The organism is Saccharibacillus deserti, from assembly GCF_013618475.1.
GTDB lineage: Bacteria > Bacillota > Bacilli > Paenibacillales > Paenibacillaceae > Saccharibacillus > Saccharibacillus deserti.
In genome coordinates, this window is record NZ_JABJVN010000001.1 from 807113 (window position 1) to 864783 (window position 57671).

Consider the following 57671-nt stretch of genomic DNA (forward strand, 5'->3'; position numbering starts at 1 on the left):
TCCGGCACGTCCACTTTGATCTTGCGGTTGGCCGCTTGGAGCTGCTTGAGGAACTGCTCTTCCCGAAGCGGGGAAATCAGAATGCTGCCGCCGGTATAGAGGATCTCCAGACGGCTGCGCGAATGGGCGGGGCCCGAGTTGAAACTGCGTTTGCGGCGAACGGCTTCGATCCGGTCGATCGGGATATTCCAGTTCAGCGGACCCGAACGCACGCGCAGATGGCCGTCCTGAATCTCATAGTTCGTAATATACCAGGTGGAGACTACGAACATCAGAATCAACAGCCAGACCGGAATGAACAGCAGGGAGCCTCCGGTGCTGAGTCCCATCCAGACCAGGATCAGCAGAATGATAATAATGGACCAGTTCAGAATGAAGAAGAAAATGTCTTTCTCGCTTTTGTATCGATTCATGCCCGCCTCCGAATAAATGATTTCCTGTTCATTCTACAGGAGCGCGGCCGCTTCGTACAACGATGGAAAAGATCCGGGGGGTTGAAGGGCCTCAACTGTCACAAACCTGCATCCCCAAAAAGGAATTCGCTCTTTCGCTTTACCAGAGAAAAGAGTATAGTAGAAAACCGGAGTTCTCTTTTGCGACTCCCTGTTAGAGAGATAGAGTATGAACGAAAAGGGGTATTTGGATTGAGTAAGGGAAAGCCATTGGGTTTATGGGTGTTGACGGCATTGGTCGTCGGCAATATGGTCGGATCGGGCATTTTCATGCTGCCGCGTTCGCTGGCGGAAGCCGCAAGTCCGGCAGGTACGGTACTGGCCTGGGCAGTGACAGGTTTCGGTGTGCTGATGCTGGCGCTTGTATTCGGAAATCTGGCGCTGCGCAAACCGGATCTGAACGGAGGTCCGCAAATCTATGCCAAAGAATTGTTCCCGAACAGCCCGAATTTATCGCTGCTGTCGGGATTTATGTCGAGCTGGGGATACTGGATCGGCAATATCGCGGGATTTGTTGCGGTGATTACGACGTTCGCGAGTTATCTGTCCACCTTTTTCCCTGCAATGAACAGCACGGTGATCTTGATGAGCGCAGGCGACTTCCAACTGACGATCGGCCATGCGCTGAATTTCATCGTCTGCTCGCTGCTGCTGTGGAGTACGCATTTTCTGGCGCTGAGAGGCATCGAGGGTGCCGGACGGCTTAACTTGATCGCAACGGCTACGAAAGTGATCGGTTTTGCCCTGTTTATCGTCATCGCGCTGTTTGCGTTCCAGTCGTCCACGATGGGACAGTTCGCAGCCGCACATCTGGACAGCGAAGGACGATCCGTTTCGCTGCTGTCGCAGGTCAATGCGGCGGCGGTCGTGACCTTGTGGGCATTTATCGGCGTGGAGTCGGCGACCGTGTTCGCGGCACGCGCTAAACGCAAAAAAGACGTCAGCCGCGCGACGGTTGCCGGACTTGCGATCTCGATCGTGCTGTATGTGGGAATCAGTATTCTGACCATGGGCCTTCTGCCCAAGGAACAGCTGATGCAGTCGCAGAATCCGCTCGTCGATGCGATGGCGGCCGTACTCGGTCCGTACGGCGGTTATCTGCTGGCCGCGCTCGGATTGATCAGTCTGATCGGTTCCACGATCGGCTGGGTGCTGCTGAGTGCGGAAGTGCCTTACGAAGCGGCCCGGCAGCGTGTCTTCCTGCAGCCGTTTCGCAAAGAGAACGACAAAGGCATGCCGAAACTGTCGCTGTGGATCTCGAACGGTCTCGGCCAACTGCTGATCTTCTCGACGATCTCCGGTTCGATCTCGCAGGCGTTCGACTTCATTATCGTGGTCGCCACGCTTGCGTATCTGGTCCCTTACCTGATCGCCTCGGTCTACCAGCTTAAGCTGACGCTGACAGGGGAAGGATATTCGGTTATGCGGGAGCGCCGCATGGACGGCATCGTCGCGGTGCTTGCGACGATCTACTCGATCTGGGTCGTTTATGCGGGTATGGGCGATTGGCAAACCTTCCTGTTCGGCGTTCTGCTGCTGGCCAGCGGCATCGTGTTTTATCCGCTGCTGCACAAGCAGCTGCGGGAAGCGGACGAAAGGAACAAAGGGATTTGATTCAACCTCGATTAATGCTCGGAAACAGGCGGCCGCTTTATGGCCGTCTTTTTTTGATGTGCTTTTTCGTAAATGGGATATGAAAATTAAAACTTATCAAATCTTAGATTTGAGAAGAACGAGGGCATAAGAATGAAAACAAAGTGGATGATGATCGGGTTGATTGCGGTATTGACGGCATGCGGAGGAGAAAAGACTCAAGTGAACAATGAAGGGGACACGCCAACAGAGCGGGCCGCCGTTGTCGAACCAACCAGCGAAGAAACGCAGGCCGATCAGTCCGGGACCGAGGAAACGGTCAAAGCCGACGTTCCGCCCGCAACCGATGCCATTCAGTCGGATGATCCTGCGACGACCGCCAATACCAATCCAAGTGTCGATGAGGATACCCAAGCGAACGTGGACACATCGGACGTGATTGAAGATTATGCCGACTACGATCCGCAAAGCGTTGTGGAAATGGTCCAACAAGGCGCTTTGAATTCGTATTCGGCGCAGCCGGTCGGCGAAGTAATTGAAAATTTTTTCAGCAATCCCGAGTGGAGGCATTTCAAATCGGAAGAGGAAGACGACATCGTGGAGTTTACGGGAGACGCTCTTTACGAAGAAGAAGCGCATACGACTATTCAGTTTATGCTGCATGAAGATGTGACTTTTGAACTCGGGGAGTCTGGGTAGGTCTCGAAGGCCAGAACATCGATGAAGAGCATTCCATGTCCGACGAAGAAATCAAAGAAACGCTTAACATCATCTACGGCATCAAGCAGTAGAAAATGTGGGACATCGTTTAAGTATAACAAGAAAAAAGATCACCGTATCTGGGCGATCTTTTTTCTTTATGGTAAAATTAAGCGAGCAAGCGATCGGAAAAAGCATGCGCTGAAATCTGGGGCAAAGATGATTCTTATATGAGAAGAACCTTTAGTCAATTTCCGGCTGGAACAATAAGAAAATTCGGCAAAGTTTGGATCGTCACCAGAGAAGGCATGGAAGCAAGATATGGACCTGCAACAGCAACTAAAGAATGAGAGAATACGCTATAGCTATATGATTAAAAGAGGTTCGATTAACCCGAATATAAAACAATTTTACAGGAAGGTTGCCAACTGCCACAAGTCTATTCTGTTTAGATGAACAGTTTTCTCCGGCAGCCTTTGGATTTTCAAACGAACAGGACTTTCTCAACAGCTTGAAGCGTTCCGAATGAGAATTCGGAACGCTTTTTTAGGATATAAGGAAGCAGCCGCGCAGAAAGGCAACGTTCTTTTTGATCGTAATTCATTTGTCTGGGCTATCCTTGGACTGTTAAACTGAGGAAAGGCATACAGACCTACATAAATCAGAGAAACGGTGGAAATCAACCATGACCATTATCGGAATCGATCTGGGCACGACAAACAGCGCCGTCTCCGTCTGGAAAAACGGACAGGCCGTGCTGATCCCCAATGCCCTGGGGGATAAATTGACGCCGTCTGTCGTCGGTGTCGACGGCAACGGGGATATTTTGATCGGGCGGATCGCGCGGGAACGTCTGCTGACACACCCTCTGCTGACCACGGCCGCTTTCAAGCGGCATATGGGCACGCCGCGCGAAATCCGCCTCGGCGACCGCCGTTTTCGTGCGGAAGAGCTGTCGGCGCTTGTGCTTCGGGCACTCAAAGCGGACGCGGAGAGTTTCCTCGGCGAGCCGGTGACCGAAGCGGTCATCAGCGTACCGGCCTACTTCAACGACACGCAGCGCAAAGCGACCCGCATGGCGGGCGAGCTGGCCGGCCTGACGGTCGAACGTCTGCTCAACGAACCGACAGCTGCCGCGATCGCTTACGGACTGCACCAGCAGAAGCCCGAGACCCAGTTTCTGGTGTTCGATCTGGGCGGCGGGACGTTCGACGTCTCGATTCTGGAGCTGTTCGACGGCGTGATGGAAGTCAAGTCGGTTGCCGGAGACAATTATCTGGGCGGCGAAGATTTTACCGATGCCATCGTCGATCATTATTTGTCGTCGTTTAATGTGCAGGCTTCTTCGCTGGAACGCAAAACGCTTGCTTTTTTAAGGGATCAGGCGGAAATGGGCAAGCGCTTGTTGTCCCGGGATCAGCCGATTCACCTGCGGGCGGGTATCGGAGGCGAGATGAGAGAACTGCGGATCGACCGCGAACGGTTCGAAAAACTGGTACAGCCTTTGGTCGAACGGCTGCGGCGTCCGATCGAACGCGCGCTGCTGGATGCGTCGATCGATGCGTCGGCAGTGGACGAGATCGTGATGGTCGGCGGAGCTTCGCGTATGCCTGCGGTCTACGGGATGCTGAGCCGGATGTTCGGCCGTCTGCCTGCTGCGCATATCGATCCGGACGAGACCGTCGCGGTCGGTGCGGGCGTTCAGGCGGGCATGAAAGAACGCAGCGAAGAATTTCAGGATGTAGTCATGACGGACGTTTGCCCGTACACGCTCGGAACCGAGGTGGCCATGGCTTATGCGACAGGCGAATACGAGAGCGGGCATTTCAGTCCGATTATCGACCGCAACACGTTTGTTCCGGTCAGCCGGGTCAAACGGTTTTCTACGGTGAATGAGGAGCAGACCCGGATTATCGTGAAAATCTATCAGGGCGAGAACCGGCTTGCGGCGAACAATCTGCTGCTCGGCGAGCTGGAAGTCGAATTCCCTCCCGGAACGGCGGGCATCCGCGATATCGATATCCGTTACACTTACGATATCAACGGGATTCTGGAAGTCGAAGTCAAAACCGTCGGTTTGGACGACGTGCACCGGATTGTGATCGAAGAAAATCCCGGCGTGATGAGCCGGGAAGAGATCGAACGGCGTCTGGCGCAGCTGTCCGCCCTCAAAATGCATCCGAGAGACCAGGAGAAAAACCGGCTGCTGCTGGCACGCGGCGACCGTCTCTACGAGGAACGGCTGGGCGACGAACGGGAATGGATCGGGCTTGCCCTACAGCGCTTCGAAGCGGCTTTGCACCGGCAGGACGAGCGGGAAATCCGGGAGGAAGCGGAGCGGCTGGAACAGTTCCTGGATCAATTCGAAAGGAACCGGCGCTAAGATGGGGGTCTGGGGAATTCTGGGCATCGCGCCTACCGCAGATACCCGTGCCATCAAACGTGCCTATGCCGCCCTGCTCAAGCAGGTGCATCCGGAAGACGATCCGGAAGGTTTCCAGCGGCTGCGGGAAGCTTACGGGGAAGCGCTGGAATTAGCCAAGACGCTTACGCCGGAAGAGGTCGCGCGCGGACAGTCCGAAGCCGCTTCTGCGCAGGGTTTGCCCGGCATGGGAAGCTTTGACCGGGGCAATGAAGAAGATCGGCATGAGGCGCAGGCGGCAGAGCGGTCGCCTGGCGACCTGCCTGTCTGGGGGCGGGCCAACCGCCTGGCTCGGCGAAGAAAGGAAGAAGCTGCCGGGCAGCCGCCGAATCCGCAGCGGGAAGCCGATACGAACGGCCGCGCAGCGATTCCGGCATTTCCTGCGGAGCCGGCAGCAGGCGAAGAACGGGAAGCGGAAATATGGATTCGCCGCTTCGAACAGCTGTACGAAAATTATGCGCTGCGGATCCGAACGGAAGCCTGGCAGGAACTGCTCGAACAAGACCGGCTGCAGTGTCTGGCGTTCAAACAGGCGCTGCAGCCGCGTCTGCTCGTTTTTTTGGCCCAGCATCCTTATCTGCCGCGCGCGGTTTGGCGGATGTTGGACCGTATCTTTTATTGGACGGACGATGAGATTGGGCTGGCGCAGCTCGTTCCGCCCGGTTTTGCCGCTTTTATGCTCGATTCGATCCGGCAGGCGGCGGAGCTTCGTTTCGATTACCTGCCCAAAGGCGCGGATTTCGATCAGGACGAATTTCTCGGTCTTCGCAGCCGGGGAGCGGCCCGGCTCAGAAGCGGCAGTCTGGAAGAAGCGCTGGAAGATTTCGATGCGGCGTTCCGGCTGTTTGCCGGAGACCCGGATCTGCTGCGCCTTCGGGCGACGGCTCTGCATTTGATGGGCGACGACGAGAAAGCCGAGATCGACTGGGCTTCGCTGGTCGGACGTTATCCGCGAGAGCGGGATGCCCTGATGCGTCTGGCCGATCTGATGCTTGAAAGCGATCGGGCTTCCGATGCATTGGGATTATACCGGCGGGCGCTGGATCTGCTGCCGAACGATCCGCATGCCCTGCTGGGCCTGGCGCGCTGCTACCGCGAGCTGGAGCGATTCGCGGAATCGTTCCAGGCGTGCGAACTGGCGCTGCTGCTTGAACCTTCCGATATCGAGCTCCGCATCCGTCTGCTGGAGCTGCTGGAACAGGATCTGGAGCGGCAGTTGGTCGTACTGAAGCGCTATCCCGGCGACAAAGAAACGAGAGCTGCGGCAGCCGAGTGTCTGTTCGAGTTGGAACGGTACGCCGAATGCGAGCGCCTGCTGACGGAAGCGCCGCTGTACGGCTGGACGAGTGCAATGAAGACGCTGCTCGGCCGTACGCTTTGGAAGCTTGGACGCAGGGAAGAAGCGGAAAGAAGCTTCGACGAAGCGGTCGCTTTGGCTGAAGCGGCAGGGCAAAGCGGATATGAGGCAAGGCTGCACCGGGGAATTTATCGAATGGAGGCCGGACAAACGGAGCCTGCGGAAGAAGATCTGCGCCTTGCGTCCGCGCTTGGACCGGGCAGCCCGCAGCTTGCGGCCGCATTGGGACGCTGTGCATTCGAAAGCGGCAGATTCGAAGAGTCGGCCGCTTGGTACGGCCGTGCGCTGCAGGGCAAGCCCGATAGCGCCTACTATGCGGGCCGAGGGCTGGCGCTGCACAAACTGGAGCGCTACGCGGAAGCGATCGAAGATTTGGAACGCCGTTTGAGCGTCGAACCGGATTCGCAAGTCATCCTGCAGGCTCACGGCGATTGTCTGGCGAAGCTCGGACGTCCGCTGCCGGCATCGACCCGTTCGGAGCTTCCGCACAGCCGCGGCCGCTCCGGCGAGAGCGAGGAGGAATGAAAAATGGATGAGTATTCGTACCGCAGGGCGCTGCATTGGGCGGCGTCGCTCGGAGGCCCGCTGCTGGAAGAGCACGGGGCCAAACCGCCTTACGGCATGTATGAATGCGGCAAAGCCCGTTTGGATGCGGCCGGAATCCTCCGGAATCTTTGGCAGGTCGAAAATGCCGCAGACCTGCGGGAATTGGCGGAACGGTTCTGGTCGGGGCTCGACAATCCGGAGTTTCAGCAGATTCGGCTGTTCTTCAGCGGATTGACACGGGCGGAGCGTTCCTCCGATCTGGCAGCCCGGACGCCCGGAAGCGTGCGCGGCCGGGAAGGATACGTTGTCAATCTGTATATGGATCGCCTGCCGCCCGCGGGTATTGCCGCCTGGGACCTGGGCCGGCTTGCTTTTTATATCCGCTGCGCAAGGTTGGCGCGATATATCAACGAGCAGGAAGAAGCGGCCTACCTGCTGCACAATGCGGTCCGGGCCCGATTTTCTTACCGGAATTGGGCGGATTACGCGGTAGCTTATATGGCAGGGTGTCAATTCTCGCAAAAAGACTTGTCCGAGGAAGGGTCCGAGATCCGTCTGGGCCGTCTGCGCAGACTCCTGACCGGCCCGAAAAGTCCGTGGCGGGAGCTGGAATGGGACATCATCCTGCCCGAACCTCCGGCACTGCCGGAATAGACAGGAGTACGGAATAGCAGAGATCTGGCTCGGTACGACTCCGGCGTTGGAACTGCGCGGCTTGGGCCGGAACCGCCGCCGTACCTGGTACCGCAGCCGCCCAATGACGCGCCGGGACATCGTCCTGATTTGCGCAGTACTGATCTCGGCCGCCGCGTTTACGATGACGTTCCGGGACGGTTCGAGATTCTATAATCCGTTTTTGTAATGCTTGCATTCGGAGAGCCAACATCGGCAGAGAATTCAAAAACCGCCCGTACACGGATGTACGGGCGGTTTTTTGGCATACGGTTGATTTCTGCAAGCGGGCGGCTTCGACCTGCTCTGCATAAAGAGTCCGTGTTGGCGCAAACCGAGACCGTTTTAATCATAGGCGGGAATCAGCGAATATTCGTCAGCGCTTCGACAAACGCATCGATCGACGCCGATCCAGCAGGGGTTGGAGGAAGAGAAGCGAGCGGATCGGCAGCCCGGTTTTGTGCGAATTCGTCCAGCGATGTCCGCAGTCGGGTATCGAAAGCGGCGGCATCGCCGCCTGCCGAGCGTTCGCTAAGCATTGTATTCAGCAGATTCGGCCAACCGCGGCCGCCCTGCTCGTAACCCAGTTCGGGATAACGCCGGGCCAGCTCGAGGGCTTCGCCGAGCGTGCGTCCTTCCTGCAGCTGCGCTGCCAGATACAAGCCGACAAACCGATGGCCCGGATCGTCCGGCAGTGTTTGTTCGAACTCTTGAACAGCCTCGCCCGCACGGCTCCGGTAAAACAGCGAGGCGGCATGCAGGGAGCGGAGATAGGGCTCGATCTGTCCACCGTTCAGACGAATATACCGCTCATAATAATGTTCGTACGCGTCCCAATCCGCTTCTTCATACAGAAGGCTCAGCATCCGCTCGGCTTCCTGGGGCGCAGAGACGCCTGCCGTCAGACGTTCCAGCAACGGCAGCAGTTCCTTTTTTGCCTCGGTATCGTGCGAAATTTCGACGTTGGACAGTATCAGGCGTGCCCTCATCCGCAGCGCATGGATATTCCGCGGGTCGCTCTCGGCTTCCTGCCGATACTGCTCGAGAGCTTGACTAAGCCGGCCCTTCAGCAGCAGCCGATCCGTGCCGCTCAGCTCCCGCTGTTTCAGATAGAAGAAAGGCAGATGGTTCGTTTGTTCCGGATTCAGCCGGTAACCCGAACTTTCGCTGAGAGCCCGTCCTTCGGCATCGTAAGCCCGAACCAACCAGGAGAAGCGGGCGTTCGGATTCATGTAAGCGAGCAGGTAGTTCGGATCCGCATCTTCCCATTTCCCGGAATCGGGAAGGGTGGAAGCGCCGGGAGTGGCGTACAGTTCTTCGATGGGCAGCGACAGACGATTTTCCGGGATCCGGCTGCGAATTACCGTGCCGGTGCCCGATAATCCGTTCCTGTCGGGGATAAAGCCGGTCATGTCGTAATACGCGGCGCCTTGCACGGGCGTCCAGCGGAATTCGACCGTATCTTCGGTCAGCTTCTGTCCGTTGACCGGAGACTGAAGTTCGATCAGAGGCCGCAGCGTCAGATTTTTCGAGAGATTCCGACCCTGCTTGATTTCGATCCAGTCGTCCCATTGAACCGGGCGGCTCCGGCCGTCCACCTGTTCGTAGTCCAATCCGAGTTCGACCTGGTAAAAGCCGGGAGCGACATTGCGGATTTCAAAATTTCCGTTCGGGTCGGTGACGGTTTGATAAGGATCGTTCTGCTCCGCCGATTCCGATCCCTCTTCGCCGAGCAGGTAAATGCCGGCACGCCGCACGGGTGAGCCGTCCCGATCTATCAATTTGCCGCTGAATGTCGACGCAGCGGGCGTTTTCCCGTGCGCTTGCGTTGACGGTTCGCGCTTCGCCAGTTCCTGCTGCAGTTTCTGTGCGTCCGCGTGTCCGTCAAGGTCAAGCCGGTCCGCTGTCCGCTCCAGCATCCGGTTTGCTTCTTCGGCTTGGCCGAGCGCGTCATATTCGTAAGCCAGCTGGTTCGCAGCGCGCAGCAGCGTATCGCCCGGCGGTCCGCTGCCGACGTACAGCTCAAGCAGCGGCAGCCGGTCTTCCGGCGTCAACGGCGCGGGATTGCCGTCGTCCGATTGCATCATCGCCCGGGGGCCGAGCCGGACGTCGAACGTATAAGGCTCATAGGCGGAAGGGAGGATCGCAAATTCGGCGATCCGCTCCAGCTTGTCCGCTCCGGACGCTGCTTCGATTTTTTCCAACATCCGGGCGCGGATCGCTTCCGGCGTCTGCGAAGCCTGGTAGCGGTCGACGGCACCCGGAATCCACAAGGCGGCGGCAGTCAGCAGAAAAACCGGAACGAGCACGTACACGACCAAATGTTTGACTTTTATTTTAATTTTCAAGGCGGTCCACCTCGTTTCGGTACGTATCGCTCCAGTAGATGCTTCCTCCGACCTCGATCAATTCGCGCTGCCCGGCAGCAGGATGCGGACTCTGCAGGGTATACGACAGCACGGGAAGAGCGGCGAGCAGCAGCAAAGCGGCAGTTCCGCCCATCAGACTTGCAGGGTTCAGCACCCATTCCAGCTCGCGGTTCCACAGGGCATGCAGCCGCGTTCTTCGCGGGGCGGGATGCGTGCGCTTCAGCACGGCCTCCTGTCCTGCAAACGTATGGAGCTTCAGCTCCTCGTCCAATTTTCGTTTGACCGCGCTGCGTTCCGTTTCCTTCATGTCGGTTCCTCCTTTTCCAAGATCCTTTTGAGCATCCTGCGTCCCCGTGCCAGTCTGGATTTGACCGTGTTTTCTCCGGATTCGAGCAGCTCGGCTATTTCCTTTATACTCAGCTCGTCGAAATAGTAGAGCACCACACTTTCCCGGTACGGGTAATCGAGCCGGCCTACCGCTTCCGCCAGACGGCCTTGTTCCCAATGCGCCATCACGATATCGTCGGCGCCGGCCGAGACGGTTGCCGGGTCGGCGGGAAGATCGCCGGGCATTCCGCCCGGAAGCAGATGCCGCCAGCTCCAGGTCCGCTGCCTCATCCGGCAGCGGTTGACGACGATCCGGATCAGCCAGGACTTCAGTTTGGCCGAATCATGAAGCTGTCCGATTTTCAGATAAGCCTGGACAAAAGCATCCTGAACCGCTTCTTCCGCCGTCTGCCGGTCCCGTACTAGCAGGGAAGCCGTTCGCAGGAGCAGGTCGCCGTACCCGTCCATCAGCTCCCGAAGGGCCGATTCTTCCTGGTTTTTCAGTCTATCGATAAGATCCAGATGGGATACCCCCTTTACCAATAAGATGCGGGCTGCGAGCAATAGGTTGCAAAAAGAGGGAGATAAACAAAATTCATCTAAGATGAGTTGTTTTTAACGAAAAATCCCGTTCACCCGCATGAAAATGCAGGGAACGGGATATAAAAATGAACATATAACGTTTTTGGCGTACATCGTTCCAAATTTTTCGCTTACAGGTAGTACATTTTGAACAAAATATCCTGATTATGATTGCCGAATTTCTTGCCGAAGATGGTGGCTCCGCCGACGTTCTTGGCGTCTTCCTTGACTTCGATCCGCAGCGTCCAGCGGTCGCAGCTCGTATCGAGGTCGGCAATCGAGATATCCGACATCGGATCGCCGTCGACGTAGGTGCCGTGCCCGGTAATCCGGATTGTTTTGAGCAGGCCGTACTGGTTGAGATTATGCGGCCACCAGTCGGGCGTCAGCTTGCCCCGGGTGTCGGCGAAATCGCCGGGACTGGTCCAGGTCCCAAGTTCGATCCCGTTCAGCGTAAAAGTAAGGTCCGAAGGCCAAACGTCGTTGGAGAAAGGGAATTCCGAAGAAAGTTCCATACTGATCTCGAACTGCTGGAGTTTTTCTTCTTTTTTGAGAAAGTTCGCGACATTGTACTGCACGAATCCCTGCGTAAACCACAGGATTTCCGCGTCCATCCGTTTCGGGTCCATAAAATATTTGGGTTCGTCGACCGGCCCGATAAAGTCTTTGTCCGATGCAAGCCCGCAGGTCGGTTTGAGATCGAAATCGGTGTAGTGACCGACGGGCACGGAAGTTTCGTACGAATCGAAAGAATGGAAAATCTTTTTGGGGAAATTGATTTCGATGTGGTCGACTTTCAGGATGGAGAGTTTCTGGAGACCCGATTTGCCGGGAACTTTCTCCGTTTTGATAATACCGGCGTCTTCGAGTTTCTTGATGTGCTTGATCACAATCGGACTGCTGATCTTCAATTCGGCGGCCAGTTCCTTGATGTTCATTTTGTTTTTGGACAGCAGCTGAATAATCTTGATACGAACATCGCTGGCAAGCGCTTCATAGACGACAAGAGAGGAGTGATCGATTTCCAACTGCATTTTATCCCACTTCTTTCGCTTGGTTTCATTAAACGGGCCGCGAGGGCCTTTGAATGAGCATATAATACCATAAAGATTATTAACCTGTACATAAATTAATGAAAGAGGTATTTTCAAAGCAAAAGAGCGGTTACATCTCGATATTAAGTAAACTTATTTGTTACTTAAGGCCGATAATTTTGTTTTAAGTTTATAAAAAAGTTATTGACACCGTTTTCAGCTTGGGGATATACTAAACTCGAGTTAAGGGTTCATACGACAGGAGGAGAATAGATTGAAAAGAAAATTGGGGGCCTTAGTAACAGGTTTCGCACTTACCGCATCGCTGCTGGCAGGCTGCGGGAACAGCAACGCCAACGACCCGAATACCATTACGTTTTGGACACCACTGACAGGCGAAGACGGCGCGTATATGGACAACCTGGTCAAAGCCTACAACGATACCAACCCGGCCGTTAAGGTCAAACACGTCGTAACGGCGGATATGTACACGAAGATCTCCACGGTGCTGAGTTCCGGCAAAGGCGTACCCGATCTGGCCATCATTCACGCGGACCGCGTACCGGGGTATGTGAAGCAGAATCAGCTCGAAGCCATGACGACGGTTATGCAAGCGCAACCAGAACTGAAAGAAGACAACTTCCTTCCGCAGGCCTGGGGAGCGGGCAACATCGACGGTACGCAGTATACGATTCCGCTCGATATTCACGCCAACGTTATGTATTACAACAAGGATCTGCTGGCCAAATACGGCGCGGAAAGCTTCCTTGACGATAACAATGTAACGATCGACGAAATCCTGAGCCTCAAAGGCAAACTCGATAAAGGCGATTACGTCGTCAACGATGCGCTGCTCGGCTGGGCGATGCTCGGACAGATCCAGAACCTGAACGGCGATATTCAAAAAGACGGCAAGCCTGCGGTCGATACGCCGGAAATGAAAACGGCCATCGAAGATGTGAAAAAAATCAACGATGCCGGTCTGATGACTCCGTTCGGCGAAGACGGTTACCTGATGTTCCAATCCGGCAATGTTCTGTTCTCGACGGACGGCACTTGGAGTTCCACGGCGCATGCTTCGGTTAAGAACCTCAACTTCGGTGTCACGAACGTGTACTCCGCCAGCCCGGACAAGTTCACCAACCGTTCTTCTTCCCACTTGTTCGCGATGTTCAACAACGAGAAGCGTTTGGACGAGAAGGAAAAAGGCATCGCTTCGTTCCTCGAATTCATTCGTGCTAACTCGGTTGAATGGGCAAAAGCCGGCCAGATCCCTGCCAGCAAGCAGGTTGTGGAAAGCCCGGAATTCTCGGAGTATATGCAGTCGTTCTTCACGAAGGATGAAAAAGAGATCGAATCTCTCTACATCTATACGTACGAATACTACCCGTATATCGCGGAAGCGGTAGACAAGTATGTCGGCGATCTGGTTCGCGGCAATCTGCCGATCGACGAAGGACTGAAAACGATGCAAAAAGAAGTCGAAGACAAGATTGCGGAATCGAACGGCGCCGCAGCCAAATCCGGCGAATAAGCTTGGACGTTTCGGAAAAGATATGCCCTTCGGGGCATATCGCTTTTTCCGGGCCTCCGGCGATTGTGTACGAAGCCTTGAACCGGATCGAAGATCCGGGCAGTCTTGAGAGGAGAACTGAAAGCCTATGAAAAAGAAACTGAATCTGGCACCCGTGTTCTTTGTGGGACCGCATCTGATCTTGTTCCTCGTATTTGTCGTCATTCCGACGATTTACGGTATTTATGCTTCGTTCACGCAGTGGAACCTGGCCGGCTCGCCGAACTGGGTAGGGTTTTCCAACTACAGCACGATTCTGTTCGACACGACGTCGACGTTCCATACGCAGTTTTTTAACGGTCTCAAAAATACCCTGCTGTTCGTCTTGTTCACCGTACCTCCGCTCATCGTGCTTCCTTTGATGATCGCGGTGGCGCTGTCGCACAAGAAACTCAAGGGCAAAACGTTTATTCAATCCGTACTTTATGTACCGGGTCTGATCTCCATTTCGGCATCGGCGCTGATCTTTACGCTGATCTTCAACAAACAGCTCGGCATCACCGGCAATGTGTTCGGTTCCACGATTGCCTGGGCGACGCATCAGCCTTACGCCTGGATCACTATTATTCTGTTGACCATCTGGGGCGGTATCGGCGGCAATATGATTATCTATCGCGCTTCGATCAGCGGAGTGTCCGAAGAATTGTACGAATCGGCGGAGCTTGACGGCGCCGGTCCGATCCGCAAATTTTTCAGCATCACACTGCCTTCGATCAATTTCCCGTTAATCTATACGTTCGTCATGACGACTGCCGGTGCATTCAACGTCTTCGGCCAGCCGCTGATGATGACCGACGGCGGTCCCCAGCAGAGCACCTCGGTGCTTATGATGTATATTCGCCAGCTCGCATTCGGCAGCGGCGAATCGATCGCGGGGATGGCATCGGCGATGGCGGTCCTGCTCGGCCTGGTGATTCTGGTCATTTCGGCCCTGCAATATTACGTCATGAACCGCAACGCAAACTGATTAGGAGGAGTGCATGATGTCAAACCAGGTAATGAATTTGGATAAAAGCGCAGTGGCCGTCGGCCGCAAGCGCACGAAAGTCAGCGTCTCGCAGGTCGTGGCCTATGTATTCCTCGGACTGCTTTGTCTGATCTGGATTGTTCCGGTTATCTTCGGGGTTACGACCTCTTTCCGTTCACAAACCGAAGTGGTCAGCGCCGGATTCCGGCTGCTTCCGGTCAACTGGATCATGGACAATTATACCGCGATTCTGGAAAATACGTCGACCGCCCCGATCCTGCGCTGGTTGACCAACTCGGTCGTCATCGCGACATCGCATACGCTGCTGGTTGTCGTCGTTATCTCCCTGACAGGCTACGGCTATGCACGGATGAAATTCAGAGGACGGAACGTTCTGTTTTTCACGCTGCTGGGGATTTCTTTCTTCCCGGGCGTCGTTAACCTGATTCCTTCCTACAAGATCATTGACGCTCTCGGTTGGGTTAACACATCATGGGCGATGATTATCCCGGGCCTTGCCGGCATGGGTAACATCTTCCTCGTCCGGCAGTTTATGCTGGGCATCCCGAAAGACCTGGACGAATCCGCCAAAGTCGACGGAGCCAGCGACTTCCGTATTTATTTCTCGATCATGCTGCCGCTGATCAAGCCGGTTCTGATCGTCTGTGCGCTGTTCTCGTTCACCGGTTCTTGGAACGACTTCCTGTGGCCGGTTATCGTCTACACCGATGTCGACAAGATGCCGGTTACCGCGGGTCTCCTGCTGCTGCAGGACATTTACGGCAACTACCGGATGATCGGACAGCTAATGGGCTCCGCGATTCTGGCGATTATCCCGACGCTTGCCCTGTTCCTGTTCGCACAGAAGTACTTTGTTCAGTCCATTAACCTGAACTCCGGCATCAAGGGTTAAGCAAACTTGTTAAGAGCTTTGTTTATGCTTGAGGTTTATATGAACTTTTGATCGAAGATTTAATGCTTGTCTCATTTTCAGCATTTTTAAAGCCCCACCCCAAAACATACAGAACTTGAATGGCCGAATTCGGCCGGTCCCGCAGCGTCCCACCGCGTGTCCCTCCGGCCGGCCGAGCTTCGGCGATATCAAGTCCGAATAGGAGCCACCGACCATGACAACCTACAACCTACCCAATCCGCTGATCGAGCAGCGGGCCGATCCTTTTATCTGCAAACATACCGACGGCTTCTATTATTTTATCGCTTCGGTTCCGGAATACGACCGTATCGAGCTGAGACGCGCATCCACGCTTGCAGCACTGCAGGAAGCCGAAGTCAAGAATATCTGGTACAAACATGGCAGCGGCCCGATGAGCGCCAATATCTGGGCTCCCGAAATCCATTACATCAATGAGAAATGGTATGTCTACTTTGCCGCGGCGCATACGTCCGAGACGAAAGAAGGCTTGTTCGACCATCGCATGTTCGTTCTCGAAAACGATTCCGTTAATCCGCTGGAAGGCCAGTGGGTCGAAAAAGGCCAGGTCAAAACCAAATGGGAATCGTTCGCGCTGGATGCGACAACGTTCGAACATCGCGGAATCCGCTATTATGTCTGGGCGCAAAAAGATCCGGAGATTGCGGGCAACTCCAATCTGTATATTTCCGAAATGGAAAATCCGTGGACGCTGCGCGGCGAGCAGGTCTGCATCTCCACACCGGAATACGATTGGGAAAAAATCGGATTCCTCGTCAACGAAGGAGCGGCCATTCTCAAAAGGAACGGCCGGATCTTCATGACGTTCTCCGGCAGTGCCACCGACCATAATTATTGTATGGGGTTGCTGACCGCCGACGAAGACAGCGACCTGCTGGATCCGAAGTCGTGGGTGAAGTCGCCCGCTCCGGTCTTCCAAACGTGCGAAAAAAGCGGCCAGTATGGACCCGGACACAACAGTTTTACCGTCTCGGAAGACGGAACGCTCGATCTGCTTGTTTATCACGGCAGAAGCTACAAGGAAATCGTCGGCGATCCGCTGTACGATCCCAACCGCCATGCCCGTGTGCAGGTCATTCATTGGAACGAAGACGGAACGCCGAACTTCGGTACGCCGAGACCCGACACTTCGGCCGAACCTTTGGCCCGTTTGTAAGGAACGGCCGCCGGAGACTTACCCGCATATGAACCGCCTGTTCGCTCGAGAAATGTCTATTCTCAAGCGAACGGGCTTTTTTTCTTTTCTTTTTGTATGCCGGGCGTCTTTTCGCTAAGATAGGAACAGAACGGCCGATATTCGGTCTTAAGAGAAAGCTCAAATTGGAGTTCAGGAGGCGGATACGGATGAGTCAGGGGATTCGACTGAAAGGCGGGATCGACGACAAAAGCTTCAATAATCGTCTCGATTACGACCCGGAGATTGTGGAGTTGTATTTGACGGAACAGGATATGGCGAATACGGAGCTGATCCGGCAGCGGGTACGCGAACTGCGCAGGCGAGGAATCGGTGCGTATATGCATCATCCTTCCAAATATCGGGGAGCGTACTTGGATATTTCGAGCGAGGAGCCCGGCATGTACCGATTCTACCGGGAATCGACGGCGGAGCTGCTCGAAATCTGCAGGCAGGAAGGATCGAAATGCGTCATTCATGCCCATTACGTGGGGATGGGAGGAGCTCCCGCCGACCGTGCGAGTTCGATCCGGCTGAGAGAAGCGATCGGCGCCATTCCCGGTTACGACAGCGGTCTGCTGCTCTGGGAAGATTCGACCGAAGGGCTGTTCTGCTACAGCAACCCGCACCTGATCGACGAAGTGATTGTGCCGCTGAAACTTCCGCTGAACGTGGACGTCAGTCATACCTTTATCGGCTTTCGCGGCGATAACGACAAACTGTGCGAAGTGCTGGAGCGTACGGCTCCTTATGCGCGTTATTATCACTTGGTGGACAGCATGGGAGAGAGGCACGATTCGCTGCCGCTTGGCTCGGGACGGATCGATTGGAAGCGGGTCAAGCCGTTTGTGGAAGGGAAAGACTATATTTTCGAGATCAATCTGAGCGGGGATCATACCGACTGTTCGCCGATGGTGGAGAGCGGAGTCTTTTTTGCGGAGATCGGGTCTTGAGCGAAGCGCTCGGGAGGAATCCATAGTGAAAAAAGTGCTGATTGCCGACGACGATGCCCATGTCCGTACACTGCTGCGGACGGTGCTGACCCAGGAAGGGTACCGGGTTATCGAAGCGAAGGACGGAGACGAAGCGGCGCGTCTGCTGGAACAATCTTCGGTTGACCTGGCTGTGCTCGACGTGATGATGCCGGGAGTGAACGGGCTCGATCTATGCACGGAGATCCGCAGCCTGTACGATATTCCCGTCATTCTGCTGACTGCACGCGAGCAGCTGGCGGACAAGGAAGCCGGCTATGCGCACGGCACGGACGATTATATTACCAAACCGTTCGAGCCGAGAGAACTTCTGTTTCGCATGAATGCGTTATTCCGCCGCTATTCGCTCGCCTCAAGCGAAAAGATCAAGTTGAACCGCGTAACGATCGACCGGCAGAACCACGAAGTAACGGACGGGGAAACGACGCTGCTGCTGCCGCTCAAAGAGTTCGAGCTGCTGGCGCAGTTGGCCCAGTATCCCGGCCGTCTGTTCGAACGCGGAGATCTGATCCGTCTGGTCTGGGGAGCCGACTATGAAGGAGACGAGCGGACGGTCGATGTGCATATCAAACGTCTGCGCCAGCGGTTTGCCGATCATTCGGACGATTTCACGATCCGAACGGTCCGGGGCATCGGCTATAAGTTGGAGGTGCCGCGCAAATGAACAAGCCGTCGGGCCTTGGTCGCCTGGGCAAAAGTCTCTATATGCGGGTCTGCCTGACGACGCTGCTGGTCGTTGCGGTCAGCGCGCTGCTTGGGTTCCTTGTCTCCAATGTGCATTATCATACCCGGCTCAAGCCGTTTAACGATGCCAAGCTGACGAAGATTGCCTACGAAGTCAAACGGATGGCGGAGCTTCGCCCCGGCGATGCCGACGCTTACCTGGACAATGCGGCGGCACTCGGCTATGAGCTGTACGTCACCGACGGCGAAGGTCAAGAAGGTTTTTACGGCCGGGAATTCCGGGCGCTTGATCTGGATCGGGACGCCGTGACCCGGGTTGCCGCCGGAGGCGAGTACCACGGGGTAGCCGAGTTTCCGAACCGGCCGTTTATTACGGGTTTTTTCGATAATCGGCTCAGCAATACGGTAGGTGTTCCGATGGAATGGAGAGGACGTCCTTCCGCGCTGTTTCTGCGCCCGGACGTCATTTTGCAGTTCGGCGAACTGCGCAGTTTCTTCGCCATGATCGGACTGCTGACCGTTGCGTTCAGTATCGGACTGTTTCTGATTGCGACCCGCTATCTGGTCAAGCCGATTACCCGGATGACCGAGGCTACACGCAGAATCGCGGACGGCCGTTACGATATCGAGCTGCCGACCCGGCGCAGCGACGAGATCGGCCAACTCGCCGGCCATTTTATGACGATGAGCCGAAGTCTCTCGAGGGCGGAAGAATCGCGCAGGGAATTTGTCGCCAACGTTTCGCACGAGATCCAATCGCCGCTGACATCGATTCAGGGGTTCGCATCGGAGTTGGCCGCGGCCGGTCTGCCCGACGAGCAGCGTCTGCGTTTCGCTTCGATTATCGGAGAAGAAAGCCGCAGGCTGTCGGCGCTCGGCCGTCAGCTTCTGCTGCTGTCATCGCTCGATCGGATAGAAGAAGGTCTTATTCGCAGTCCGCTCCAATTGAAAGCGGAGATCCGGCGCGCCGTTGACGTACTGGAATGGCAGCTCAGCGAGAAAGGGTTGGCGCTGCGTTTGTCCGTGCCGGAAAATCTTGCGGTGATGGGCGATGCGACCCTGCTCGATCAGGTCTGGATTAATCTGCTGTCGAATGCGGTGAAGCATATCCCCGAAGGCCGTTCGATTTCGGTGACGGCGGAGGAGGACGGCGATATGTGCGTGCTGCGTTTCGCGGATACGGGCAGCGGCATCCCTGCGGAGAAACTGCCGCTGCTGTTCGATCGGTTCTACCGGGCAGATCCGTCCCGTACCGACGGAGGCAGCACGGGCCTGGGCCTGGCCATCGCCAAGAAAATTGTGCTGCTGCATGGAGGGACGATTGCGGCGGAGAGCGAACCCGGCCGGGGTTCGACCTTTATCGTTTGGCTTCCGAAATTGTAATTTGGCGTTCATACTCCGTTCATTTTCCGGCCCTACACTTGGGGAACAGGATAGAAATCTGTCGTTCGGGCCAAGAAGCCGACAGCGAACCGCTTCTCGGCCCGACCGGAAAACAGGAGGAAGAACAAGATGTTTTTGGCGCTGCGGGAAATACGTTTTTCCAAAACGCGGTATGTGCTGATCGTAGCCATTATGCTGATGGTCTCGTTTCTGGTTTTGTTCGTGACAGGGCTTGCCAACGGTCTGGGCAATGCGACTTCTTCGGCGATACGCAATATGCCGGCCGATCATTTTATCGTGCAGCAAGATTCGGATGACCGCTTCGCGCGCTCCGAACTTCATGCGGAGCAGGTGAAGCAGGCACAGGCGATCGCGGGAACCGAAGGAGCCCAGCCGCTGGGAGTTCGGATGACTACCGTCACACGGGAAGGGACCGAAGGGCGGATCGATATCGCGCTGTTCGGCGTACAGGCGGAGAGTTGGCTGGTACCGGAAACGGTAGAAGGCCAACCGCTGAGCACGGCCGCCGCAGGAGAGGTATTGGCCGACCTTGATCTGAAAAAGTCCGGCGTCAAAATCGGCGATACGATGGTGGACGGAGCGACAGGTTTGAAATGGACAGTGGGCGGATTTACGGAAAATCGTTCGTACAGCCATATGCCCGCGGTATGGATGAATGAAAAAGACTGGGCGGCTTACCGCTCCGAGCTGATGGCCGCCCGCGGCGGCGAAACCGATACGGCTTACAATGCGATTGCGCTCCGGATCTCGAACGCGCAGGCGGATCAGCTGCGCAACGCGGTGCCGGATGCCGATGTGATCAGCCAATCGCAGGCCATCTCCGCGATTCCGGGGCACAAAGCCGAACAATCTTCGCTGCTGATGATGATCGTCTTCCTCTATGTCATCTCGGCCTTTGTGCTGGCGGTGTTTTTCTATGTCATTACGATCCAGAAAACCGCCCAGTTCGGTATTCTTAAAGCGATCGGCGCGAAGACCCGATACTTAGCCGGCAGCGTGATCGCGCAGGTGCTGGTGCTGTCGGTGGGCAGTCTGGCTGTCGGGGTAGGATTGGTTCTGATCATGAAATCGATGCTGCCGGCCGCTATGCCGTTTTCGCTGGGAGCCGGAACGATCGCGCTCAGCTGCGGGCTGTTCCTGGGCGTGGCTCTGCTCGGCGGGCTCGCTTCAGTTGTCAAAGTCGCCAAAACGGATGCGCTGGATGCGATAGGGAGGGCTGGAGCATGAATCATCGGATCGCTGCGGCGGTGCAGGCCAAGCCTGCCGCCGTACAGACCAAATTGAATCTGAGCGGAGTGTCGCATACGTATGGGGACGGCGAATCCGTACTCACTGTACTGGACAATTTGTCCTGTTCGGTAGCGGCCGGCGAATTGGTCGCCGTAGTCGGACCTTCGGGCTCCGGCAAGAGTACGTTCCTGTCGATTGCCGGTGCGCTGCTCACGCCGACCCGCGGGGAAGTCTCGATTGGCGGACGCAGCCTGGCCGGCATGAACGAACGTCAGCTCGCCGATTTAAGGCTGCATGAGATCGGGTTCATTTTCCAGGGGGCGAATTTGCTGCCGTATCTGAAAGCGGAAGAGCAGCTTCGCTTCGTGGCGAGGCTTGGACGGGCGGACAAAGCCCAGGCGGCGCGCCGGGCGGACGAGCTGCTGGAACGGCTCGGCCTGTCGGAACGCCGGAAGCATTATCCGGACAAGCTGTCCGGCGGAGAGCGTCAGCGCGTTGCCGTCGCCCGGGCGCTGATGAACGATCCGTCGGTGATCCTGGCCGACGAGCCGACAGCGAGCCTCGATGCGGACCGCGGCCGGGATGTCACGCGGCTGCTCGCCGAACGCGTCAAAGCCGAAGGCAAAGCGGGAATCATCGTCACGCACGATGAACGTATTCTGTCCTACTGCGACCGCGTCCTGCGCTTGGAAGCCGGACGGCTGCGCGAAGAATAACCGTTAAAGGAAAGCGCTTTGCGCTTTCTTTTTTGGTTTGGACTCGCCAAAATAAAAAGAAAGGGATATCATTTACACATAGAAACGTTTCGAATCAGAAAGACTTTCAACCGTTCAACAGCGCTTCGAAATGTTCCAACGAAATTTTCGGGAGGACGAAACCATGGATCAAACATCGGGTACCGATTCGAAGGCCGGCGGGCCGATCGAACTGACAATCATGACTTTCAATCTGAGAACGCATACGGCAAACGACGCCGGCAACGAATGGGTGCAACGTGCGCCTTGGGCGGCGGAAACGATCCAAGCCCATACGCCGTCGTTTGTCGGGGTACAGGAAGCCTACCTGCTCATGCTGGACGATCTGCAGCGCGAGCTTTCGGATTATGCCTGGATCGGCGAAGGCCGATGGGGCGGGACGGAAGACGAGGCCTGTGCCATTTTCTATCGCCGGGATGAATTCGAGGTCGTCGGCCAGGGGCAGTTTTGGTTGTCCGAGACGCCGCAGACGGTCGCTTCGCTGGGTTGGGACAGCGATTATCCGCGCATCTGTACCTGGGGCCGCTTCCTGCATCGCGCTTCCGGCCGGGAGATCCGCGTATACAATACGCATTTCGACCATATCGGCGAACAGGCGCGGATCGAAGGCGCCAAGTTGGTCGCCTCGGTGATGCTGCGTCACGATCGGGAGTTTCCCGGCAGCGCGTCCGTGCTGATGGGCGATATGAACGGAGGGCCTTCCGACGCTCCGCTGCGCTATCTGCGCGGCGAGCTCGCGGAACCCGGCGATATTCCGGCGCTGCAGGATGCGTACGGCAGACTGGAAGGTCCTTCGGGCCGGACGTTCCACGATTTCCTCGGCGGCCTCGAAGGCGAACCGATCGATTATATCTTTGCGTCCGCGCAGCTTCAGGTGCGGCGCAGCCTGATCGACCGCCGCGACTTCGGAGGCAAATATCCTTCCGATCATTATCCGCTTGTCGCGGAACTGACCTACGGACCGGTTTGACCCCCGCGGCCGTGGACTCCTGCTCGGATCGCCCGTTCATGCGATGAACGATCCCGAATTTGCAGAAGCCGTCCGGCTTTCCCGCTTCCCGTCCTGCGCTTGATGCGTAGAAACGGGAAGTTTTGTTTTGTTCAAAAAGAAGCTTGACCCTCACGCTGCGTGAGGCTTTATCCTGAGATCAGAAAGGAGGCGGACGACATCGCATGGAAAGTCAAAGAAGTCTCGCAGCTTGCGGGCATCAGTATCCGTACGCTGCATCATTATGATGAACGGGGTCTGCTGAAACCTCAGGCATTATCGGAAGCGGGCTACCGGCTGTATGCCGACACCGATCTGGAACGGCTGCAGCAGATTTTGTTTTTTCGGGAGCTTGGTTTTTCGCTCAAAGAAATCGGCCGTATCCTGGACAATCCCGCTTTTGACCGGCTGGAAGCTTTGGAGATGCAGCGGCGGATGCTGACCGACAAGATGGAGTCGACACGCCGGATGATCGCGAATATCGACCGAACGATCCAACATGCCAAAGGAGAGATTACGATGACTAACGAACAGCGGTTCGAAGGAATCGATTTTACGAACGATCCTTACGAACAAGAAGCGCGCGAACGCTGGGGAGACGCCGCAGTCGACGACTCCAAAGAAAGGTTGGCGACCCGGACTCCGCAGATGAGCGCCAAACTGCAGCGGGAGTGGGAAGAACGGATGCGTGCCTTGGCCGAAGTCCGGCGTGAAGATCCTGCTTCGCCTCATGCGCAGCAGCAGATCGGACAGTGGTATACGTTTTTGCACAACTTCGGTACGTATTCGTACGAAGCTTTTGCGGGATTGGGACAAATGTATGTGCAGGATGAACGCTTTGCACAAAATATCGACAAGTATGGGGTAGGCTTGGCGGCTTTTATGAGTGAAGCGATAGACGTGTATGTCGGAAACCAAGGAATCCGCGATGAAAATCGAAATTGAAGATACGATTAAGCAGTATGAGACTTGTTTCGCACTGCCCGAAGAGAAACGGCCCGACTATTTCCGATTTGCTATGATGGGGCCATTCGAGCAGATGTGGAACAGAATTAGCGTCCCCCTTCGGACTCCGATTCCCGGAGGCTACGACGTGGTAATGGCCGCGAATATGCTGGGCTACCTAACGCTTTCCGATTCGGAGAAAGGACTGCGGGCGCTGGAAGAAATGAAGCGGATGCAGGCGATGGAAACGGTTCGACGCGCGTTGAATGACTGTGTTCTTTTTATCGGGCAGGCTGGCATGCGTATTAAAGAAGATGAATTGAAGTTTGGCCTGTATATTGCGGACCCCGAAAAATTGAAGCTGCAGAAAAGTTACTGTGGTTTCGGCGGCATTCCCGGTTTCATACAAGTTTCTATTTTTCCAAATGCCTATAACAAATCCAGGCTCCCGGCTATTATCGCGCACGAGTTCAATCATAATCTGCGATTCTCGCATGTTGCCTGGAATCATGGGAATGTGACGGTCGGCGATTATTTGGTCATTGAAGGGCTGGCGGAATGTTTCGCGGAAGAACTGTACGGGGCTGATCGACTCGGCCCGTGGGTAGAGGACGCGCAAAAGGGAGGGAGTGATTTCGAGCGCAGCGTGTCTATTTTCGTCGAGGCACTCCATGTCAAAGGATTTTCGGAAGTGGCAGGCTTTATGTTTGGAGACGAAATTGCGCTGGAACAAGGTTATGAGCCTGTCGGCCTGCCTGCGTTCGCCGGCTACGCCGTAGGTTACGCGACAGTGCGAGCCTTTTTGAAACGTACAGGCGTCAGCATAGCTGAAGCTTCGATCATGAGTACGGAAGAGATTATTTGGGAGAGCGGATTTTTTAGGCTATAATAAACGCGTGAAAAAAAGTTCGAACGAATGAACGAATTGCCTCTGCACTTTGAACACTTAAACCAGGTGAATCGGGACCCCCGTATGCGAATCTGCGATCGTTTTTTAAGCTGAAAAGATTGCAGGTTTCGGGTCTCTACCTAGATTTTCCATGAATCGGAGTTCGGATGAACTGTCAATAAGGCCTTGCCGTCTTTACACAATCACCGGATCCAGCCGTATGTTTCCGATCTTCTCATCGTTCTTCTGCCCGAGTAAGCAAAAAAATGTTCGATCGCGCAAGAGAAGATCGGGTCGGTTCGGCTGCGATGACGCTTGGCGGCACCGTGCACGAGACCTTTATCCTGCTTCTGCTGCTGATCGGAGGCGCGGCTTATACCTGGTACCGCTTCGATCAGGGACAAGATGTATACGGGATCATGATCGCCGGCGTCGTACTGGGCTTGATCGCGGCGCTGATCACCGGTTTCGTACCGAAAATCGCTTTTATCACGGCTCCGCTGTATGCGATCTTCGAAGGTCTGGCATTGGGAGCGATCTCGGCCGTATTCGATATGGAGCATCCGGGAATCGTACTGAATGCCGTCTTGATCACGATCGGCACGCTGTTCGCGATGCTGCCGCTGTATATTACCCGGATCGTCAAAGTCACACCGGGCTTCCGTACGGGCATCATTATGGCGACCTTCTCGATCATGCTTGTCTACCTGTTCGATTTTGTGCTCGGATTCTTCGGAGTCAATGTGCCGTTTATTCACGAATCCGGTCTGATCGGAATCGGCATCAGCCTGTTCGTGGTCGTCATCGCGTCGCTGAATCTGCTGCTGGACTTTGATTTTATCGAGCAGGGAACACGCAGCGGAGCCCCTAAATACATGGAATGGCACGGGGCTTTCGGTTTGATGGTTACGCTGGTCCGGTTGTACCTTGAAGTACTGAAGCTGCTGTCCAAGTCCGCGAAAAGAAACTGAAGCAAGTACCGATCGTAAAAATAAAAACCGGCATCGCATATCGCGATGTCGGTTTTTTTATTGTCCGAACGCAGGCTCGGGTACGCTTAAGGCTTCTGTCTGCCGCGGAATTCCTTGACGGCCGCCGCCAGCTTGCTTTGCGCTTGTGCAAGCTGGGCGTCCGTTCCGCCTTTTTCCAACGTTCGCTGCGCTTCGTTGATCGCCCGGCGCAGCGCGCCGAACGCCGATGCCGGGTATTGGCCCGAACGGATGCCTTTCGGAAGGTCGAGCAGCTTGCGCGCGGCTTCAATGTCGGCGGCAAGCGCGGAGCCCGGGCTGCCGGAGGAAGGAAGGGCCTCGTAAGCCGGTTTCACCTGTTGGAAAGCCGTTTGGATCGCTTCCGGTGCGTCGGAAGCGGCGAGCAGTGCCTCCAATTTTTCGACCGCCGCATCGAACCCGGCCGTTTGCGCTTGGGACAGCTGACCAAGGTGCACGCGGTTCAGGACGTCGGTACGATATTGGAAAGTCTGCTTAAGAAGCTCGGAGCGCCCGCTGCGCCGGTCTTCGAATTCGGCGGCCAACTGCAGGTAATCCATGAAGCAGCGCCAGACTTCTTCGCTGCCGCCCGCCTCCATGAAAAACGGATAAAGTCTGTCGCGAATCAAAGCGATTTCGTTCATCAGCTGATCGGCGGTCGCCTCGCTCCATAAGCCGGGGTCGCTGCCGAATTCCGTATACAGATGCAGCTGCAGTTCGATCTCGAACAGAATCCGGTCGACGCCGACGTCTCCGTAGGTCCAGTACAGATCGTAAGGCGGGAACGCATCGGTTTGCATTAAGGCGTCCGTCAGCTCGCTGCGCGTGGAAGCGGGATCGAAGGCGACGGAAAAAGCTTTTAGGCTGCTTTGTTTGTAGGAAGCATACCGTTCGTCTTCAAAGCGGGTTTTGTAATACTCATTGAATTGAAACATCGCTCTGGCATCTCGAAGGAGGCGGACGCGGTCGGCGTCCTGCAGTCCGATTCCGGAAGGAGGCGCGCTTTCATACGACGCGGACAAGGAAGAACTGCCGCCGCTATCCTGCGCAACAGCCGGCAAAGAACCGAAACAGAGCAGGACGACAAGAAATGAAAAAGCCAAACGCTTCCTTTTTTTGCTGTCGAAAACGTTCAATAGGATTCCCTCCCGAAAGTATGCGAATGGGTAACATTTTTTCGATCCGAGGCTCCGACCGTTCAAGGATTCGGATTAGAATAAAAATCTTCGCACGTTTCCAGATACTCCCTGAAGACGGCGATGCTGTCTTCTCCGGCATCGACCCGGCTCAAAAGCGCTTCTAGTTTCTCGGTAAAAGCATCCAGCTTCTCCTGCGAATAACCGCCGGGCTCGTCGCCGGCTCGAAAATGAATATAATAGTAGCTCAGAGCTTTGTGCAAAATGTACCAGGTATACGGTTTTCCTTTTTGAATGTAATCTTCTAACGAGAAACGCGCATACTTGAGTGCCCGGTTCAGCTGTGTCGGCGTGGAACTTGCATGCTGTGCGATGGCGGTCGTCTCGGCAATGATTCGATTCGCATAACTTACTTGGTACTCATACACCAACTGTCCCTGCATGGAAGACATGGACATTTCAGCGGCCGCACGCTTGAATATCGAAATTTCATGGAGCAGTTGTACGCGAAGCGGATCGTTCATCGGAGCGGACGCTTCGCTTGCTGCGGCATGCATCACAGACGCCGCGACGGCGGGCGGAAGCGGCATGACAAACAGCGGCACGGCGAGAGAAACGGCTGCCAGGCTTGAGAAAGTCTTTTTCCCGCGGTTATTCAATTGGACATTCCTCCTGAAAATATGTATTTAAACGATTAATAAACAGGTTTTTTTGCGATAAACATAAAAATCTAAAATTAATATAGATTTACACTATCCGCAAAAAAAGATCAGCGTTTTACAAAGATCGAACTTATGAAACGAAAAAGAAATCGGAATCACATCGCAAAAAAGAGCCTTGTCCGCCGGGAGGCGCAGGGCTCTTTCTCTAATTAAAATCTTAATCCTCGATCGTCGACAAATCTCCCGCCGGGAGCTTCAGCTCCCAGGCTTTGAGCACGCGCCGCATAATTTTGCCGCTTCGCGTCTTCGGCAGCTTGTCCTTGAATTCGATCTCGCGCGGGGCGGCATGGGCGGACAGTCCTTCCTTGACGAATTTCGTGATTTCCGCTTTCAGGCCGTCCGTCGCCTCGTAGCCTTCGCGCAGCGAGATGAACGCTTTGATCACTTCGCCGCGAACAGGGTCCGGCTTGCCGATTACGCCCGCTTCCGCAACGGCGGGATGTTCGACCAGCTTGCTCTCCACCTCGAAGGGACCGACCCGTTCGCCGGACGTATTGATGACGTCGTCGATTCGGCCTTGGAACCAGAAGTAGCCGTCTTCGTCCATGTAGGCGGAGTCGCCGGAAATGTACCAGCCTTCGATTCGGGTGTATTCCTCGAACTTCGCCGGATTGTTCCAAATTCGGCGCATGATGGACGGCCAAGGCGTGCGGATCGCCAAATTTCCCATCCGCAGCGGCGGCAGCTCGTTGCCCTGGTCGTCGATGATCGCGGCTTGGACGCCCGGAATAGGCTTGCCCATCGAACCGGGACGGATATCCATCGACGGATAGTTGCAGATAAGCTGCGCGCCCGTTTCGGTCATCCACCACGTATCGTGGATACGCCGCCCGTACACGCGATGTCCCCAGCGGATAACTTCCGGATTCAGCGGTTCGCCGACGCTCAGCACGTGCCGCAGCGCAGACAGATCGTAGTCTTTGACCGACTCGTCGCCGGCGCCCATCAGCATGCGGAACGCGGTAGGCGCGCTGTACCAGACGGTGACTTTATAACGCTGCAGCGTCTCGTACCAATCCTGGGGACTGAAGCGTCCGCCTCGAATGACGTTCGTTACGCCGTTCAGCCACGGGGCGAAAATGCCGTACGACGTTCCGGTTACCCAGCCGGGATCGGCCGTGCACCAGTAGACGTCGTCCTCCCGCAAATCGAGCACGATCCGGCCCGTATACGCGTGCTGTACCATGGCGCCGTGCACGTGGTAGACGCCCTTCGGCTTTCCGGTCGAACCTGAAGTATAGTGAAGGATCAATCCGTCTTCCCGGTCGACCCATTCGATCTCGGTCTCCGTCCGCGCTTCGCGCATCAGCTTATTGAAGTCGGCAAACGGGGAATCTTCCGGCAGCATGCTCTCGTCTTCCGCCGTCTCGCCGCTTGTGGACGTATCGACCAGAATGACGTGTTTTAGCTCCGGCAGCTCGTGAGCGGGTACCCGCTCGGCAAGCTTGGGCGTCGTTACGATCGCGACCGCGCCGCTGTCCTTCAGCCGATCGCGCACCGCCGTCTCCATGAACGCCTCGAATAACGGTCCGGCAATCGCGCCGATCTTGATCACGCCGAGCAGGGTGAAATACAGCTCCGGCGTGCGCGGCATGAAAATGAACACACGGTCGCCTTTTCCGATGCCCAAGCTCCGCAGCATATTCGCGGCCCGGTTCGATTCCTGACGCAGCTGCTCGAACGTGTAGGACTCGCTGCGCTCCGGATCGCTGTAATACAGGGCGATTTTATCGCCGAGTCCCGACTGCGCATGCCGGTCGACCGCTTCGTAAGCCAGGTTCAGACGCCCCGTTTCATGCCAACTGAAGCATTTTTCCTCGTCCGCCCAATCGAAATTGCGCCGGGCCTCTTCGTAATCGCCCAGATTGGACCGCTGCGTTTCCACGCCAATGATTTCTACCGTATCCTTTTCCATAAGAGCCTCCAGTCGCCGAGAGAATGAGGTGTGCAGCCAAGCAACAAACCTTACAATTCTTACAGATGTAGCGCTTACAAATAAACGGTAAAATATAAAGCCTCGTCGTTTGGCCGTCGCGGCAGCCCGTCTAGGGAAGGCGGCATTACGGCTGTCCGGAAGCAAAACGTCGAATTTTCTGTAGTATAACACAATTAGAGAGATTGTCGATTTTTCGATGGAGAAAAGAGCGGTCTTACGGACCGCTCCTTTGATCTAAACGTTTATTTTATAGTTCAGCTGCAGTTCATCGGCAGGAAGTCCACGTATTCCCCAGTTCTGCCTTGGCGTCTCGAATAGCGTGATTTCAAGATCGCTTGGCGCAATATCCGTTGATTCGGCAGCCCGCTGGAACAGTAGTTCGATTAGACGCTTTTTGGATTCCGATGATCTTCCTTCGAAAATACTGATCTCGATAATCGTATAAGCTTCGGAACGGTCGTCCGGGAAAATGAAATCTTCATTCTCCATTGGGAAAAAGCGGTGAAACTTTTTGTTTTCCGGCAGCTCGAAAGCTTCAACCATACATGAATGGATCACTTCAGACCATTTTTCCTTTTTTGGATTCAGCTTTTCTTTGAGTCCGTAAATCTTGATTTGTCCCATTGGCTCAGCTCACCTTTCTATGCTCATCTATGCTATTCTCTGTTCAGCTTTATTTCATTTCCCAATTATTATAATTTTTTCATTCCTCTTTCACAAGCACCGGAATCGTTGTCAACAAGTTGACGATGGTGTTTGGTAAGCAAAGCGGCTATGATAAATACAAGAAAACAGCATAGTCTGCCATAAGCTCAACTTTTTTCGGCGGTGACCTGCTTGGAAGGGATGCCGCTCGGATCGAAAGGAGGCCGTATGGAACATATTAAGATTGATTATGAAGAAACGGTCGAGCGAGACGGGAAGACGCTGCTTGTCGAAGGTCCGATTTCGCCGGAGCGGCTAAAGGAAATGAGTCTCCATCCGCAGCTCGACGCGTTCCGCCGCCCGAAAGAGCAGCATGAAGCGCTGGTTGAGATCGCGGAACTGCCGGAAGGACGCATTATAGCGGCTGTTGAAGATAAAATGATCGTCGGTTACGTCACGTTTCATTATGCGGATGAATACGAGCGCTGGTCGGAAGGGAAAATGGACGATCTGATCGAACTTGGCGCCATTGAAGTTGCAAACGATTACAGAGGATTGGGATTAAGCAAAAAACTGCTGGAAATCGCTTTTCGCGGCGGTCAACTGGATCATGCTATCGTCTTTACAACGGAATATTACTGGCATTGGGATCTCGAAAGCACGGGATTGAGCGTCTGGGATTATCGCAAAATGATGGAGGATCTGATGAAGAACGTCGATATGGTCTGGTTTGCGACGGACGATCCGGAAATCTGCAGCCATCCGGCCAACTGCCTGATGGTTCGCGTCGGCAAAAAAGTGCCGCAGGATTCGGTCGAGGCGTTCGACCGGCTGCGATTCCGCCAGCGTTTCATGTACTGAATCGGAAGGAGTGAGCCCAAGATGCGGGACGCCGTTTATTTGTTCCACCCGAACAGCCTGAATTACGTGTTCGGCCAAGATCATCCGTTCGACCAGCGGCGGATCACGCTGACCCGCGATTTGCTGCGCACCGCCGGCGCTTTTCCTACCGAAGGCGAGATTCTGCCTGCCGACCGGCTGGACGAGGCGCTGCTGCACGCGGTGCATGTACCGGAATATGTCGAGCGGGTCAAAGCGCTCAGCGAACCTCTTCCCGATGACGGCCTGATCGGCGATGCGCAAAAATACGGCCTGGATACCGACGACACGCCGTTCTTCCCGGGGATGCACCGCAGCGCGGAAATCATCGCGGCGGCTTCCGTGGCGGCGGCCAAGCTCGTGATGGACGGCGATGCGCGCCATGCGGTGAATCTGGCCGGAGGGCTGCATCATGCCATGCCGCAGCGGGGGTCGGGATTCTGCGTCTACAATGACGCTTCGATCGCCATTTCGTTTATTCGCAAAGAGTACGGGGCGCGTGTCCTGTATGTCGATACCGACGTCCATCACGGCGACGGGGTGGAAATGTCGTTCTACAGCGATCCGGGCGTGTATACGTATTCGATCCATGAGACGGGCAAGTATCTGTTCCCCGGTACGGGCCTGGTCGAACAGCGAGGAGAAGGCGAAGGATTCGGCTGCACGGTCAACCTGCCGATGGAGCCTTACACGGAAGACGATTCTTGGCTGGAATGTTTCGGCAGCGTGCTGGACGATGTGCTGCGCAAAGCCAAACCGGATATCATTGTCAGTCAGCACGGCTGCGATGCGCACGCGCTCGACCCGCTGGCGCATGTGCACTGCTCGATGAAGATTTACCGCGAGATGCCCAAAATGCTGCATGAAGCGGCGCATGCTTACTGCGGGGGCCGCTGGGTGGCGCTCGGAGGAGGCGGATACGATATTTGGCGTGTGGTTCCGCGAGCCTGGGCGCTGCTGTGGATGGAGATGAGCGGACATCCGCTTCTCAAAAAGCTGGATGCCGATCCCAAGCTCAGACTGCCGCAGGAGTGGCTGGACCGCTGGCGTTCGGACAGTCCGGAAGAGCTGCCCGAGACCTGGCTCGACGATACCTCTTCCTGGAGCCCGATGCCAAGGCGGGCGGAGATCGAAGCCAGCAACCGTCGCGCGGCCGAACTGGCTTCCCTATATTTGCGGTAGTCCTGTATCCGAAGCGATCGCCAAAAAGCCTTTTTGTTCCGCAGGCAGCGGGGCAGAAAGGCTTTTTGGCGCTGCGTATTCTTCGTAAAGAAGAACAATCCGGAAGGCCGAACCGGCTGCCCGTTCAGCTGAACCGCGAATAAAGCTGCCAGACCAGCTCGCGGCGGTTCTTGGTGCCGGTCTTGCGAAAGATAGACTTCAGCAGGTCCTGCAGCGTGGATTCGGACAGATGCAGCGACAGCGCCGCTTCTTTGGCCGAAAGACCCTGCACGACCCGCTCGACGACTTCCTGCTCGCGTTCGTTCAGGCCGAAACTTTCGGCCAGTACCGGCAGAATCTCGGCGGGACGGGCCCGCTCGACGGTGACGGCGAGCTGGACTTCGCCGGCTGCGGTCTCCATCCGGCTGGCGCGGATGCCGATGTAATAGCCCCGGGCACGGGGACGCAGACCCGTGCGGCATATTCGGCAGAGGAGCCGCCTTGCAAAGACGGCGACAGGGCGCGGGCGCAGACGGCGCGGATCGGACGGGGCATGACGTCCGGTTCGATTCGCTCGGCGGTGCGCAGCGCGGCGAGCCAGCTCGGGGCCGCCGTATTGGCGGCCAGCAGGAGCAGCCGGTCCGACAGGACGAAGACGCCGGATTCGTGCGGGAGCGGAAGCGGCTGTTCGTCCGCCCCGTCCTCCGCATGTTCGGCGGAGAACGGGGCCTGCCGCAGATACGCGGCCATCTGCGGCAGCAGCGCCGCGACGAGGCGCACTTCGTCTTCCGTGAACGGAGGACGATCCGGGCGGCGCAGCAGCGACAGCCGCCCGCAGCGCTGCCCGCGCGCCGTCAGTACGGCGCGCAGTTCGTCGCCAAAGCCCGCCGGAGCGAGGATCTCGCGGTAGCGGGCACTGCGCTCGGGGCTGCCGCCGCAGGCCAGCCGGAGAGCGGCGGCAGGGATCCCGCCGGCCGCAAGCGTATCGTAGCGGTTGAAATCTTCGCCGCGGGATTCGTATTCCAACAGACGCGGATGAATCGCTCCGACATCCCCTTCGGTCACCGAGCCGGTGCCGAGGCCGGCATGTCCGTCCGCACCGGCGAAGCAGGCGCCGTCAAAAGGCACCGGTCCGGCCAGCAGGGACAAGCAGGCGCTTCGATAAGCGCGGGGAGACGGAAGCTTGTCCGCCAAGCGGTGAAGCTTGCCGGACAAGCGGCTTATCGTCTGATCCATATTCATCCTCCTCGCCGTTTTCCGTGTTCCGGGACGGGCAAACCGCGGAGTCTTCGCCGCAGTTGGGGCGGGGACTCCCGGCGGCTGACTATATTATCCGTTATCCGGGACTTCCTTTTCAACCCGAGAACCGCATTCATGCAGAGGGGATGCTTCGTTCTTCGCCTTCTGCCGCAGGGGCTTGGATGCTTCTTCCGCGGGTGTATAGGTGTATAATAGAAAGAAAATGAGACGGAAAGAGGTGCAGCAATGAACAAGCGGGGCAAACTGCTGATTGGAGGTTCGTGGATCGAGACGGCCGAGCAGATCGAAGTGACCAATCCGGCAAACGGAGAACTTGTCGGCCATGCTTCCAAAGCGACGGAAGCGGATGCGCTTGCGGCCGTCGACGCGGCTTACGGCGCGCTTGCATCCTGGTCGGCGCTGCCGGCGATCGAACGGAGCCGGCTTCTGCTGGGCTGGCACGCGCTGATCGGGCGGCATCAAGACGAATTGGCCCGGATCATGACGCTGGAGCAGGGAAAACCGCTGGCGGAAGCGGCGGGAGAGATCGCTTACGCGAACAGCTTTATTCAATGGTACGCCGAAGAAGGCAAACGGGTATACGGGGAGACGATTCCCGCCTCGTCGCCAAACAAAAGAATTTGGGTGATCAAGCAGCCGGTCGGCGTAGCGGCCATGATCACGCCGTGGAATTTCCCGGCTTCGATGATTACGCGCAAAGTCGCTCCGGCGCTTGCCGCCGGCTGCACGGTCGTAATCAAGCCGTCGGAAGAAACGCCGTTTACGGCGCTGCGTCTGGCGGAACTTGCGGCCGAAGCGGGGATTCCGGACGGCGTCATCAATATGGTGACAGGCGTTCCGGGCGAAATCGGCGGTGTGTGGCAGCAGGACCCGCGCGTCCGCAAGCTGTCTTTTACCGGATCGACCCGGATAGGCAAACAGCTGATGAAAGGCGCCGCCGACACCATGAAAAAGCTGTCGCTGGAACTCGGCGGACATGCGCCGTTTATCGTGACCGAACATGCCGATCTGGAGAAGGCGGTGGACGGCATGATGTCTTCCAAGTTCCGCAACGGCGGCCAGACCTGCGTTTGCACCAATCGGATCTATGTGCATGAGAGCCTGGTCGATCGCTTTTCCGAGCTTGCCGCGCGCAAAGTGTCCGAACTCGTGGTCGGAAACGGTCTCGATGCAGGTACGGAGATCGGTCCGCTGATCAATGCGGCCGCAGTCGGCAAAGTGCTGGCGCAGATTGAAGATGCCCGGGCCAAAGGCGCGAAAGTGCTGACGGGAGGCGGACGTGCGAACGAAGCGGGCGGCCATTTCGTACAGCCGACGCTGCTTGCGAACGTGACGGACGATATGGTCTGCATGAACGAGGAAACGTTCGGTCCGCTGGCTCCGGTCGCATCGTTTCGCACGATCGACGAAGTGATCGAACGCGCCAATCGCAGTCCGTACGGCTTGGCGGCTTACGTGTTCACCGAACGGATCGGCGAAGCGGTGCAGATCGCCGAGCGTCTCGAATTCGGCATCGTTGGTCTGAACGATCCGCTGCCGTCCACCGCGCAGGCGCCGTTCGGCGGCTTCAAGGAAAGCGGACTCGGCCGCGAAGGCGGTCGTTACGGGATCGAAGAATATCTGGAAGTGAAATATATTTCGCTGGGACTTTGAGCAGGCATCGAGTTTGAAGCGGCAACAGAAGATCGGGGAGTGCATACGCAGGTGAAATTCGAAGAGTTTACGCTGGGACAGACGTTCAGGACGTCTTCCCTGATTCTGAGCAGGGCAAGCATTGTGGAATTCGCGTCCGTCTACGATCCGCAGTATATGCACCTGGACGAAGCCAAAGCGGCGGAAGGACGGTTCAAAGGATTGATCGCTTCGGGGATTCAGACGATGGCGGTCTCTTTCAAGCTGTGGGTGGAAACGGGGGCGTACGGCGAAGAAGTGGTAGCGGGCACAGAAATGAACGACATCCGCTTTATCAAACCGGTCTATCCGGAAGATGAGCTGCATGTCGAGGTCGAAGTGACCGGTCTGCAAGAAAGGCGCCGCAGCGGAATCGTAACCGTGCGATTATCGACATTCAATCAAAAAAACGAAAAAGTATTCAGCGGAGAGCTGTCCGCCCTGGTGAGCCGGTAAGCCTGGGGGAATAGAGAGGCAGGTCCGAAGGCGTAACAAAGTTGTCATTCGATTGTAGTGTTCGAAGGAAGAGTCGTCTGCGCGTCATCTCTACAATGGATAAGGAGCTTGGCTTATACTTATCGATTGCAGAAGAAAGAAGGATGAAGCATTGTGACGACTTTACCGACACCCAAGGTTAAGGCGGCAGCGGGTACGCCTGCCGGCCGGATCAACGTGCTGGACCAACTGCGAGGCATCGCCCTGTTTGCGATTTTTATGTGCAATTTGTCGCATCTTGCCGGGGCTTCGATCGACGAAGGGGATGCGGTCGGCACGTTCCTGGCGCGGGCGATCGACGTCTTGTTCGGCAACAGCGCACGTCCGCTGTTCTCGTTCATGTTCGGCATCAGCATGATGCTGATCTTCGACGCCGCGGTTCGCAAAGGCCGGCAGCCTTATCCCATGCTGCTGCGGCGGATGGGGATGCTGCTGCTGTTCGGCGCGCTGCACGTATTTGCCGTCTGGAACGGCGATATCCTGTTCATGTATGCGCTGGACGGATTTATGCTGATCTTGTTCCTATGGATGCCCAAGCCGCTGCTGCTTCTGTCGGGCATGCTGCTGTTTCTGATCTCGTCGTATGAACTGCAGGCTGCGATGAGTCCGGAAATATCGAATTGGCTGCTGACGTTTTCTCCGTCGAACTGGATCTATAACGGAATCTCCAAGCTGCCGAATCCGGATGTATTCTTCTCGAATACCTACCTGGCTACCTCGTTCGGCGAGCTGGTGCTGGCGATCGAACATCTGACCTTTTTCCTGTTCGGCATGTACGCTTACCGCAGCGGCCTGTTCGTTCGTCTGCCGAAGTATCCGCGCCGGGCTGCGGGAATCGGGGCTCTGCTGCTTCTGCTCGGTTGGACGGGAAAATATATGTCCAGCGGCCTGTCGAGCGAAAACGCATGGATCATGACGCTGCATCCCGTCGCCTGCTTCTCGGTGACGATCGGAGCGGTGCTCCTGATCGTCGGACTGGCGGGACGGGAAGGCTCGGCGGCATCGCGTCTTCTGGAGCCGTTCCGTGCGGTCGGCCGGATGGCGTTCACCAACTATCTGATGCAGTCGCTGGTCTTCGTCACGTTGTTCAGCGCGTCGGGCGAAGGAGTCTTCGCTTCGCTCGGTGTCATCGGCAGTCTGCCGATGACCGCCGTCGTACCGATCGGGCTCGCCTTTTTTGCCCTGCAGATGGTCGCAAGCCGTTACTGGCTTCGAGCGTTCCTGTACGGTCCGTTTGAATGGTTGTGGAGAGCCGGCACCAATCTCGAATGGCCGGCATTCAAGAAACAAAGTCACGCGGAAGGGACGAACGAGACTCGGCACACAGCCTGACCGACGAAGTCATGCGACGTTGTCGACGGACCCGTGCACCCGGCTGTTGGCCCGGAATCCGGCTTCTGTCGTCTGTCGATACAGCCTCCGCGCAGCCGCCCTCACCGATCAACCGTTTCGGTGCAGGGCGGCTTTGTCATGCGCTTTATATCGGTTCCGCTTCCCTCGGGGTGTCGGTATAAACGGCGATCAGCACGATTGCCGTCTCTTCGCCTTCGTTCCAGACCCGGTGGGGAACGCCTGCGTTCCAACTGAAAGCATCGCCTTCGCTCAGCACGTACCGATCTTCGCCCTGCTCGGCGGTAACCGTTCCCCGCACGACCACATGCACTTCTTCGCCTTCATGCGAATGGGGAGTGTCGCCCGACGAAGCGCCCGGTGCGAGTTCGACGATCGTCATGCGCAGATGGGGCGTACGTCCGATATGCGAGATCGAGACATGGCTTGTACCGCCGGCAGTTTGATGACGGTCTTTTTTGCGGGTAACCTGCATGCGATCTTCTTTTTTTAGCAGCAAATAAACCAGCGGCACATCCAGGGCTTCGGCAATTTGTTCGAGGGTGGAGATGGACGGCGATGTTTTATTGTTTTCGAGCTGGCTCATGAATCCCTGGGACAATCCGGTAGCGGCACAGATCGAAGCGATTGTGATCCCTTTGCGTTTGCGTACGGTACGTATATTGGAACCGAGATCCATTTTTCCTGCTCCTTTTTGTCGGTTGGTAGGTCTTGCGTTTTTTTATCCTACCAACTTTCGCAACGCTTCGCCAGCATTTGCCTTCCAGGCTGCGCATATGCTCTTATAGACATAAATATGTCTTGACTCTGACCGGTCGGTCATCTAAGATGTACAACGAACAATGAGAAAAGGCTGGTGGGCGGATCATGAATCAAATCAATACCAAATGGATCGTAACCGGTCTGCTGCTCAGTATCCTGATGGCCGCGATGGACAACACGATCGTTGCGACCGCCATGGGAACCATCGTCGCCGATCTTGGGGGATTGGACCAGTTCGTTTGGGTCACTTCCGCTTATATGGTCGCCACGATGGCGGGCATGCCGATCTTCGGCAAGCTGTCCGATATGTACGGCCGCAAACGGTTTTTCGTCTTCGGATTGATCGTTTTCCTGATCGGTTCGGCGCTGTGCGGGCTCGCGCAGACGATGACGCAGCTCAGTATCTTCCGGGCGATCCAGGGAATCGGCGGCGGAGCGCTGATGCCGATTGCTTTCACCATTATCTTTGATACGTTCCCGCCCGAGAAACGGGGCAAGATGACGGGCATGCTGGGTGCGGTCTTCGGTTTGGCAAGCGTACTCGGACCTCTGCTCGGCGCCTACATTACCGACACGATCGGCTGGCACTGGGTCTTCTACGTCAATGTGCCGATCGGGATCGTGGCACTGGCGCTGATTCTTGTCTTCTACAAAGAATCGGCGGTGCATCAGAAACAGCGGATCGACTGGGCCGGCGCTTTTACGCTGGTCGTTGCCATCGTGGCCTTGATGTTCGCTCTTGAACTGGGCGGTTCCTACGGATGGAGCTCGATGCCGATTATCGCGCTGTTTGCCGCATTCGCGATTTTCTTTGTCGCCTTTGTTGCTGTCGAACGCAAAGCGGCCGATCCGATTCTGCCGTTCTGGCTGTTCAAGCGTCCGCTGTTCGCGTCTTCCCAGATTCTCGCCTTTCTGTATGGGGCGACCTTTATCATCCTGACCGTCTATATTCCGCTGTTCGTTCAGGCCGTTTACGGCGGTTCGGCCACCAATGCCGGTCTGATTCTGACGCCGATGATGTTGGGTTCGGTAGCCGGCAGCGCCATCGGCGGTATTTACCAGACGAAAATTTCGTTCCGCCGTTTGATGACCGTGTCCGTGATTTCGTTCTTCGCGGGTATGGCGCTGCTCGCTTTCATGACGCCGGATACATCGCGTCTGCTGCTGACGGTCTATATGGTTCTGGCAGGGTTCGGGGTCGGATTCTCGTTCTCGATGCTTCCGACCGCTTCCATGCACAATCTGGAGCCGAGATATCGGGGAACGGCGAACTCGACCAACTCGTTCCTGCGTTCTTTCGGCATGACGATGGGTATCACGGTCTTTGGCGCCATTCAGAGCAGTGTGCTCGCGAATCGGCTGGCCGAAGCGTTCGCCGGGCAGGAAGGCGGAGCCGCCGCCGGATTCGGAGGCGATCTGCGCCAAGTCTTCCAGTCCGATGTACGCTCGCAGATTCCGCCGGATATTCTCGACAAAATCGTAAATGCGATGTCGGATTCGATTACGGCGATGTTCCTCTATGCACTGGTGCCGATCGCACTGGCCGCAGTCGCTGTCGCCTTCATGGGCAAAGACAAAGCCGGTTCGGAAGAAACGAAATAGACCGCTCTTAGCGGTGTCCGAAAAAGAAATCCTGCCGCAGTCCGTATCGGCAGCTGGGCGATTCAAAAAGACTGCTCCGCCGGAACATTCCGGCCGGGCAGTCTTTTTGCTGTGTCTGCCGCCGGCTTCCTTATCTATTCGGGCGGGCCGGGGCTTGACGTCCGGAACGTTCAGGAGTCGAAGCGATCGGCCAGCAGCCGGACAGATAAGCGGCAGGCGGATACAAGTCTTAAATCGGGCGGCTCGGCAAGTCCGATCAGCAGCTGAACTCCGGCGAACGGATCGCTAAGAGACAGAGTCGACACGCCGAAACTGCCCGATACGCCTCCCAAGTTGAAGGTCAAATCACCGGCAAAAGAAGGCACGGGGTCGGCAGGGCGCGGATCCAGTCCGTAAGTTTCCTGCAGGCGGCGAAGTTCGGTCTCGGAAACTTGAACATCGGCGGCACTTGCCACTGCAGGCGACATCAGCAGGAGCGCCAGGCCCGCAAAGATTACTTTTTTCATCGATTCACCTGTTTCTATGAGAAGATTCGGGCAGAAGCGCCGCAAGGTTTTGCAGGGCGCCCTGCAGACCGGGTTCGGCTTTTTGGGCAAGCCGGACGAGCTTTGCCTGTCCGCCGAACAGGCGGTACAGCACGTTCTCCCGTTCATGGGTTTCAAGCGGCTCGAGCTGTTTATGTACGATTCCGGCAAGTTCCGCCGAGTCGATCGGAGCATGTTTCATCGGTTTGGCCGACTGTCCGCTTGCCCGCAGGATAGCGATAAGCACAGGCAGTGTATGGATATCCGGAGAATGTGCTTCGGCAAAAGCATCTGCGTACTCATCCTGCGCCGATTGATGCTCCGTATCGACCAGGTCCATGTAGCGCAGCATTAGCGGGAAATAGGCTTTGCTGTACAGGCCCAGTCCGAACACCGCATAAGTGCCGGGCATCACCGATTTTTCGCTGGGCGGCGTATCGTTGTACCAGGTGAACTCTTTCATGGCCAGTTCCGCATATTCGGCGATCGCAGGGAATATTTCGGGATATTGAAGCGCATTGGCAAAAAAGCGGTGAAGAGGCGATTTGGCCAGCTTTTTCAGCGGAAGCAGAGGTTTGGCCGCACTTTTGAGCTTGAGTGCATATTCGTTCGTGAAGCCCTGGCGCAGCAGATCGCACAAGTAATCCAGCGCTTCGAGGTAGGCCGCCGCTTCTTCGCGGACAATCTTCAGCTCGATTTGCTGCAGAATATCGTTCGCTGTGCCCCGGAACAGACTGCCGATTCGTTCGCTCTCTACCGAGCCGCTGCCGGTCTTCAGATACAGGGCCGCCGTCTCGGAATCGAGCATCGCCGCATAACGCAGATACTCCAGCCGAAGATTGGGTTCGGACTCCCCGATCTTGAGCGCGGCAAACAGGAAGAAATCCAGTGCTTCTTGATCGACGATTGGACGCCGGGCTTCGGGTTTGAGCGTGAAGCTCAGCGAATATTTGCCCGAGGCGGCGAAGTGAACGGGGAGGAAATACGTCTCCGCCCACTGCCGCAGCGCCCGCTTGTATTCGCCTCGCCATCCGGCCAACCGTTCGGGTTGGTCGCGGAATTTGCGGTTCACGCCGTTTAGCAGTTCACCGATTCGACCGGGGTCGGGTACAAGGCGTCCTTCGGGGAGCAAATCCGGATTCAACAGCCAGGAAGCGAAGAAAAACAGGTCTTTGGGTTTGGGGCGGGCCGGCGAATCCGACAAGACTTTCTCGGAGATAAACCGGTCCAGAGTTTCCCGTATCCGGGTTCGGGCGGCCTCGTCTATCAAGGTTTCGGCAAGTTTCAGCGTGGGGGAGGGATCGGACCGGCGGAATTCCAGTTCGACGTCCAGACGATAATCGAAAAAGCGCGGGCCCATTGTTCCCGACTGCCGCAGTTCAAGCAGGTTGTTCAGCAGTTCGGGCCAGAATTCGCTGCGCAGATGCTCGTCGGTCAGTTTTTCCGCGTCGCATTCCAGTTCGAATTTGTAGGAACTGTCGCTCCAATCCAGCGGGAGATACACATCGATAGCCAGCTCAAAAGGTGTTCGGCCCGGCTTGGGAATCAAACGCGTGATTTTGACATACCGGAAGATGCCCGCCTGAAGAGGACTCCAGTCTTTCATTTGATCGATCTGCTGCTTTTCCCTATTATAAATATCGCTCAACCGGCTCCAAACTTCCTGCAAAAAAAGGGAAGACGGGCTGTCCATGGCAGTTCCTCCTTATATCCCTCATAAATCCTTGAAAAAGAAAAATAAATAGGTAATTTGGGATTTTGCACAAAACACCCCAACGAGTTACAATCAAGCTCAGTGGCAGATTAGGGAAAGCATACCAACCGTTACAAGTGGGAATTATAGCATACAAGCGATATAAAAAACCATATCGTTCACGTAAGAGAAACGTTTCGATCAGGGTGCTGCAGCAGGCCTCACCCACAAGATCGGCCGCCTATTTCAGGGAGGGGAACGAAGTGAAAAAGCAGGTTCAGTTGGAACGCATTATCTGGAAGCTGAAGATGGCGGCGCGGCGGGACGCAGTTTTGAAAGAATTCGGAGCGAACCGGCACGGTTACCGGATGAACGAACCGATCGAAGCGGACAAGATCGAATCTTTCGAAAAGAAAACGGGGATTGCGCTTCCGGCCGAGTTTTCCGAATTCCTGCAAACCGTCGGCAACGGCGGAGCGGGACCTTATTACGGGATCTCGGAGCTGGATGCCGGGCATCCGCCGGGGCTGCTGAATCGGGAATGCCGGCTCGCTCCGGACATGGCGCAGGAAGAGTGGGGGGAACTGACCGCTTTTATGGATGATTCTTCGCTAAACGAACCGGAGAAAGAACGCCTGCGAGGCGAATTGTACGGCGGGCTGCTGGATATCGGAACGATGGGTTGGACGTTCGAAATGATGCTGGTGGTAACGGGGGCTTACCGCGGAAGGATCGTTTATATCGACCGCAGTCATCAGATTCCTTTTTTTACCTATGAAGCGAATTTCCTCGAATGGTACGAACGCTGGTTGGACGAGATTATCGGCGGCTACGATACGGGCTGGTTCGAAATGGAAGAAGCCCGCGACGAGGGGATACTGATCGATCTCTATCTATCGAGTCTGGAAGAAAAAGTGAAAGTCAGTGCGATCCGGGGGATGCACAAACTGCTGAAATTGAAGCAGGAAACACGGGCGTTTCTGCTGGAACAGTGCGACGATGTTTCGCCTGCGGTGCGTATGGCCGCTCTGGAAATCCTGGCCCAAAAAGATTACGCGGAAGCGGTACCTCGGTTGGAACAGGCGCTGGGCAGTCCGATCGCGGAAGAACGCCTGAACGCCGCCCGCCAGATCGATGCGCATGGAGAACCGGGCGGGGGAAGCTTGGCCCATGTGCTGTCGAGCCTGCTTCCGGAAGAAACCGATGCCCGGGTGCTGTGCCAATCCGCCCGTATTCTGGAACAAGGCCCCGTTAACCCGCTTCATCTGCTGATCCCGCTGTTTGATTGTCCGGATTCCGATATTCGCCGGGAAGCGGTTTTTCATGCGGGGCGGCTGCCCGGCAGACAGGCCTGGGCAGAAGCATTCGGCGCGGCGCTGAGCGATGCGGACGGGAAAGTGCGCCGTGCGGCGCTGGGCGCGCTTGAAGGCATTCCGCTGCCGGAACTGCTGCCCCGGTATGAACGTCTGCTGCACGATGCCGAGCCGGATACCGAAATGCGGCGTATGGTGCTTCGGAGATTGGACGAATACGGAGAACGGGCCCGGACACTGCTGGAGCGGCTGAGCGCGGACGAAGATCCGGAGATCGGCAGGGAAGCCCGGCACAAGATCGAACGGCTGAAAGTTAAAGTGAACAAGTCGTGAATAAAGCGTTTTCTTTGCCGCTTCTTTTCGATTGGGACTATAATGGAACAAAGCACGAAATCGAAAAAGACGGGAGAGGGTAACGATGGAAGCCTGCCTGCTGATTCACGGTTTCACGGGCGGCGTGCATGAACTGGCGCCGCTTGCCGGCTTTTTGGAAAGCAAAGGAATACGGGTCGGGACGTTCACGCTCAGCGGTCACGGCGGAAGCCGAAAAGAAATGCAGGATGCGGGCAGCCGGGAATGGATCGCCAGCGCGGAAGCCGCATTGGGAAAGCTGCTGGACGAACACGGGCAGGTGCATCTGATCGGCTTCTCGACGGGCGCGCTGATCGCAACGAGGCTGGCCGCTTTGTACAAAGAGCGAATCGCTTCGCTGACGCTGCTGTCCACGCCGGTATTTCCGCTCCATCCGCCCGCGATCGCCAGAACCCTGGTTCAACCCAAGATGGTCGGCCGGTACATCCGCAATCTGTTCATTGTGCCTTCCCGCGCCGCAAGGGAGTTTTACCGGCTTGTCGACGAATCGCTTGAATGGTATGAAGAAGCCCAGGCTCCGGCATTGATCGTGCAGGGAGCCAAAGACCATCTGGTCAAACCCCGCAGTGCCGCCTATTTGCAGGAACGGCTGGGAGCCGAGCGGAAAGAACTGCTGATTCTTTCGCGCAGCGGGCATCTGGTCTGTCATTCGCCCGATCAGCTCGAATTGTTCGATACCGTCTTGGATCATGTGAAGAGAGCCTCGGACAGCCCGCCAACCCCTCCTGCGAAATCTTCCGATTCTGCCGCGCGTACCGAAGATAACCGCACCGGCAGGTCGAACCCGTCTAACCGAAAGATCAAAACCGATCCGCCAAGCTTCGTTCCCCGTGAACGGGCTTTTTTTATGCGCGAAGAAAAGATATTGTAATTATCATATTGAAAATATCAAAAAGATATGATAAAGTTTCGTTAAAGTCGAAATGACAATATTGAACAAGAAAGCGGGGAATTCTTATGTTCGGATTCCGTTTTGCCAAATTCCAGCCCAGCGAGTACGTGATGAAGATCAAGAACGGCAAAGTCGTCAAAGAAGGCGTCGGTCTCGCGTTCCACTATTATGCCCCGACCACTTCGGTCGTCGTCGTTCCGGTTTCCTCGATCGATGTACCGTTCATGTTCGACGAAATGACGAGCGATTATCAGAAAATCACCGTCCAGGGACAGCTGATCTACCGGATTGCCGAGTACCGCCGCATGACCGAAGTGCTGAATTATACGTATGACTTGAAAAAGCAGCGTTATCTCTCCGACGATCCGGCTCTGCTGAGCCAGCGTGTCGTGAATATTGTCAAAGTGCGCATCAAGCGGGGACTTGCCCGGATGCCGCTCCGCGAAGCGATTCAGGCCAGCGAGAATCTGGCTCAGAGCCTGCGGGCGGAGCTGGTGCAGGATGAGGAAATGGCGGCGCTCGGCGTGGAATTGATGGGTCTGTCGATCCTGGCTATTTTGCCCAACAAAGACACCATGCGCGCGCTCGAAGCGAAAGCCCGGGAAGAGATTCTGCAGGATGCGGACGAAGCCCTGTACCGCCGCCGGAACGCCTCGATCGAACAGGAACGCCAGGTGAAAGAGAACGAACTTAATACGGAAATCGCCGTCGAGGCCAAAAAGCGGCAGATCCGCGAAACGCAGCTGAACGCCGAGCGCGCGGTCAAGCAGAAGAAACACGAGATGGCGGAAGAACAGCTGCGCTTCGATATCGGCATGGAATCGGACCGGCAGGAGCTGATCGGTCTGGAGACATCGAACCGAAAAGTCGCGGCCGACGCCAAAGCGTACGAGCTGACCGCGGTCATGAAGTCGCTCGAGAACGTCAGTCCCGGCGTGCTCGAAGCGATGGCGCAGATGGACATGCAGCCGGACAAGCTGATTGCGATCGCGTTCCGCGACATGGCGGGCAATGCCGACAAGATCGGCCAGCTGAACATTACGCCGGATCTGCTGCAGGGGCTGATGGGCGGGCAGGCGAATCCGGCGGCGAGAGGAGGAGGTCCGCGATGAGCTTTTTCGGAAAAAAAGAAGCGGCCGCAGATAGCGGAAGGCTGCAGGCTGCAGGCCCGGAGACGGAAATAAAGATCATACTGGTGAAACGCCGTACCCGGCTGGAAGAATTGGTGGTTCGTTATAACACGATCCAGCAGGCTCAGTTTTTCGTGGAAAGGCTGGGAGCGGATTTCAGCGATTATGTGCAGGAAGACCGGTTGTATCATACGGCGCTGCACCGGGCTTCGGAGACGCTTGCGAGTATCGGGCGCGTCCAGCAGGTCGACCGCGAGCATGTCCCGAATTTTATTTTTGGTCAAAAAGATATGGTCGTGGTGCTCGGTCAGGACGGATTAGTCGCCAATACGCTCAAATATGTGACCGAACAGCCGCTGATCGGGGTCAATCCCGATCCGCAGCGCTGGGACGGAGCCCTGCTGCCGTTTACGATTGCCGAGCTGCCCGCCGCGGTACGGGATCTGCTGCGCGGCAAACGTCCGATCCGGGAAGTCCGTCTGGCGCAGGCGGAGCTGAACGACGGACAGGTGCTGGTTGCGGTCAACGATCTGTTTATCGGGCGTCGCACGCATGTATCGGCGAGATACGAACTTCGCCAAAGCGAGGCGGCCGAGCAGCAGTCTTCGAGCGGCATCATCGTATCGACGGGCATGGGTTCGACCGGATGGCTGCGCAGCGTGCTGGCCGGAGCCGCGGGCATTTCTTCGCAGGCGGGCGGAGGAGCGGAGCAGCCGCTTGTACCGGACCCGACGTTCGGCTGGGATTCCCCGTATCTGTACTTCAGTGTACGCGAACCTTATCCGAGCCGCTCCACTTCGGCCAATCTGGTGTTCGGACGGATCGACGAGCGAAACCCGCTCAAGATCGTCTCGCAGATGCCCGAGGGCGGCGTAATCTTCAGCGACGGAGTCGAAGACGACTATCTGGAGTTCGGTTCGGGCATCGAAGCTTCGATTACCGTAGCGGAGCGGCGGGGACGGTTGGCAGTCTGAGACCTACAAAAAATATTCCAAAACGTTCTCCTACAAGGAGAACGTTTTTATTTTTTTGCCGGAGATTGGGTAAATATGGAGTATCGCTCGTACAGCCAGATGGAATAAAAAAGAGAGAAGGGAGCAACCCAATGAGCGAGCCGGTGAAAATTTACGTACTGCTCAAATTCGGTGAACGCCGTTTTATGGAAAAATTCCGGCGCGGGCAGCTGCATTTTCAATGCCTGAGCGCTTTTAAAAATCAGGAAAAAGACGAGGCGGGACGCAACGATCCATTCGAAGCGGCTTCCGCAATTTACAATCCGGGCAGTTATAAAATCTATGTCGGAGGAAAGCCTCTCGAAGACGTGGAAGGCCCGATCGTGCTGCAGGAAAACGAAGCGGACCGCCAGTATTCGCTCAGCCTGTACGGCGTGACGAACGAATCGCTTCAGCGTCATGTACAAGGCGAACAGGAAAGCCTTATCCATCCGTGGAACGAAAAGTTCGGCGATTACGCGGTAGTGATTACCCATCCCAAAGAATTCAGGAACCGGATCGATGCGGCCTGCCGCAAAAAAGGGTTCGGTCTGCGCGGAGGCATGGTCGCTTATCACGAAGTCGAGAACTTTACCGGGAAATGGGGATATTTCCGCAAACCGAAAGAATACGAATACCAGTCGGAATACCGCCTGCTGCTCGACTTGGAGAATCGGGAAGAAGACCATCTTCTGGAGATCGGAGATCTGTCGGATATCAGCGAAATAGGCGCTTACCGCGAGCTGATTCCCGGCATTCTGGCCAAGATCCGGCAGGAAGGAGGCCTTCTGCCGCACGGGGAAGAAGAAAGGCCGTCTTCTTGACCGATGCCCATTTGTGTACCCGGACTCGACAAAAGAACATATGTTCGATATAATGGGAGGAGACCTTGTTAATGGAGATGCATACGATGAATGATGAATTTCTGAAGGACCTCCACGAGCTGGAACGCAGTGACGAAGACCGTTCGAAGCTTATGATGAAGGGAATCAAGAAGGCACTGGCCGAACGTCAATCCGCCAACCCGATCGAACGTTGGATGCAGCGCAAGCGGAAGAAGAAGATCCAAGCCTGGCATTCGGAGAAGGATACCCGCGAGACGAGAACGCAGGCGGAGCGCCGGGAATCCCCCAGAGAGAACGGATACCGGGAAGGCTCTTACGAAACGAGAACCGAATAAGCGCGCAGCGCACTCTACGGGAAGCACCCGCCTCTGTCCGCAGCAGAAGCGAGTGCTTGCTTTTTGCGTAGAAGTAAAGGGTGACCGACTTCATTTGCTTTGCCGTTCGGCTGGCGTATGATGGAGAGAAGCGGACCGGAAGAGTTCCGGAACCGCCGGCAGGGACATACCGCGGGAGGGAACAAGATGAAATTCGCCAATATCGAACAAGGCAGCGCCGCAGGGGTCGCTTTGATATCCGAAGGAAGTGTGGTACCGCTTGGCGCGCTCGCGCCATGGCTGGAAGGATGGACCGTTCCGCCGGCATCGACGGACGAACTGCTGAAATCGCCGGAGCGGATCGGACAAATCCGGACAGCTTGGGAACAGGCGGTACAAAGCGGAGAGGAGATCGGTCTGGAAGGATCGGCCGTGCGGTTTCTGCCGGCCGTGCTCAACCCCGGCAAACTGGTCTGTATCGGACTGAATTACAGACGCCATGCCGCAGAGACGAACATGGCGCTGCCCAAAGAACCGGTCGTGTTCGGCAAATTCTCGGATTCCGCAGCCGCGCACGGAGACGTCATCTTGCATCCCGCCGAAACGCGGCAGCTTGATTACGAAGCGGAGCTGTGTATCGTAATCGGGCGCACCGCTTCGAACGTGAGCGAGGAAGACGCACTGGATTTCGTGTTCGGATACTGCTGTGCCAACGATCTGTCGGCCCGGGATCTGCAGATGCGCTCGGGACAGTGGCTGCTTGGCAAGACGGGGGCAGGCTTCGCCCCGTTGGGTCCGTTTATCGCAACCGCCGACGAGATTCCCGATCCCAATAGGCTGCGTATCTCGGCCAGCGTAAACGGTCAGACCGTGCAGGATTCGAATACTTCGGACATGATCTTTTCCTGCCGCCACATTATCGCGTATCTGTCCCGGCATTTCACGCTTCGGCCGGGAGACGTCATTCTGACCGGAACGCCGGAAGGCGTCGTACTCGGCAAGCCCGAAGCGGAGCGTGTCTGGCTGAAGCCCGGCGACGAAGTGACGGTCTCGATCGAGGGTCTGGGCGAACTGACGAATACAATTGGCGAATAGGACGACAAGAAAAAGGGCTTCCGTCAGGAAGCCCTTTGCCTATTTGCGTATAAGAGTTTTCAAAAAACGATACCAAGACGCAGTCTACTTGGCTTCCTGTCGAAATTCAATCTTAGAAGACTTTCGTCGTCCACGATTCGCAGTTCCAGGTCTCGGTCACGATATCCCGGTAGAATTCCGGTTCGTGGGAAATCATCAGGATCGTGCCTTTGTAAGCCTGCAAAGCGCGCTTAAGCTCGTCTTTCGCATCGACGTCCAAGTGGTTCGTCGGCTCGTCGAGCACGAGGATATTCGTTTCGCGGTTGATCAGTTTGCACAGACGGACTTTGGCTTTCTCGCCGCCGCTGAGAACGGTCACTTTGCTCTCGATATGCTTCGTCGTCAAGCCGCACTTGGCCAGCGCCGCGCGCACTTCGAATTGGCTCAGCGAAGGGAATTCGCTCCAGATCTCTTCGATACACGTTTTCGAACCGTCGCCTTTCATTTCCTGTTCGAAGTAGCCGATCTGCTGGTGTTCGCCGCGTTCGACGGTACCGGACAGCGCCTGGATTTCGCCGAGGATACTGCGCAGCAGCGTCGTTTTGCCGATGCCGTTGGCGCCGACAAGAGCGATTTTTTGACCGCGTTCCATTTTCAGGTCAAGCGGACGGGACAGCGGTTCGTTGTAGCCGATAACGAGATTTTTGGCTTCGAAGATCAGCTTGCCGGCCGTACGGCCGACCTTGAAGTTGAACTGGGGCTTCGGACGTTCCTGCGCCAGTTCGATAACGTCCATCTTGTCGAGCTTTTTCTGACGGGACATCGCCATGTTGCGGGTCGCGACGCTCGCTTTGTTGCGCGCCACAAAGTCTTTGAGCTGCGAAATCTCCTGCTGCTGGCGCTTGAAGGCCGATTCCAGCTGCTGCTTTTTCATCGCGTATACTTCCTGGAAGTATTCATAGTCGCCGACGTAGCGGTTCAGTTCCTGATTTTCCATATGGTAAATGGTGTTGACGACGCTGTTCAGGAACGGAATATCGTGGGAGATCAGGATGAACGCGTTCTCGTATTCCTGCAGGTAGCGCGTCAGCCAGCCGATATGCACTTCGTCCAGATAGTTGGTCGGCTCGTCGAGGAGCAGGATGTCCGGTTTTTCCAGCAGCAGCTTGGTCAGAAGAACCTTCGTGCGCTGTCCGCCGGACAGATCGTCCACGTCTTTGTCGAGGCCCACGTCGGTCAGACCCAGCCCGCGCGCCGTTTCGTCGATCTTGGCGTCGATCAGGTAAAAGTCCTGCGCCGTCAGCGTATCTTGAATCGTGCCGACCTGTTCCAGCAGCGTCTCCAGTTCTTCCGGAGTGACGTCGCCCATGCGGCCGTACATGTCGTTCATTTCCTGTTCCATATCGAGCAGGTACTGGAACGCGCTTTTGAGCACGTCGCGGATCGTCATGCCTTTCTCCAGCACGGCATGCTGATCAAGATAGCCGACGCGAACGCGCTTGGACCATTCGACTTTGCCTTCGTCCGGCTGCAGCTTGCCCGTTACGATATTCATAAACGTCGATTTGCCTTCGCCGTTGGCGCCGATCAGACCGATATGTTCGCCTTTGAGCAGGCGGAAAGAGACATCCTTAAAAATGGCCCGGTCGCCGAAACCGTGGCTCAGTCGTTCTACATTTAGTATACTCATTAATGAAAGACACCTTTTTCTGTTAGATTTCGGTTGAACATTTTTAACACTTTTTCCGTTTCATTATAAAAGGTAACGGCGCACAACTCAATGGAAAGGTGGAAAACCGTCAAATGTTTTCATGGAAAAGAAAAAAAGAGCGAAAAAATGAAAATATGGACGGGAAAACGGAAGCCGCTCCGCAGCTGGAGCCTTTCGCCGTCCAGATCGAGCGGATTCGCCGCAAACGTCTGCTCGCCGCCCAATCTCCCGGAGCGGACGATGTGTTTGGTGCGAGCAGCCACTGCTACCGGCTCAACGAACCGCTGACGCATGCGGAGCTGGATACGCTGGAACAGGAGTGGGGCGTGACGCTGCCCGAAGATTTCGCCGCTTTTGTTACCGCAGTGGGCAACGGGGGGCCGGGTTCTTACGGAGGAGCCGGGCCGTATTACGGCATTTATGCCGTCGGCCGGATGGATCCCGACCTTGTGCGCTTGAGACAGCCTGCGAAGCTCAAGCCCGATCGGACTTGGGCTGCCGGAGAAACAGCCGATCCGCCCGTTTGGGACGAAGACCTTGACGACGATGCCTATGACGAAGCGCTGGCCGATCTGATGCGGGGGACGCTTACGATCGGAACAATGGGCTGCAGCAGCGAGATGCTGCTGATCGTGAGCGGGGAGCACCGCGGACGCGTCGTGTATCTGGATACGGAATATCTCAAGCCGTTTTTCGTGTATGAAAAAAACTTCCTGGATTGGTACGAACGCTGGCTCGACGAGGTAATTGCGGGCTTCAAGATCCATTGGTTCGCCGCGACGCCGGGCGGCGGAGAAACCGACCTGCTGACGTTGGCGCAGACCTCTGCGCACGAAGTCGAACGGGGCGAAGCGCTCAAAGCGCTGCTGCGTTTTCCCAAGCTTAGCGATCCCGCGATCGCGTTCGCCAAGCAGGCTGTGGACGATCCGTCGGATCAAGTCCGCTACTGGGCATTGGCGCTGCTGGCCGCCCATGCGCCGGATTCGGCCGATCCTATTCTGCTGGAAGATCTGGAAAGCGGGCAGGCGGACAAGCGCAAGGCGGCCGTGCAGCTGATCCATGGGTATCGCAAACAAGCGGCCCGTACGTTTGCCGAAACACTGCAAGCGGCGGTTCCGGAGGAAACGGACGAAGAGACGTTCCGCTTCGCGACTTATATATTGGAGTCGGCCGGCATCGAACCGCTTCCTCTGCTGCTGCCCGCCTTCCGAAGTCCCGCCGCCGAAATTCGCAAAAGCGCGATCTGGCAGGCCGGTAAATCTGTCCGCAAAGCCGATTACGTCGAGGCTTTTATCGATATTCTGCTGCGCGATCCCGAGACCCATGTCCAGCTTACGGCGATTCAGGCGCTTGACGGCGTGAAGGACAAACGGCTGCTGCCGGTCTACGAGCAGGTATTGGAGCAGCATCCGACGAACGAACATTATATTCGCAGCAACGTCCGTCATCGCTTAACGCAGTACGGATTCAATACGCACCCAAAAATCGAACGCGGCGTGCCCGCAGACTTGACGAGAGTGCGGGACATGCTGCGAGACATCATGGAGGAACACGGATGAAGATCAAATTTTGCGAAAAAAACATCGACCGCTTCTCGAAGCCGGCCTACAAGGAACTGAAAAGCAAATACGACGACGTGAAAGTGAAAAAAGACGGCTGCCTGAAAGAATGCCGGCTGTGCCGCACCGAACCGTTCGCGATCGTCAAAGGCGAGATCGTTCGGGCGGAAACGCCGAAAAAACTCGTGAAGAAGCTGGAAAAGGTCATCGCCAAAAACTAGCAAAAAACCGTGTCCCACGCCGGGATACGGTTTTTTTATAAGAAGAAAGAACGTTATTTCGCCACGCCGGTCAGATAGCCGTAACCCTGCGCTTCCATATCGGCCAGCGGTACGAATTTGATCGAAGCGCTGTTGATGCAGTAGCGTTTGCCGCCGCGATCTTCGGGACCGTCGTCGAACACATGGCCCAGATGGATATCGCCGGAACGGCTGCGCACTTCGGTACGGACCATATTGTAGGCTTTATCTTCTTTGTAAGTGACGACTTCGGGGAGGATCGGCTTCACGAAGCTCGGCCAGCCGCATTGGGAGTCGTATTTGTCTTCGCTGGCAAACAGCGGCTCCCCGGTCGAGACATCCACATAGATGCCCGGCTCGTACGTATCCCAATACTCGTTGGAATACGGATGTTCGGTATCCTGTTCAACGGCCACTTTGTACTGGATATCGGTCAGCAGCGATTTGAGTTCTTCGGCGCTGCGTTTCGGGTAATCCGCCGGATCGATCACGAGTTGACCGGCCTTTTTCGAAGCGGCGGCGGATTTGACGCTCTGGGAAGTGACACCGGCCGCTGCGCCTTCTTGGCCCGGAATCTCTTGTTCGTTCAGGATGCCCATATCGATATGGCAGTAGCCTTCCGGGTTCTTTTCCAGATAATCCTGATGGTACTCTTCCGCCATATAGAAGTTTTCGAGCGGCAGCATTTCGGTCACGATCTTCTTGTTGTATTTCTCTTGTTCCTTGGCGATGACGGCTTCGACGACCGATTTCTCGCTGTCTTCCGTATAGTAGACGCCGGAACGGTATTGGATGCCGCGATCGTTGCCCTGCTGGTTCACGCTTGTCGGATCGACGACTTTGAAAAATTCTTTGAGCACTTTATCGAGCGGCACGAGAGCCGGATCGTACGTGACTTCGACCGTTTCCGCGAAGCCGTGGTCGCCTTTGATCACGTCTTCGTAAGACGGATTCTCGCCGGTGCCGTTGGCATAGCCGGATACCGCGTCCTGCACGCCGTAGATCCGTGCCATATACGCTTCGACGCCCCAGAAGCAGCCGCCCGCGAGATACACTTTTTTGAGATCGGATTTGGAAAAATCGACGTCCGCGTTCGGGTTCGGAATACTGGCGGCGGTGACGGCTCCGTACGAAGAAGCGCCGGAAGCGCTCATGCCGAGTCCCGTGGACGAACAAGCGGAGATCAACAGCGAGAGCAAAGCGACCGAGAGCAGCGGCAGCCAGGCGGCGGGCCGTTTTTTGCGATTCATGCGCATAACCTCCTGTTATCTGGATTTAGGGAATATCGTTGATGTTCGCCGCGATCACGTCGTTGGCGTTGTGGCCCGGTACCGTTTTGGCCAGGCCGCCGTTCGAATCGATGTAAAAAGAAGTAGGATAAGCGCGTACGCCGAGCTGCTGCGCGTATTTGCCGTCTTGATCCAGCAGCACGGTCGTATTTTTCTCGTCGAGGCCGGCGTACCATTTTTTGAAATCCGCTTCGGATTTTTCGCCTTTGAAGTTCGGAGCGACAATGCTAATCACTTTGTAGTCGTTCTCCTGGCCGGACAGCGTGTTCAGTTCTTCCATGCCGGCGAGGCAGATCGAGCACCAGGAAGCCCAGTATTTGATATACACTTTTTCGCCTTGGAAATCCGCGAGTTTGACTTCATTGCCGCTCAGGTCTTTGAGATCGAACTGAGGAGCCGGTTTGGCGCTGGCCGTTTGGCCGGGTGCCGAAGTTGCCGCACCGTTCTGCCCGCAGGCGGACAGCAGCAGGGCGGCCGAGAGCGTCAGCAGAAGCAGCGGCAGCCATTTTCGGCGCAGGGAGCGGGCGTTGGCGTTATTCAAATGAGTCATCTCCTTGAGTTAAGAATGGAAGCCGGATCCAGGCCGGTCAGATCTGAAAAGCGGACGTGAGCACGGCCAGATTGTTGGTCATGAGCAGGACGCCCATCGCGATCAGGACGACGCCGGACACGATTTTGAGCTTGCCCATATGCTTGTACAGGTTCTTGAGGCGGCGCAGCAGCAGATCGGAGAACACGGCCAGCAGCAGGAACGGAACGGCCATGCCGACGGTGTAGACGAACATCATCCACACGCCGTAGCCGGCCGACCCGCCGCCCGCGGCCACGCCGAGCACGGCGGCGAGCACCGGCCCGATACATGGCGTCCAGCCGAAGCTGAACGTGAAGCCGAGCAGGAACGCGCCGAACCAGCCTTTTTGCTTGGTGCTGTCGAACGTGAGCCGTTTTTCTTTTTGCATGAACATCAGATTGAGCACGCCGGTCTGGTGGATACCGAACAAGACGACGACGGCGCCGCACGCGATCATGAACCACGAGCTGTTGATGACGCCGCCGAGCGCGCCCGCTCCGAAGCCGAGCAGCAGGAAGACGGTGGACAGCCCGAGGATGAACAGCAGCGTGCGCCCGATCAGTTTGGGATCGACGCGGAATCCGGCAGAGGAATCCGCCGCTTTGGAGCGCTCCGCTTCCGAACCGCCGAGAAAGGCGAAGTAGACGGGCAGCATGGGGAAGATGCAGGGCGAGAAGAAAGACAAGACTCCCGCCGCGAGCACGCTTCCGACATATAGGGATTCAGCAGGCAATGAAGCGTCACCTCCGGTGGAATAAGATCGGAAAACCGCGGTCAGAGCCGGGTTCCGGAATCGTTCGAATACGTATTTAAAGATGGCGATCGGCAGCGAAAAGCCCGGATATCAGGCAGGTCGAGCCGTGTGGATACAAGTTCTACATCTTATTGTACGCAAAAGAGTTTGTTTTGGATTAGTTATTCGAAATATTTTTAAAAAGAGCCGTACGGGGGAGCAGAGGGACTCGGCCAAAGAAAGAGGAAGAATTTTGCAGCAAACGAATGAAAAGGATTGCGCCCCATGAGAAAATATGCAACTTTATAAGGAGATTAGGAGGTGTTTTCCGTGTCGAGAAGATGGTTCAACCGGCTGACGTTTTCTTACCTGCCCATTCTTATTATCGTGCCCGTGATTCTGATGATTCTCTTCTTTCTCGGCTCGTCGGAGCTTTCGAAACGGGAAACGGCGCGGGCGAACGAAGTCTTCTCGCGTCAGGCCGTTCAGTCGCTGGATTACTCGTTCCGTTCGATCAGCGAGATGATGAACCGGGAAATTCTGTCGGGCGAGTTCCAGGCCTTTTTCTCGGCATCGGATAATCCTTATCTGGCGGCTAACGATGCGTCGACCCGGCTGGCCCGGCTCAAACTGACCAATCCGCTGATCGACTCGCTGTATATCTGCCGGCTGTCGGACGGTGTCGTCTTGAGCAATCTTTCGATCGGGCGCACGGAAGATTTTGCCGACCGGGCCTTTATCAAACAGATACTGGCCGGGCCGATCCCGACACGTTGGTCGGAGCCGAGGCAGATGCCCGGATTCCATGCGCAGTCCCGGACTATTGTGACGCTGACGCGGGGCATCCCCCTGCTGACAGGCGAGCAGGGCATTATGGTCGTCAATGTGTCGCTCGACTCGGTACGCGAGCTGCTGCGGGAAATGATCGGGGAAGAAACGAGTTTTATTCATCTGTATACGTCGCGCGGAGTACCGATGCTCGGAACGGAAGCCGGGTTCCCGGTCGTGGAAGCGCAGCGTCTGCAGAACGAATCCGGGCCTCGGGCGGTCGATCCCGACCGGGAGCTGTCTTCCGTCGTCTCTCCGTACACGGGCTGGGAAGTGCGCAGCGGCGTCATCGGAGATTCGCTCTCGCTGATCCTGAAAAGTATCTGGTACGTCTGGCTGGGCGCCGCCGCGCTGATTGTCGCGCTGGGTATCGGTTGGACCGCGGTTGTCTCGCGGCGCAATTACGAGCCGGTAGTCCGGCTGCTGCAGCGGCTCGATGCGCTGCCGCCGGGGACGCTTGAAGCCGCCGCGGCGCTGAACGAAGCGGCGCAGCTGGACGGGACCGCTGCCGAAGCGGCCGATCGGGGCGGCGAAGAAGCGAATGCGGGCAGCGAAGATCGGACGCCGCGAAGCGAACGAAGAAGCCGAAGGGGGCAGCATCCGGACGAGTTCGAACGGATCGAATCGACGCTCAGCGCCATGATCGCGCGCGCCGAGGCGGACCGCCGCCAGCAGCGGGAAGATATCGTATACCGGCGGCGCGAGTTTTTCAGGGAGCTGCTGGAAGGTTCGCGGATTGTGGAGCCGGAAGAATGGGAACACGAAGTCCGGCGGCTGCAGGCCGAATCGGCAGTCCGTACGGAGCCGGACCGACGGGATTTCGCCGCGTCGCCGGTTCTCGTGAAAGAACGAAGCGCACAGGCGCATAGCGCAGCCGCTCCCGGATTCGGTACGGGAGTCGTCGGTCTGCTGGAGATTGACCGGCCGGATGAATTCAACCGGGCTTATTCGGAGCGCAGCCGCGAACTGCTGCGTTATGCGCTCTCCAGCGCCGCGGGCGAACTGGCGGCGGAATGCGGGGCGCGGCTCTGGGCGGAGTGGCTGCCCGGCGGCAGGCTGGGTCTGCTGCTGCGGTTCGCGGAGACGAATCTGGCCGAGCCGGCTTCGTCTCCGGAAGAGCCGGCCGACGCCGCAAATTCGGCCGACAGGGATTCCGAAGACGCCGTAGCCGCGGCCATCGCGATCGGGCAGGAATTGGTCGCCTGGGTGGCGGCACATCTGAAATGCACCGTGACCGTAGCGCTCGGCGATCCGGTCGCTTCTCCGCGCGAGATTGCGCGCGGCTTTCGCGAAGCGGCGGAAGCGATGGGCTACAAGTCTTCTCTCGGCGGCGCACGGGTCATCGCCCGCCGCGAGCTGCGGCGGGGAGCGGCCGCGGAGCTGTACGGGGTGCTGCGCACCATCCGCGAGCTGGCGCAGACCTACCGCCTGGGCGAGCCGCAGTGGCGGGAGCAGTTGGAAGAGCTGCTCGGCGGCCTGCGTGCCGCCTTGCTGCCCAAAGACGATCTGTCCGGCCTAATGAATGTGCTGGCGTATCAGCTGCTGCGCGAGATGATGGAACTGCCCGGCGAAGCCAAGGAACTGTGGCGCAGCGAAGCCGCCCCGAAGCTGACCTCGGCGCTGGAACATTTCGATACGCTGGACGAATTGGAGAATTCCGTGCGCAGTCTGCTGGACGAATATGCCGACCGGCTGCGGCTGCTGCGCGAGAGCCGGAGCAGCCATGTGACGCTGCAGGAAGTCCGTGCGTTCATCGACGCCAACTTCAGCGATCCCAATCTGTCGCTGTCGTCGATCGCCGACCGGTTCGGGCTGAGCGCAAGCTACCTGAGCCGTCTGTTCAAAGACGCTTTCGGCCAGAACTTCGTCGATTATCTGGCGGGTGTGCGGGTCGAGGCGGCCAAAGCGATGCTGCGCGAAACGTCCGATCCGATCCAGGAGATCGCGACGCGTGTCGGCTATGCCAACTATATGTCGTTCAGCCGAGCGTTCAAAAAGGTAGCCGCGGCCACTCCCGGAGAGTACCGCGGCCGAAGCCGAACGGCAGAGAATACGGAATAATCCAAAAACGCTTTGTCCAAATGAGAGCAAAACGCCAAAGAGTGGGTAATAGCTAAAAGAGAAGCGAAGCAGCAAGCCCATTCGCATAAACGAGAGGAGCAACAGACTATGGCAGAGACAGAAAAAAGTGCAATCATTGTCGGAGCGGTAGCGGGAGCGCTGATCGGAGCCGGCCTGGCCGTGCTGGTGGCCGCCCAAGAAGGCTCTTCCCTGAAAGACAAATTCATGAACACGGTGAATCTGCTTAAGGAGCAGGGGACGGTTCTGAACGAACGCAGCCAGGAACTCAAGGAAAAAGGTCAGGAAGTCAAAGGCATCCT

54 protein-coding genes (2 of these 54 running past the window's edge) are annotated in these 57671 nt (G+C 56.5%); 36 read left to right on the top strand and 18 right to left on the bottom strand.

All coding sequences use genetic code 11. The features are described from left to right. Positions 1-413, bottom strand: partial view of a PH domain-containing protein gene (locus HOP44_RS03620; RefSeq protein WP_172250624.1) — the 5' portion only. The gene continues 22 nt to the left of window position 1, outside the view; 413 of the gene's 435 nt are visible here — the first part of the coding sequence; the start codon lies at positions 411-413; its stop codon lies beyond the left edge, outside the window. 231 nt (positions 414-644) lie between these two features. On the opposite strand from HOP44_RS03620, the gene HOP44_RS03625 reads away from it, so the two are divergent. The 6 genes from HOP44_RS03625 (at position 645) to HOP44_RS03645 (ending at position 7723) form a co-directional block, all read left to right on the top strand. Continuing rightward, on the top strand, positions 645-2066 hold the full coding sequence (locus tag HOP44_RS03625; RefSeq protein WP_172250626.1) for an amino acid permease: 1422 nt from the start codon (positions 645-647) through the stop codon (positions 2064-2066). A gap of 132 nt (positions 2067-2198) precedes the next feature. Continuing rightward, positions 2199-2744 carry a hypothetical protein gene (locus tag HOP44_RS03630; RefSeq protein WP_172250628.1) on the top strand — a complete coding sequence of 182 codons (546 nt, stop codon included), beginning with the start codon at positions 2199-2201 and terminating at the stop codon, positions 2742-2744. Between the two features lie 206 nt (positions 2745-2950). Further along, on the top strand, positions 2951-3094 hold the full coding sequence (locus tag HOP44_RS22610) for a helix-turn-helix domain-containing protein (RefSeq protein WP_343059785.1): 144 nt from the start codon (positions 2951-2953) through the stop codon (positions 3092-3094). A 335-nt stretch (positions 3095-3429) separates the two neighbouring features. Next, positions 3430-5127, top strand: coding sequence for a molecular chaperone HscC (locus HOP44_RS03635; RefSeq protein WP_172250630.1), 1698 nt, complete (start codon positions 3430-3432; stop codon positions 5125-5127). Position 5128: 1 nt separating this feature from the next. Then, entirely contained in the window at positions 5129-7048 is a 1920-nt protein-coding gene (locus tag HOP44_RS03640) for a tetratricopeptide repeat protein (protein ID WP_172250632.1), read from the top strand. Positions 7049-7051: 3 nt separating this feature from the next. Then, on the top strand, positions 7052-7723 hold the full coding sequence (locus HOP44_RS03645; protein ID WP_172250634.1) for a DUF1266 domain-containing protein: 672 nt from the start codon (positions 7052-7054) through the stop codon (positions 7721-7723). A gap of 380 nt (positions 7724-8103) precedes the next feature. Here HOP44_RS03645 and HOP44_RS03650 read toward each other — a convergent pair whose 3' ends face one another. The 4 genes from HOP44_RS03650 to HOP44_RS03665 all read right to left on the bottom strand — a co-directional run bounded on the left by HOP44_RS03650 (position 8104) and on the right by HOP44_RS03665 (position 12053). Further along, complete coding sequence (locus HOP44_RS03650) at positions 8104-10089, bottom strand: carboxypeptidase-like regulatory domain-containing protein (protein ID WP_172250636.1); 1986 nt, start codon at positions 10087-10089, stop codon at positions 8104-8106. Beyond that, positions 10079-10417, bottom strand: a complete 339-nt coding sequence (locus tag HOP44_RS03655) for a hypothetical protein (RefSeq protein WP_172250638.1) — start codon at positions 10415-10417, stop codon at positions 10079-10081. Before HOP44_RS03655 ends, HOP44_RS03650 begins: the two co-directional genes overlap by 11 nt. Further along, positions 10414-10980 (bottom strand): sigma-70 family RNA polymerase sigma factor, encoded by a 567-nt coding sequence (locus tag HOP44_RS03660; RefSeq protein WP_246369557.1) that lies wholly within the window; start codon positions 10978-10980, stop codon positions 10414-10416. The genes HOP44_RS03655 and HOP44_RS03660 overlap by 4 nt, the downstream gene beginning before the upstream one ends. 170 nt (positions 10981-11150) lie before the next feature. After that, positions 11151-12053: an ArsR/SmtB family transcription factor gene (locus tag HOP44_RS03665; protein WP_172250640.1), complete on the bottom strand. Its 903-nt coding sequence runs from the start codon at positions 12051-12053 to the stop codon at positions 11151-11153. 274 nt (positions 12054-12327) lie between these two features. Here HOP44_RS03665 and HOP44_RS03670 point away from each other — a divergent pair, with 274 nt between their 5' ends. The 13 genes from HOP44_RS03670 (at position 12328) to HOP44_RS03730 (ending at position 25577) form a co-directional block, all read left to right on the top strand. Continuing rightward, positions 12328-13587, top strand: a complete 1260-nt coding sequence (locus HOP44_RS03670; protein WP_172250642.1) for an extracellular solute-binding protein — start codon at positions 12328-12330, stop codon at positions 13585-13587. 127 nt (positions 13588-13714) lie between these two features. Then, a complete protein-coding gene (locus tag HOP44_RS03675) occupies positions 13715-14593 on the top strand; it encodes a carbohydrate ABC transporter permease (protein WP_172196438.1) in 879 nt (292 codons plus the stop codon). A 16-nt stretch (positions 14594-14609) separates the two neighbouring features. Continuing rightward, the gene (locus tag HOP44_RS03680; protein ID WP_172251553.1) at positions 14610-15506 is read left to right on the top strand and encodes a carbohydrate ABC transporter permease; all 897 of its coding nucleotides are present in this window, start codon (positions 14610-14612) and stop codon (positions 15504-15506) included. A 214-nt stretch (positions 15507-15720) separates the two neighbouring features. Continuing rightward, positions 15721-16701, top strand: coding sequence for a glycoside hydrolase family 43 protein (locus HOP44_RS03685; protein WP_172250644.1), 981 nt, complete (start codon positions 15721-15723; stop codon positions 16699-16701). Positions 16702-16889: 188 nt separating this feature from the next. Beyond that, positions 16890-17672, top strand: coding sequence for a TIM barrel protein (locus tag HOP44_RS03690; protein WP_172250646.1), 783 nt, complete (start codon positions 16890-16892; stop codon positions 17670-17672). 25 nt (positions 17673-17697) lie between these two features. Further along, a complete protein-coding gene (locus tag HOP44_RS03695; RefSeq protein WP_172250648.1) occupies positions 17698-18375 on the top strand; it encodes a response regulator in 678 nt (225 codons plus the stop codon). Further along, entirely contained in the window at positions 18372-19778 is a 1407-nt protein-coding gene (locus HOP44_RS03700) for a sensor histidine kinase (protein WP_172250650.1), read from the top strand. The genes HOP44_RS03695 and HOP44_RS03700 overlap by 4 nt, the downstream gene beginning before the upstream one ends. 129 nt (positions 19779-19907) lie before the next feature. Further along, positions 19908-21026 (top strand): ABC transporter permease, encoded by a 1119-nt coding sequence (locus tag HOP44_RS03705; RefSeq protein WP_172250652.1) that lies wholly within the window; start codon positions 19908-19910, stop codon positions 21024-21026. Next, positions 21023-21745, top strand: coding sequence for an ABC transporter ATP-binding protein (locus tag HOP44_RS03710; RefSeq protein WP_172250654.1), 723 nt, complete (start codon positions 21023-21025; stop codon positions 21743-21745). The genes HOP44_RS03705 and HOP44_RS03710 overlap by 4 nt, the downstream gene beginning before the upstream one ends. Positions 21746-21908: 163 nt before the next feature. After that, positions 21909-22754: an endonuclease/exonuclease/phosphatase family protein gene (locus HOP44_RS03715; RefSeq protein WP_172250656.1), complete on the top strand. Its 846-nt coding sequence runs from the start codon at positions 21909-21911 to the stop codon at positions 22752-22754. Between the two features lie 198 nt (positions 22755-22952). Further along, on the top strand, positions 22953-23717 hold the full coding sequence (locus tag HOP44_RS03720; RefSeq protein ID WP_172251554.1) for a TipAS antibiotic-recognition domain-containing protein: 765 nt from the start codon (positions 22953-22955) through the stop codon (positions 23715-23717). After that, positions 23701-24606, top strand: a complete 906-nt coding sequence (locus HOP44_RS03725; RefSeq protein WP_172250658.1) for a DUF2268 domain-containing putative Zn-dependent protease — start codon at positions 23701-23703, stop codon at positions 24604-24606. The genes HOP44_RS03720 and HOP44_RS03725 overlap by 17 nt, the downstream gene beginning before the upstream one ends. A 266-nt stretch (positions 24607-24872) precedes the next feature. Then, positions 24873-25577 (top strand): Bax inhibitor-1/YccA family protein, encoded by a 705-nt coding sequence (locus HOP44_RS03730; protein WP_172250660.1) that lies wholly within the window; start codon positions 24873-24875, stop codon positions 25575-25577. Between the two features lie 86 nt (positions 25578-25663). On the opposite strand, the gene HOP44_RS03735 is transcribed toward HOP44_RS03730, so the two are convergent. From HOP44_RS03735 to HOP44_RS03750, 4 genes are all read right to left on the bottom strand, one after another. Then, entirely contained in the window at positions 25664-26527 is an 864-nt protein-coding gene (locus HOP44_RS03735) for a hypothetical protein (protein WP_172250662.1), read from the bottom strand. A gap of 263 nt (positions 26528-26790) precedes the next feature. Continuing rightward, positions 26791-27387: a hypothetical protein gene (locus tag HOP44_RS03740; protein ID WP_172250664.1), complete on the bottom strand. Its 597-nt coding sequence runs from the start codon at positions 27385-27387 to the stop codon at positions 26791-26793. Between the two features lie 220 nt (positions 27388-27607). Next, a complete protein-coding gene (gene acsA, locus HOP44_RS03745; RefSeq protein WP_172250666.1) occupies positions 27608-29365 on the bottom strand; it encodes an acetate--CoA ligase in 1758 nt (585 codons plus the stop codon). A gap of 255 nt (positions 29366-29620) precedes the next feature. Beyond that, on the bottom strand, positions 29621-30010 hold the full coding sequence (locus HOP44_RS03750) for a tautomerase family protein (protein WP_172250668.1): 390 nt from the start codon (positions 30008-30010) through the stop codon (positions 29621-29623). A gap of 249 nt (positions 30011-30259) precedes the next feature. On the opposite strand from HOP44_RS03750, the gene HOP44_RS03755 reads away from it, so the two are divergent. Both HOP44_RS03755 and HOP44_RS03760 read left to right on the top strand, forming a co-directional pair. Then, positions 30260-30892, top strand: a complete 633-nt coding sequence (locus HOP44_RS03755; protein WP_172250670.1) for a GNAT family N-acetyltransferase — start codon at positions 30260-30262, stop codon at positions 30890-30892. A 21-nt stretch (positions 30893-30913) separates the two neighbouring features. Next, complete coding sequence (locus tag HOP44_RS03760) at positions 30914-32092, top strand: acetoin utilization protein AcuC (RefSeq protein ID WP_172250672.1); 1179 nt, start codon at positions 30914-30916, stop codon at positions 32090-32092. A 124-nt stretch (positions 32093-32216) separates the two neighbouring features. On the opposite strand, the gene HOP44_RS03765 is transcribed toward HOP44_RS03760, so the two are convergent. Together HOP44_RS03765 and HOP44_RS03770 are read right to left on the bottom strand one after the other, a co-directional pair. Continuing rightward, a complete protein-coding gene (locus tag HOP44_RS03765) occupies positions 32217-32492 on the bottom strand; it encodes a response regulator transcription factor (protein WP_172250674.1) in 276 nt (91 codons plus the stop codon). Continuing rightward, positions 32396-33307, bottom strand: coding sequence for a LuxR family transcriptional regulator (locus HOP44_RS03770; protein ID WP_172250676.1), 912 nt, complete (start codon positions 33305-33307; stop codon positions 32396-32398). Before HOP44_RS03770 ends, HOP44_RS03765 begins: the two co-directional genes overlap by 97 nt. 249 nt (positions 33308-33556) lie before the next feature. On the opposite strand from HOP44_RS03770, the gene HOP44_RS03775 reads away from it, so the two are divergent. The 3 genes from HOP44_RS03775 (at position 33557) to HOP44_RS23110 (ending at position 36829) form a co-directional block, all read left to right on the top strand. Continuing rightward, a complete protein-coding gene (locus HOP44_RS03775) occupies positions 33557-34984 on the top strand; it encodes an NAD-dependent succinate-semialdehyde dehydrogenase (RefSeq protein ID WP_172250678.1) in 1428 nt (475 codons plus the stop codon). A 51-nt stretch (positions 34985-35035) separates the two neighbouring features. Then, complete coding sequence (locus HOP44_RS03780) at positions 35036-35458, top strand: MaoC/PaaZ C-terminal domain-containing protein (RefSeq protein ID WP_172250680.1); 423 nt, start codon at positions 35036-35038, stop codon at positions 35456-35458. A gap of 153 nt (positions 35459-35611) precedes the next feature. Next, positions 35612-36829, top strand: coding sequence for a DUF418 domain-containing protein (locus HOP44_RS23110; RefSeq protein WP_172250682.1), 1218 nt, complete (start codon positions 35612-35614; stop codon positions 36827-36829). Between the two features lie 145 nt (positions 36830-36974). Here the strand turns inward: HOP44_RS23110 and HOP44_RS03790 are convergent, their stop codons facing one another. Continuing rightward, positions 36975-37526 (bottom strand): helix-turn-helix domain-containing protein, encoded by a 552-nt coding sequence (locus HOP44_RS03790; protein ID WP_172250684.1) that lies wholly within the window; start codon positions 37524-37526, stop codon positions 36975-36977. A 188-nt stretch (positions 37527-37714) separates the two neighbouring features. Here HOP44_RS03790 and HOP44_RS03795 point away from each other — a divergent pair, with 188 nt between their 5' ends. Then, positions 37715-39211: an MDR family MFS transporter gene (locus HOP44_RS03795; protein WP_172250686.1), complete on the top strand. Its 1497-nt coding sequence runs from the start codon at positions 37715-37717 to the stop codon at positions 39209-39211. A 170-nt stretch (positions 39212-39381) separates the two neighbouring features. Here HOP44_RS03795 and HOP44_RS03800 read toward each other — a convergent pair whose 3' ends face one another. Together HOP44_RS03800 and HOP44_RS03805 are read right to left on the bottom strand one after the other, a co-directional pair. Next, entirely contained in the window at positions 39382-39717 is a 336-nt protein-coding gene (locus HOP44_RS03800; RefSeq protein WP_172250688.1) for a hypothetical protein, read from the bottom strand. Between the two features lie 4 nt (positions 39718-39721). Continuing rightward, complete coding sequence (locus tag HOP44_RS03805; protein ID WP_172250690.1) at positions 39722-41428, bottom strand: DUF6138 family protein; 1707 nt, start codon at positions 41426-41428, stop codon at positions 39722-39724. A 263-nt stretch (positions 41429-41691) separates the two neighbouring features. On the opposite strand from HOP44_RS03805, the gene HOP44_RS23115 reads away from it, so the two are divergent. From HOP44_RS23115 to HOP44_RS03840, 7 genes are all read left to right on the top strand, one after another. Beyond that, positions 41692-43074: a HEAT repeat domain-containing protein gene (locus HOP44_RS23115; protein ID WP_172250692.1), complete on the top strand. Its 1383-nt coding sequence runs from the start codon at positions 41692-41694 to the stop codon at positions 43072-43074. An 85-nt stretch (positions 43075-43159) separates the two neighbouring features. After that, positions 43160-43984: an alpha/beta hydrolase gene (locus HOP44_RS03815; RefSeq protein ID WP_172250694.1), complete on the top strand. Its 825-nt coding sequence runs from the start codon at positions 43160-43162 to the stop codon at positions 43982-43984. An 86-nt stretch (positions 43985-44070) separates the two neighbouring features. Next, entirely contained in the window at positions 44071-45117 is a 1047-nt protein-coding gene (locus HOP44_RS03820; RefSeq protein ID WP_172250696.1) for an SPFH domain-containing protein, read from the top strand. After that, positions 45114-46109, top strand: a complete 996-nt coding sequence (locus HOP44_RS03825) for a diacylglycerol kinase catalytic domain-containing protein (protein ID WP_246369559.1) — start codon at positions 45114-45116, stop codon at positions 46107-46109. The genes HOP44_RS03820 and HOP44_RS03825 overlap by 4 nt, the downstream gene beginning before the upstream one ends. A 131-nt stretch (positions 46110-46240) precedes the next feature. Further along, complete coding sequence (locus tag HOP44_RS03830; protein WP_172250698.1) at positions 46241-46951, top strand: hypothetical protein; 711 nt, start codon at positions 46241-46243, stop codon at positions 46949-46951. A gap of 71 nt (positions 46952-47022) precedes the next feature. Next, complete coding sequence (locus HOP44_RS03835; protein ID WP_172250700.1) at positions 47023-47307, top strand: hypothetical protein; 285 nt, start codon at positions 47023-47025, stop codon at positions 47305-47307. A gap of 186 nt (positions 47308-47493) precedes the next feature. Continuing rightward, positions 47494-48381: a fumarylacetoacetate hydrolase family protein gene (locus HOP44_RS03840; RefSeq protein ID WP_172250702.1), complete on the top strand. Its 888-nt coding sequence runs from the start codon at positions 47494-47496 to the stop codon at positions 48379-48381. A 112-nt stretch (positions 48382-48493) separates the two neighbouring features. On the opposite strand, the gene HOP44_RS03845 is transcribed toward HOP44_RS03840, so the two are convergent. Further along, positions 48494-50050, bottom strand: a complete 1557-nt coding sequence (locus HOP44_RS03845) for an ABC-F family ATP-binding cassette domain-containing protein (RefSeq protein WP_172250704.1) — start codon at positions 50048-50050, stop codon at positions 48494-48496. A 155-nt stretch (positions 50051-50205) separates the two neighbouring features. On the opposite strand from HOP44_RS03845, the gene HOP44_RS03850 reads away from it, so the two are divergent. Continuing rightward, positions 50206-51630 carry a HEAT repeat domain-containing protein gene (locus tag HOP44_RS03850; RefSeq protein ID WP_172250706.1) on the top strand — a complete coding sequence of 475 codons (1425 nt, stop codon included), beginning with the start codon at positions 50206-50208 and terminating at the stop codon, positions 51628-51630. After that, on the top strand, positions 51627-51851 hold the full coding sequence (locus tag HOP44_RS03855) for a DUF1450 domain-containing protein (RefSeq protein WP_172250708.1): 225 nt from the start codon (positions 51627-51629) through the stop codon (positions 51849-51851). The genes HOP44_RS03850 and HOP44_RS03855 overlap by 4 nt, the downstream gene beginning before the upstream one ends. A gap of 53 nt (positions 51852-51904) precedes the next feature. Here the strand turns inward: HOP44_RS03855 and msrB are convergent, their stop codons facing one another. The 3 genes from msrB to HOP44_RS03870 are packed head-to-tail and all read right to left on the bottom strand — an operon-like array spanning position 51905 to position 54462. Continuing rightward, positions 51905-53119, bottom strand: coding sequence for a peptide-methionine (R)-S-oxide reductase MsrB (msrB, locus tag HOP44_RS03860; RefSeq protein WP_172250710.1), 1215 nt, complete (start codon positions 53117-53119; stop codon positions 51905-51907). A gap of 25 nt (positions 53120-53144) precedes the next feature. Beyond that, on the bottom strand, positions 53145-53699 hold the full coding sequence (locus tag HOP44_RS03865; protein ID WP_246369561.1) for a redoxin family protein: 555 nt from the start codon (positions 53697-53699) through the stop codon (positions 53145-53147). 46 nt (positions 53700-53745) lie between these two features. Beyond that, the gene (locus HOP44_RS03870) at positions 53746-54462 is read right to left on the bottom strand and encodes a cytochrome c biogenesis protein CcdA (RefSeq protein ID WP_172250714.1); all 717 of its coding nucleotides are present in this window, start codon (positions 54460-54462) and stop codon (positions 53746-53748) included. Positions 54463-54792: 330 nt separating this feature from the next. Here HOP44_RS03870 and HOP44_RS23120 point away from each other — a divergent pair, with 330 nt between their 5' ends. Then, positions 54793-57351, top strand: coding sequence for a helix-turn-helix domain-containing protein (locus HOP44_RS23120; RefSeq protein WP_172250716.1), 2559 nt, complete (start codon positions 54793-54795; stop codon positions 57349-57351). 108 nt (positions 57352-57459) lie between these two features. Next, positions 57460-57671: the 5' portion of a YtxH domain-containing protein gene (locus HOP44_RS03880; RefSeq protein ID WP_172250718.1), read on the top strand. 94 nt of this gene lie beyond the right edge of the window; the window shows 212 of its 306 coding nt (coding positions 1-212); its start codon is at positions 57460-57462; its stop codon lies beyond the right edge, outside the window.

Excerpts from the sequence above, each read along its gene's own strand:
- HOP44_RS03630 (WP_172250628.1), top strand. The coding sequence starts at position 2,199 with ATGAAAACAAAGTGGATGATGATCGGGTTGATTGCGGTATTGACGGCA.
- HOP44_RS03635 (WP_172250630.1), top strand. The coding sequence starts at position 3,430 with ATGACCATTATCGGAATCGATCTGGGCACGACAAACAGCGCCGTCTCC.
- HOP44_RS03640 (WP_172250632.1), top strand. The coding sequence starts at position 5,129 with ATGGGGGTCTGGGGAATTCTGGGCATCGCGCCTACCGCAGATACCCGT.
- HOP44_RS03645 (WP_172250634.1), top strand. The coding sequence starts at position 7,052 with ATGGATGAGTATTCGTACCGCAGGGCGCTGCATTGGGCGGCGTCGCTC.
- HOP44_RS03655 (WP_172250638.1), bottom strand. The coding sequence starts at position 10,417 with ATGAAGGAAACGGAACGCAGCGCGGTCAAACGAAAATTGGACGAGGAG.
- HOP44_RS03665 (WP_172250640.1), bottom strand. The coding sequence starts at position 12,053 with ATGCAGTTGGAAATCGATCACTCCTCTCTTGTCGTCTATGAAGCGCTT.
- HOP44_RS03675 (WP_172196438.1), top strand. The coding sequence starts at position 13,715 with ATGAAAAAGAAACTGAATCTGGCACCCGTGTTCTTTGTGGGACCGCAT.
- HOP44_RS03680 (WP_172251553.1), top strand. The coding sequence starts at position 14,610 with ATGTCAAACCAGGTAATGAATTTGGATAAAAGCGCAGTGGCCGTCGGC.
- HOP44_RS03685 (WP_172250644.1), top strand. The coding sequence starts at position 15,721 with ATGACAACCTACAACCTACCCAATCCGCTGATCGAGCAGCGGGCCGAT.
- HOP44_RS03690 (WP_172250646.1), top strand. The coding sequence starts at position 16,890 with ATGAGTCAGGGGATTCGACTGAAAGGCGGGATCGACGACAAAAGCTTC.
- HOP44_RS03700 (WP_172250650.1), top strand. The coding sequence starts at position 18,372 with ATGAACAAGCCGTCGGGCCTTGGTCGCCTGGGCAAAAGTCTCTATATG.
- HOP44_RS03705 (WP_172250652.1), top strand. The coding sequence starts at position 19,908 with ATGTTTTTGGCGCTGCGGGAAATACGTTTTTCCAAAACGCGGTATGTG.
- HOP44_RS03710 (WP_172250654.1), top strand. The coding sequence starts at position 21,023 with ATGAATCATCGGATCGCTGCGGCGGTGCAGGCCAAGCCTGCCGCCGTA.
- HOP44_RS03715 (WP_172250656.1), top strand. The coding sequence starts at position 21,909 with ATGGATCAAACATCGGGTACCGATTCGAAGGCCGGCGGGCCGATCGAA.
- HOP44_RS03725 (WP_172250658.1), top strand. The coding sequence starts at position 23,701 with ATGAAAATCGAAATTGAAGATACGATTAAGCAGTATGAGACTTGTTTC.
- HOP44_RS03730 (WP_172250660.1), top strand. The coding sequence starts at position 24,873 with ATGTTCGATCGCGCAAGAGAAGATCGGGTCGGTTCGGCTGCGATGACG.
- HOP44_RS03735 (WP_172250662.1), bottom strand. The coding sequence starts at position 26,527 with ATGTTTCAATTCAATGAGTATTACAAAACCCGCTTTGAAGACGAACGG.
- acsA (WP_172250666.1), bottom strand. The coding sequence starts at position 29,365 with ATGGAAAAGGATACGGTAGAAATCATTGGCGTGGAAACGCAGCGGTCC.
- HOP44_RS03750 (WP_172250668.1), bottom strand. The coding sequence starts at position 30,010 with ATGGGACAAATCAAGATTTACGGACTCAAAGAAAAGCTGAATCCAAAA.
- HOP44_RS03755 (WP_172250670.1), top strand. The coding sequence starts at position 30,260 with ATGGAACATATTAAGATTGATTATGAAGAAACGGTCGAGCGAGACGGG.
- HOP44_RS03760 (WP_172250672.1), top strand. The coding sequence starts at position 30,914 with ATGCGGGACGCCGTTTATTTGTTCCACCCGAACAGCCTGAATTACGTG.
- HOP44_RS03765 (WP_172250674.1), bottom strand. The coding sequence starts at position 32,492 with ATGGAGACCGCAGCCGGCGAAGTCCAGCTCGCCGTCACCGTCGAGCGG.
- HOP44_RS03770 (WP_172250676.1), bottom strand. The coding sequence starts at position 33,307 with ATGGATCAGACGATAAGCCGCTTGTCCGGCAAGCTTCACCGCTTGGCG.
- HOP44_RS03775 (WP_172250678.1), top strand. The coding sequence starts at position 33,557 with ATGAACAAGCGGGGCAAACTGCTGATTGGAGGTTCGTGGATCGAGACG.
- HOP44_RS03790 (WP_172250684.1), bottom strand. The coding sequence starts at position 37,526 with ATGGATCTCGGTTCCAATATACGTACCGTACGCAAACGCAAAGGGATC.
- HOP44_RS03795 (WP_172250686.1), top strand. The coding sequence starts at position 37,715 with ATGAATCAAATCAATACCAAATGGATCGTAACCGGTCTGCTGCTCAGT.
- HOP44_RS03800 (WP_172250688.1), bottom strand. The coding sequence starts at position 39,717 with ATGAAAAAAGTAATCTTTGCGGGCCTGGCGCTCCTGCTGATGTCGCCT.
- HOP44_RS03805 (WP_172250690.1), bottom strand. The coding sequence starts at position 41,428 with ATGGACAGCCCGTCTTCCCTTTTTTTGCAGGAAGTTTGGAGCCGGTTG.
- HOP44_RS03815 (WP_172250694.1), top strand. The coding sequence starts at position 43,160 with ATGGAAGCCTGCCTGCTGATTCACGGTTTCACGGGCGGCGTGCATGAA.
- HOP44_RS03820 (WP_172250696.1), top strand. The coding sequence starts at position 44,071 with ATGTTCGGATTCCGTTTTGCCAAATTCCAGCCCAGCGAGTACGTGATG.
- HOP44_RS03825 (WP_246369559.1), top strand. The coding sequence starts at position 45,114 with ATGAGCTTTTTCGGAAAAAAAGAAGCGGCCGCAGATAGCGGAAGGCTG.
- HOP44_RS03830 (WP_172250698.1), top strand. The coding sequence starts at position 46,241 with ATGAGCGAGCCGGTGAAAATTTACGTACTGCTCAAATTCGGTGAACGC.
- HOP44_RS03835 (WP_172250700.1), top strand. The coding sequence starts at position 47,023 with ATGGAGATGCATACGATGAATGATGAATTTCTGAAGGACCTCCACGAG.
- HOP44_RS03840 (WP_172250702.1), top strand. The coding sequence starts at position 47,494 with ATGAAATTCGCCAATATCGAACAAGGCAGCGCCGCAGGGGTCGCTTTG.
- HOP44_RS03845 (WP_172250704.1), bottom strand. The coding sequence starts at position 50,050 with ATGAGTATACTAAATGTAGAACGACTGAGCCACGGTTTCGGCGACCGG.
- HOP44_RS03850 (WP_172250706.1), top strand. The coding sequence starts at position 50,206 with ATGGACGGGAAAACGGAAGCCGCTCCGCAGCTGGAGCCTTTCGCCGTC.
- HOP44_RS03855 (WP_172250708.1), top strand. The coding sequence starts at position 51,627 with ATGAAGATCAAATTTTGCGAAAAAAACATCGACCGCTTCTCGAAGCCG.
- msrB (WP_172250710.1), bottom strand. The coding sequence starts at position 53,119 with ATGAATCGCAAAAAACGGCCCGCCGCCTGGCTGCCGCTGCTCTCGGTC.